The sequence below is a fragment of the Luteimonas abyssi genome, assembly GCF_001482195.1.
Taxonomy (GTDB): domain Bacteria; phylum Pseudomonadota; class Gammaproteobacteria; order Xanthomonadales; family Xanthomonadaceae; genus Luteimonas; species Luteimonas abyssi.
The window spans coordinates 3341042-3398712 of record NZ_KQ759763.1; the positions used below are offsets into that span (position 1 = coordinate 3341042).

The 57671-nt window shown below is 69.8% G+C and carries 41 protein-coding genes (2 of these 41 running past the window's edge); 17 read left to right on the plus strand and 24 right to left on the minus strand.

Going from position 1 to position 57671, the window contains the following annotated elements; genetic code table 11:
- The 9 genes from RG19_RS14460 to RG19_RS17330 form a co-directional block, all read right to left on the minus strand.
- Positions 1–1137, minus strand: partial view of a FliI/YscN family ATPase gene (locus RG19_RS14460; protein ID WP_058836642.1) — the 5' portion only. Its footprint begins 192 nt before the window's first position; the window shows 1137 of its 1329 coding nt (coding positions 1–1137); the start codon lies at positions 1135–1137; its stop codon lies beyond the left edge, outside the window.
- Positions 1138–1160: 23 nt separating this feature from the next.
- Positions 1161–1820: a FliH/SctL family protein gene (locus RG19_RS14465; RefSeq protein WP_162267084.1), complete on the minus strand. Its 660-nt coding sequence runs from the start codon at positions 1818–1820 to the stop codon at positions 1161–1163.
- Between the two features lie 16 nt (positions 1821–1836).
- On the minus strand, positions 1837–2469 hold the full coding sequence (locus RG19_RS17910) for a hypothetical protein (RefSeq protein ID WP_058835890.1): 633 nt from the start codon (positions 2467–2469) through the stop codon (positions 1837–1839).
- A 7-nt stretch (positions 2470–2476) separates the two neighbouring features.
- Positions 2477–3244 (minus strand): hypothetical protein, encoded by a 768-nt coding sequence (locus RG19_RS14475; RefSeq protein WP_058835891.1) that lies wholly within the window; start codon positions 3242–3244, stop codon positions 2477–2479.
- Between the two features lie 19 nt (positions 3245–3263).
- Positions 3264–3692, minus strand: coding sequence for a hypothetical protein (locus RG19_RS14480; protein WP_058835892.1), 429 nt, complete (start codon positions 3690–3692; stop codon positions 3264–3266).
- 93 nt (positions 3693–3785) lie between these two features.
- Positions 3786–4109, minus strand: coding sequence for a hypothetical protein (locus tag RG19_RS14485; protein ID WP_202905346.1), 324 nt, complete (start codon positions 4107–4109; stop codon positions 3786–3788).
- A gap of 119 nt (positions 4110–4228) precedes the next feature.
- A complete protein-coding gene (locus RG19_RS14490; protein WP_058835893.1) occupies positions 4229–5458 on the minus strand; it encodes an FHA domain-containing protein in 1230 nt (409 codons plus the stop codon).
- A gap of 37 nt (positions 5459–5495) precedes the next feature.
- On the minus strand, positions 5496–7547 hold the full coding sequence (gene sctV, locus RG19_RS14495) for a type III secretion system export apparatus subunit SctV (RefSeq protein WP_202905347.1): 2052 nt from the start codon (positions 7545–7547) through the stop codon (positions 5496–5498).
- 234 nt (positions 7548–7781) lie between these two features.
- On the minus strand, positions 7782–8588 hold the full coding sequence (locus tag RG19_RS17330) for a FliO/MopB family protein (RefSeq protein ID WP_162267085.1): 807 nt from the start codon (positions 8586–8588) through the stop codon (positions 7782–7784).
- Here RG19_RS17330 and RG19_RS14505 point away from each other — a divergent pair.
- From RG19_RS14505 to sctT, 6 genes are read left to right on the plus strand one after another with little or no spacing between them, the layout of a single operon-like run.
- Positions 8550–9557 carry a sensor histidine kinase gene (locus RG19_RS14505; RefSeq protein WP_162267086.1) on the plus strand — a complete coding sequence of 336 codons (1008 nt, stop codon included), beginning with the start codon at positions 8550–8552 and terminating at the stop codon, positions 9555–9557. The genes RG19_RS17330 and RG19_RS14505 overlap by 39 nt on opposite strands.
- 2 nt (positions 9558–9559) lie before the next feature.
- Complete coding sequence (locus RG19_RS18390) at positions 9560–10162, plus strand: response regulator transcription factor (RefSeq protein ID WP_058835896.1); 603 nt, start codon at positions 9560–9562, stop codon at positions 10160–10162.
- Positions 10155–11240, plus strand: a complete 1086-nt coding sequence (gene sctQ / locus RG19_RS14515; protein WP_058835897.1) for a type III secretion system cytoplasmic ring protein SctQ — start codon at positions 10155–10157, stop codon at positions 11238–11240. Before RG19_RS18390 ends, sctQ begins: the two co-directional genes overlap by 8 nt.
- 15 nt (positions 11241–11255) lie before the next feature.
- Positions 11256–12245, plus strand: a complete 990-nt coding sequence (locus RG19_RS18315; RefSeq protein ID WP_425599706.1) for an EscR/YscR/HrcR family type III secretion system export apparatus protein — start codon at positions 11256–11258, stop codon at positions 12243–12245.
- A 13-nt stretch (positions 12246–12258) separates the two neighbouring features.
- Positions 12259–12531, plus strand: a complete 273-nt coding sequence (gene sctS, locus RG19_RS14530; protein WP_058835898.1) for a type III secretion system export apparatus subunit SctS — start codon at positions 12259–12261, stop codon at positions 12529–12531.
- Positions 12531–13316 carry a type III secretion system export apparatus subunit SctT gene (gene sctT, locus RG19_RS14535; RefSeq protein WP_058835899.1) on the plus strand — a complete coding sequence of 262 codons (786 nt, stop codon included), beginning with the start codon at positions 12531–12533 and terminating at the stop codon, positions 13314–13316. The genes sctS and sctT overlap by 1 nt, the downstream gene beginning before the upstream one ends.
- 146 nt (positions 13317–13462) lie before the next feature.
- Here sctT and sctU read toward each other — a convergent pair whose 3' ends face one another.
- The gene (sctU, locus tag RG19_RS14540) at positions 13463–14536 is read right to left on the minus strand and encodes a type III secretion system export apparatus subunit SctU (protein WP_058835900.1); all 1074 of its coding nucleotides are present in this window, start codon (positions 14534–14536) and stop codon (positions 13463–13465) included.
- 210 nt (positions 14537–14746) lie between these two features.
- Here sctU and RG19_RS14545 point away from each other — a divergent pair, with 210 nt between their 5' ends.
- The 4 genes from RG19_RS14545 to plsB all read left to right on the plus strand — a co-directional run bounded on the left by RG19_RS14545 (position 14747) and on the right by plsB (position 19607).
- On the plus strand, positions 14747–15064 hold the full coding sequence (locus RG19_RS14545) for a hypothetical protein (RefSeq protein ID WP_058835901.1): 318 nt from the start codon (positions 14747–14749) through the stop codon (positions 15062–15064).
- A gap of 74 nt (positions 15065–15138) precedes the next feature.
- A complete protein-coding gene (locus tag RG19_RS14550; protein WP_058835902.1) occupies positions 15139–15825 on the plus strand; it encodes a hypothetical protein in 687 nt (228 codons plus the stop codon).
- 161 nt (positions 15826–15986) lie between these two features.
- A complete protein-coding gene (locus RG19_RS14555) occupies positions 15987–16862 on the plus strand; it encodes a hypothetical protein (protein WP_082672695.1) in 876 nt (291 codons plus the stop codon).
- 63 nt (positions 16863–16925) lie between these two features.
- On the plus strand, positions 16926–19607 hold the full coding sequence (gene plsB, locus RG19_RS14560; RefSeq protein ID WP_058835904.1) for a glycerol-3-phosphate 1-O-acyltransferase PlsB: 2682 nt from the start codon (positions 16926–16928) through the stop codon (positions 19605–19607).
- Positions 19608–19733: 126 nt separating this feature from the next.
- On the opposite strand, the gene RG19_RS14565 is transcribed toward plsB, so the two are convergent.
- The 6 genes from RG19_RS14565 to RG19_RS14590 all read right to left on the minus strand — a co-directional run bounded on the left by RG19_RS14565 (position 19734) and on the right by RG19_RS14590 (position 27544).
- The gene (locus RG19_RS14565; protein ID WP_058835905.1) at positions 19734–20597 is read right to left on the minus strand and encodes a hypothetical protein; all 864 of its coding nucleotides are present in this window, start codon (positions 20595–20597) and stop codon (positions 19734–19736) included.
- 243 nt (positions 20598–20840) lie between these two features.
- The gene (locus RG19_RS14570) at positions 20841–21050 is read right to left on the minus strand and encodes a YdcH family protein (RefSeq protein ID WP_058835906.1); all 210 of its coding nucleotides are present in this window, start codon (positions 21048–21050) and stop codon (positions 20841–20843) included.
- Between the two features lie 40 nt (positions 21051–21090).
- Positions 21091–21969 (minus strand): aldose epimerase family protein, encoded by an 879-nt coding sequence (locus RG19_RS14575; protein ID WP_238376656.1) that lies wholly within the window; start codon positions 21967–21969, stop codon positions 21091–21093.
- The gene (locus RG19_RS18055) at positions 21962–22981 is read right to left on the minus strand and encodes a glycoside hydrolase family 43 protein (RefSeq protein ID WP_058835907.1); all 1020 of its coding nucleotides are present in this window, start codon (positions 22979–22981) and stop codon (positions 21962–21964) included. Before RG19_RS18055 ends, RG19_RS14575 begins: the two co-directional genes overlap by 8 nt.
- 24 nt (positions 22982–23005) lie before the next feature.
- Positions 23006–24490 carry an MFS transporter gene (locus RG19_RS18060; RefSeq protein WP_058835908.1) on the minus strand — a complete coding sequence of 495 codons (1485 nt, stop codon included), beginning with the start codon at positions 24488–24490 and terminating at the stop codon, positions 23006–23008.
- A 123-nt stretch (positions 24491–24613) separates the two neighbouring features.
- Positions 24614–27544, minus strand: coding sequence for a TonB-dependent receptor (locus RG19_RS14590; protein WP_058835909.1), 2931 nt, complete (start codon positions 27542–27544; stop codon positions 24614–24616).
- 399 nt (positions 27545–27943) lie between these two features.
- Between RG19_RS14590 and RG19_RS14595 the strand changes: the two genes are divergently transcribed.
- The 6 genes from RG19_RS14595 to RG19_RS14620 all read left to right on the plus strand — a co-directional run bounded on the left by RG19_RS14595 (position 27944) and on the right by RG19_RS14620 (position 38197).
- Positions 27944–29242: an MFS transporter gene (locus tag RG19_RS14595; protein WP_058835910.1), complete on the plus strand. Its 1299-nt coding sequence runs from the start codon at positions 27944–27946 to the stop codon at positions 29240–29242.
- An 84-nt stretch (positions 29243–29326) separates the two neighbouring features.
- Positions 29327–30424: an endo-1,4-beta-xylanase gene (locus tag RG19_RS14600; protein ID WP_082672697.1), complete on the plus strand. Its 1098-nt coding sequence runs from the start codon at positions 29327–29329 to the stop codon at positions 30422–30424.
- Positions 30425–30515: 91 nt separating this feature from the next.
- On the plus strand, positions 30516–33386 hold the full coding sequence (locus RG19_RS14605; protein WP_238376657.1) for a glycosyl hydrolase 115 family protein: 2871 nt from the start codon (positions 30516–30518) through the stop codon (positions 33384–33386).
- Positions 33387–34224: 838 nt separating this feature from the next.
- Complete coding sequence (gene uxaC / locus RG19_RS14610; protein ID WP_058835912.1) at positions 34225–35649, plus strand: glucuronate isomerase; 1425 nt, start codon at positions 34225–34227, stop codon at positions 35647–35649.
- Between the two features lie 78 nt (positions 35650–35727).
- Complete coding sequence (locus RG19_RS14615; protein ID WP_058835913.1) at positions 35728–36882, plus strand: endo-1,4-beta-xylanase; 1155 nt, start codon at positions 35728–35730, stop codon at positions 36880–36882.
- Between the two features lie 208 nt (positions 36883–37090).
- Entirely contained in the window at positions 37091–38197 is a 1107-nt protein-coding gene (locus tag RG19_RS14620; RefSeq protein WP_338037922.1) for an SMP-30/gluconolactonase/LRE family protein, read from the plus strand.
- Between the two features lie 37 nt (positions 38198–38234).
- On the opposite strand, the gene RG19_RS14625 is transcribed toward RG19_RS14620, so the two are convergent.
- The 4 genes from RG19_RS14625 to RG19_RS14640 form a co-directional block, all read right to left on the minus strand.
- Positions 38235–41066 carry a TonB-dependent receptor gene (locus tag RG19_RS14625; RefSeq protein WP_058835914.1) on the minus strand — a complete coding sequence of 944 codons (2832 nt, stop codon included), beginning with the start codon at positions 41064–41066 and terminating at the stop codon, positions 38235–38237.
- A 75-nt stretch (positions 41067–41141) separates the two neighbouring features.
- A complete protein-coding gene (locus RG19_RS14630; RefSeq protein WP_058835915.1) occupies positions 41142–42137 on the minus strand; it encodes a FecR family protein in 996 nt (331 codons plus the stop codon).
- Between the two features lie 168 nt (positions 42138–42305).
- Positions 42306–46043 (minus strand): autotransporter domain-containing protein, encoded by a 3738-nt coding sequence (locus RG19_RS14635; protein ID WP_058835916.1) that lies wholly within the window; start codon positions 46041–46043, stop codon positions 42306–42308.
- 325 nt (positions 46044–46368) lie between these two features.
- Positions 46369–50160: an autotransporter domain-containing protein gene (locus RG19_RS14640; protein ID WP_058835917.1), complete on the minus strand. Its 3792-nt coding sequence runs from the start codon at positions 50158–50160 to the stop codon at positions 46369–46371.
- A 185-nt stretch (positions 50161–50345) separates the two neighbouring features.
- Here RG19_RS14640 and RG19_RS17345 point away from each other — a divergent pair, with 185 nt between their 5' ends.
- Positions 50346–50897, plus strand: a complete 552-nt coding sequence (locus RG19_RS17345; protein WP_058835918.1) for an RNA polymerase sigma factor — start codon at positions 50346–50348, stop codon at positions 50895–50897.
- Positions 50898–51009: 112 nt separating this feature from the next.
- Here the strand turns inward: RG19_RS17345 and RG19_RS14650 are convergent, their stop codons facing one another.
- From RG19_RS14650 to RG19_RS17915, 4 genes are all read right to left on the minus strand, one after another.
- Positions 51010–52488 (minus strand): mannitol dehydrogenase family protein, encoded by a 1479-nt coding sequence (locus RG19_RS14650; protein WP_058835919.1) that lies wholly within the window; start codon positions 52486–52488, stop codon positions 51010–51012.
- Entirely contained in the window at positions 52485–54170 is a 1686-nt protein-coding gene (locus RG19_RS14655; RefSeq protein WP_425599731.1) for a glycoside hydrolase family 43 protein, read from the minus strand. Before RG19_RS14655 ends, RG19_RS14650 begins: the two co-directional genes overlap by 4 nt.
- A gap of 176 nt (positions 54171–54346) precedes the next feature.
- Positions 54347–55624, minus strand: a complete 1278-nt coding sequence (manD, locus tag RG19_RS14660; protein ID WP_058835920.1) for a D-mannonate dehydratase ManD — start codon at positions 55622–55624, stop codon at positions 54347–54349.
- A gap of 91 nt (positions 55625–55715) precedes the next feature.
- A protein-coding gene (locus RG19_RS17915; protein WP_425599732.1) for a sialate O-acetylesterase crosses the window boundary here: on the minus strand, positions 55716–57671 show its 3' portion. The gene runs 54 nt beyond the window's last position; 1956 of the gene's 2010 nt are visible here — the last part of the coding sequence; its start codon lies beyond the right edge, outside the window — the gene reads right to left on this strand; its stop codon occupies positions 55716–55718.

A 57671-nucleotide genomic window follows, 5' to 3' on the forward strand; every position in this document is an offset into this window, starting at 1 on the left:
CAACTGGCCGGCGGCGCGCAGGTGCGACGCGTCGACCACCCGCGGCATGGTGCGGCTGAGGCTGGTGAGCACGTCGATGGCCGGGTAGTGGTAGGCCGCCGCCAGCTTTCGCGACAGCACGATGTGGCCGTCGAGGATCGAGCGCACTTCCTCCACGATCGGGTCGCCGCCGTCCTCGTCCTCGGCCAGCACCGTGTAGAAGGCGGTGATCGATCCCTTGTCGTTGTTGCCGGCGCGCTCGAACAGGCGCGGCATCGCGCTGAAGACCGACGGCGGAAAGCCGCGTCGCGCCGGCGGCTCGCCGATCGCCAGCCCCACGTCGCGCAGCGCGCGTGCGAAGCGGGTGACCGAATCCAGCAGCAACAGCACACGCTTGCCCTGGTCGCGGAAGTGCTCCGCGATGGCGGTGCCGGCCCAGGCGGCGCGGCTGCGCTCCAGCGCCGGGCGGTCGGACGTGGCGACCACGATCACCGATTTCGCCAGGCCGGCTTCGCCCAGGTTGTCGTGAATGAACTCGCTGACCTCGCGTCCGCGTTCGCCGACCAGCACGATCACGTTGATGTCGGCGTCGCCGCCGCGCGCGAGCATGCCAAGCAGCGTGCTCTTGCCCCCGCCGGCCACCGCGAAGATGCCGATGCGCTGGCCTTCGCCCGCGGTCATGACGGTATCGATCGCGCGAACGCCGGTGGAGAACGGACGCTCGATCAGGTTGCGCGTGAGCGGATTGGGCGAGGCCGCGTAGATCGGCGCATCGACGGTCGGACCGCGGACCGGGCCACGTCCGTCGATCGGCTCGCCATGCGCATCGAGCACCCGGCCCAGCAGGCCGGCCCCGGCCTTGAGGGCGGCCTGGCGCCCGGTGGCGTAGACCTCGGTGGTCGCGGAAATGCCGTCGAGCGCGCCCAGCGGTGTGAGCAATGTGTGCTGCCGCGAGACGCCGACCACTTCCGCGGCGAGCGAGAACGCCGGATCGCCCTCCCCGGCCGGATTGCGCAGATGGCACAACTCGCCGATGGCGGCCCGCAAGCCGGTCGCCCGGATCAGCGTGCCGTAGGCGTCGGCGACCTTGCCCACGCGCTGCACGGTCTTGACCGCCGACAGCGCGCCCAGCAGCGGGTCGCCGGCCTGGGCGAGCATCGTGTCGAGGGCGTCCGTGCGGCTCATCCGGGACCGTCCCGATGCGCGACACCGGCCAGGGCGGTGCGGATGGCCTCGATCTGCTGGGCCACGCCGGCGCGCACCTCCCCCGCCTCGGACACCACCACACAGCTCAGGGGATCCAGACTTTCGTCGTCGACCAGCTCGATCACGCCGACCGCCGGATGCGCCTGGCGCACCGCGCCCAGCCCCGCAGCCACGCCTTCGCGGGCCTGCGGATGGACGCGGATCAACAGGAACTGCTCGGCCTGCGCGGCTTCCACCGCCTGCAGCACGAGCGGCGGCACCACCCGGGCGGCATCGAAACCGGGCGCGATGCGCGCCACGATGGCGCAGGCCAGGTCGGACACGCGACCGGCGGCCTCGCCGAGCACGCGCGCGCGCTGCTCGTTGACGCCGGCCAGTTGTTCGGTCATCTGCTGCTGCGCGCGCGACAGGCCTTGCGCGAAGCCGGCCGCCTGGCCCTGCTCCCGCGCGCGCTCGACTTCGGCGGCGGTCTCGGCCTGCAGCGCGTTGACGTCGTCGATCAGCCGGTCGAGCTCTTCGAGTCGCGCCCAGGCGTGTGCGGGCACGATGCGGGCCCCCAACGCACGCGAGAACGCGCGCGCGTCGACCACGACGGCGGCGGACTCGGACGGCGGCGGGGGGCGTGATGCGGACATTCGGCTGGGCTCCGGCTCAGGCGTTGCGCGCCCGGGTCTCATGGTGGGTACACAACAACAGGACGGGTTTCTCCGGCAGGTACGTCGGCAGATCGGGCTCGCGCGGATGCAGCAGCGCCGTCCACTCGCCCAATGCGGGATCCCGTTGCGCCGCCCATGCCCGCAGCTCGGCCCGACCCTGGGCGGCGAACAGTGCATGCAGCGGCGCGTCGTCGTCGGGACCGCCGGCCTGCCAGGCCTGCTCCAGACCCTGGGTCATGCGCCGGGCGGTCTCGGCCGGCACCCGCGCGTCCCAGACGGTCGGATCGAGCGCGAGCAGGTAGCTGTTGCCCAGCGCGCGCTTGAACCTGCGCACGGGATCGCGCCGGATTTCCGCGCGGATCGCCGGGGCATACGCGAGCACACCGAGATCGCGCGCGAGGCGCCCGATCCGCGCCTTCGGCCAGCGGGTGACCAGGGTGGCCGGATCGTGGTCGAGGCGCGGTGCGAGCAGGGCGCCCGCGGTGCCTTGTTCCAGCAGGCCCCGCGCGAGCAGTCGACGCCCGAGCGGGCTGCGACGCGCGCGCGACAGCAGCGCGTCGGGGATCGGCTCGCCGTCGGCGGCGAACCAACCCGGATCGACCTCGGCCAGCAGCGCCTGCAGGGTCATCGCCGGCTCAGCCGTTCCAGACCCGGCCCGGCTCGGCCTTGCGGGCCTGCGCGCGCTGGCGGAGGCGACCGGCCACGGCGAACAGGCCGCCGAGCAACGCGACCACCGCCAGCGCCACCGCGATCGCCAGCGGGCTGATCGACGACATCGCCACCGCGCCCTGGCGCTGCGGCGCCGCCGAGCCCGGCCCGGCGAAGCTCTGGAACTTCACCGTGACCTTGTTGATGTCGACCATCCCGGGCACGCCGTCCTTGATGACCATCTTCATCTCGGTCTCGTAGTCGCGCACGTTGATGCCGGGTTGGCCGAAGATCACCACCGAGGCCGACGCATCGGTCGAATTGCCGCCCAGCGGATCGCGCTCGGGCAGGTTGATGTGCACATGCGCCTCGGCCACGCCGGGATAACGCGACAACGTGCGCGACAGTTCCTGCTGCAGGCCGTGCTGGAGCATCGAGCGTTCGGTCTGGGCGGAGGTGGAGAACCCGTCCTTGCGGAAGATGTCGCCCAGCGCCTGGTAACGCTGGCCGGGCAGGCCGCGCGCATGCAGTACCTGCATGGCCTGCGGGAAATCCGACTGGTCGACGCGGACTTCCCACGCGGTCTTGCTGGCCGAGACGCGCTTCTCGGCGCCGATGTTGCTGGCGAGCAGGGCCGCGAGCACTTCGTTGGCCTGGCGCTCGTCGAGGTCCGAGTACAGCGTGGTCCGGCTGCATGCCGCCAGCAGGACGCACAGCAGCGCCAACAACCAAAGACTCCATCGTTTGCCGGTCATGGCGCCCCCTCCTCCGAACTCAGGACTGCTGACGGAACAGCTGCTGGACGCCGTCGGACGTGCGGTTGGCGACGTTCGAGGTCAGCTGCGACTGGAACAGGAACTCATGGCACTTCATCGTCATCTCGAGCATCTGCCCGGGCGTGAGGTCCTGGGTGCCGCCGCTCATGGCCTGCGACAGTTCCTGGATGTTGCGCGCGCCGCTGTTGAGACCGTCGAAGGCGGAGATCATCATCCGCGTGCCTTCGGAGGGCTCGGCCTGTGCCGCGTTCTGCACGGCCTGAGGCCCGTTCGCGGCCTCGGGCGCGCCGGCGCCGCTGCTGCGTTGCATGGCCTGCGCGAAGTCGCGCACGTCGATGGCGCCCGCCTGCTGCGGCGCCATCGCGGCGCCGCCGCCGGCGGCGTTCTGCGTGGGGTCGAGCCCCGCGACCTGGATGGCTTCGATCATCTCAATGACTCCTGGGTCCGCTGGACCCGTGATCGTGCATGTGGACGACGGTGTCCGGCGGCCGCACCTGCGGCGCAAACCGGACCGTCAGGATCAGTTGCGCTTGCCCAGCGTTTCCAGCGCCTGGCCCACGCTGTTCTGCGAGGTCGACGCGTTGTTGGCCATGAACGACATCTGGTGGGCCATGGTGGTCAGCTTGATCATGCTCGACGGCTCGTCGCTGCCGCCGCCGATCTGGTCGCTCATCGCCGTGATCTTGGCCGCCTGGCCGTCGAGCGTGGCGCCCCAGGCGCGCGACATCGCTTCGTACCAGCTGGCCGAGCCGCCACCGCCGCCGCCACGCGGGGCGCTGCTCTGCTGCATCGAGGCGACGCCGACGATGGCGTTGTTCAAGTGCGAATTGTCGATCGTGGTCATGTGGATGCTCCTGGTGGGGTCTGCATGGAAACCGCGAAAACCGCTTGAACTGCAGGACTGTACTGGACCGGACACGTCTGAATACGCGACCTCGGGTACGCCCTAGGTGAAACTGTGGATCACATGCGCCGTCCCGCGGCGCGCGCCTGCTGGGCCTCGCGCGCGGCCTGACGCGAGGCATTGGCCTGTTGCTGGGCCGAATCGGGGGAATCGGCGCCATCGTCCGCGGCGGCCGCCGCATCCGTCGGCGGCGGCCGCGGCGTCAACCGCTGCAGCGAGCCGTCGCCGCGCAGCACCTGGGCATGCTCGCCGATGCTCACCAGCTGGCCCAGCCCGGGCAATTCGGCGCCAACCTCGTAGCGGGTACCGTCGATGGCGACCACGTGGGCGTTGTCGCCGCGCACCACGGCGACCACATGCAACGGGTCGAGCGCCGCGGCCGGCGTATCCGCGCCTGCCGCGGGACCGGCGAGATTGATCGGCACGATGCGCCGGACGCCGGTCTCGCGGACCGCACGCGACCGCGCGAAGGCCTCGAACTCGGCTTCGTCGGGGAAATGGCCGGTCACCTCGACATCGTCGTTGCCGAGGTAGCGCACCTGGTCGATGCGGAAATTGCCGCCGCGGAACATCTCCGAGACCGAGTAGGCCAGGTCGTCGCCGCTGCGCAGATCGACGCGCGCCTGCAATCCGTCCTGCTGCAATCGCTGCCGCAGCGCATCGCGCGCGTCGCGGTCAGCCACGGTGCCGGTGAGGACGTACTGCTGGGCGGTATCCTGCTGCACGCGCGGATTGGCGACGTTGTACTCCTGCGCGAGCTCGCGCAACCGGTCGCCGACGTCCGGCGCCTGCTCCTGCGCCGGCACCACGGCGACGAAGATCGCCAGCAGTGCCAGCGACAGCACCGAGACCGCGGCGATCATCGGCAGACGCCGGGTGAATGCCTGCCCGGGCCGCGAGGCGGGCGCGTCGAAATCGGTGCCCTCGGGCGCCAGCGCCAGCCAGGCCGGATCGTCGACCGCACCGAATGCGAGCGCGGCATCGCCCAGACCGATCCGCTCCACCTGCGGCAGTTCGATCGGATCGCCGGGATGCAGCACGCGCCCTTCCAGCTTGACCGGCGCGTCCAGCGCGCGCAGCTGCACCACGCCGTCGACGACGCTGATCAATGCGTGATGGCTGGCCACGCCCTTGTCGGCAAGCACGATGTCGCAATCGTCGCCGCTGCCGATCAGGATCATCTCGCGATCCGCCAGCGTGCGACTGGCGCCGGCATGCAACCCGGCGACGATCCGCAGCACCTTGCCCTCGCCGTCCGGCGCCGGGGTGTCTTGCGTTGTGGTCGTCATGGGCGAAACCCTCCGTAAGAACGGCCCGACGCGTACGTCAGGCGTTGATCTGCCCCGCCTGCACGATGCGCAGGTCGGGCGCGAGCTCCTGGTAGGACAGCACCGGGAGCTCGAAGAAGTCGATTTCCATCAGCTTGCGTAGATGACGGCGCACGTCGAGCGAACACAGCAGCACCGGCTTCACGCCCGGCGCCTGCCGGCCGAGATGCGCACGCACTTCCGCACCCAGGCGCGCGGCCAGTTCGGGCGAAATCGCCAGCTGGCTGGCGCCGCCGGCCACGCGCACCGACTGCCGCAGCTTGTCCTCCAGTTCGGGATGGATGATGAGCACGTGCAGCGTGCGCTCCACATCGGCATAGCGGTCGGCGATCTCGCGCTTGAGCGCCACCCGCACATATTCGGTCAGCAGCACCACGTCCTTTTCGCGACCGCCGACGTCGGTGATCGCCTCGAAGGCGTCGCGCAGGTTGCGGATCGGCACGCCTTCCTCGGCCAGCCGACGCAACACCTCGGCCACGCGCTGCGGCGCCACCACGCGCAGCATTTCCTTGACCAGGTCGGGATAGTCGCGCTGCATGCGGCCGAACAGGTTCGACGTCTCCTGGATGCCCAGGAAACCGCCCAGCCGGCGCTGCAGCGCCCCACGCGCGTGATCCGCCAGCACATCGAGCGGCTCGCGCGCCTGCTCGTCGGCCTCGCTGGTCCATTCGCCGGCCAGCGCCGGGAAGAAGCCGGGCAACCGGGCCGACGCGTCCGCACCCGGCGCGGCCGGCCGCAGACGGGCATCGGTGCGGACACGGCCCGACGCGAGGCGCGCACCGTAGGCGCTGAGGCGATACTCGCCTTCGTCCAGCGCATGGTTGACCCGCAGCTTCGGCGCCGGTACCGGCACACCGTATTCCTCGCGCTGGTGCTGGGTGATCTCGGCGATGCGGCTGCGCAGAGCTTCCTGCCCGAAGCGGTCCGCGAGCGATGTCGCGACCTCGAGCTGCAACGGCGGCGGTGGGGCGAGCTCTTCGCTTTCCTCGCGCACCTGGCTGGCCACGAGTTCCTCGTCCGACACCCGGAACAGCTTGCGCAGATGCTCGAAATCGTAGCGGTAGCGCCACGCGCTCATCGCCAGCAGGGACAGCCCCAGCACCAGGAACACCGGCCAGGGGAAGCCCGGGATCAGCGTCATCAGCATCGCCAGGCAGCCGGTGATCAGCAGCACGCGCGGCTGGCCGGAGACCTGACGGGTGATCGCGTCGCCGAGATGGCGGTCCTCGATCTCGCCGGTGGTGCGGGTGACCACCAGGCCGGCGGCGATCGTGCCGAGGATCGCCGGGATCTGAGAGACCAGGCCGTCGCCGATGGTCAGGATCGAGTACACGCGGGTGGCTTCGGCCAGCGGCATGCCGCGCTGCAGGACGCCGATGGCCAGGCCGCCCAGCAGGTTGATCAGGATGATGACGATGCCGGCGATGGCATCGCCCTTGACGAACTTCATCGCGCCGTCGAGCGAGCCGTGCAGCTGGCTCTCGGTCTCCAGCAGCCGGCGCTTGCGGCGCGCCTCGTCCTTGTCGATGAGACCGGCACGCAGGTCGGAATCGATCGACAGCTGCTTGCCCGGCATCGCGTCGAGGGTGAAGCGCGCGGCCACTTCCGCGACGCGTTCGGCGCCCTTGGCGATGACGATGAACTGCACGACCGTGATGATCAGGAACACCACCAGGCCGACCACGAGATTGCCGCCGGCCACCAGGGTGCCGAAGGTCTCGACGATGTGGCCGCCCTCGGCATTGAGCAGGATCGAGCGGGTGATCGCGATCGAGATCGCCAGCCGGAACAGCGTGGTCAGCAGCAGCACGCTGGGGAAGCTCGAGAACGCCACCGGCGTGGGGATATAGATGCCCAGCAGCAGCAAGCCGAAGCCGATCGAGATGTTGACCGCGACCAGGCTGTCGAGCAGCCACAGCGGCAGCGGCAGGATCATCACCGTGATGATCGTGACCGCCGCGAACGCCAGGATGACGTCGCTGTAGCCGAACGTGCCGCGTTGCGCGGCGCCGGCCGGGGGCGCGAACAGGTTGGCGATCAGCGCACGCACGCGTACGCCTCCGGATGGCGCGACGACGCGGCGTGGCGCCTCGCGCGCCTTGAGCCACTTGCCTGATCCATCACCCCTGTCCGCTTACCGACTTCCGTTTTCTGCATGACCCCTGCCCTCATGCGTCACTTTGTGCCAACTTACGATAGATCGTCTAAATGACTCACGGGTTAAATCAAGGTTGCGCGCCCGACGAGCGGCACATAACCGGCCAATTAAGTGATGAGCATCACACTACTGATCCCTGGGCGCTTGCGGTCGTCGCATCAGGTCAAGGAATGTCCGCCTGGTCGCGGGTGCGACGGTGGCGCTGTCCATCGCCTGGCCAGCCGGCGGCGCGACATCCTCGGCGTCCAGCTCGGCGATGAGATTGACGGTATGGCTGCTGACCCCCACCGCCAGCACGCGACCGGCGCGCGACCGCACCAGCACCACGCGTTCGCGGGGTCCGACCGGCAGGATCTGCAGCACCGACAGCGGCGCGTCCTGACCGGTCAGGCCATAACGCCGGCGGATATGACGTAACGCCAACAAGAGGGCAACGATGATAAAAGCGAGCGGCAGCAGGATCGCGAGCAACTCGCCCCAGAACGTCGGGGCTGCGGTCGGCGGCGCATTCACCGCGGCGTGCGCCGAGGCGCTCGTGCAGGCGAACGCGATGAACGTCGCGGCTTCGGGCAGTCTGTATCCGGAGAGTCTGGGGAAATCGCGCATCGGGAATGAGGTGGGTTCTGGGGTGGTTTCGGCGACGGAGCGAGAGGGGGCGGGAGTGAGCGTATCGACGTGGATGCAACGGAGTCGATCGGAATGTGAATCCGATACGGGTGAAGACAGGGGGAACGTCGTGAGCGCAGGCAGGGTACTCCAGGCCGGTGTCGCCGCCGTGCCGCGCAACGGAGCGCGCGCGGGGTGATGGCGCCGCGCGCCGCCACGCAGCATCCAGCGCACCGGAACGCAACCGGTCATCCGGATGCGCGCGCGCTTGCCGAGGTGCTCGACGCCGTGCCGTTCGCCTGCGCGGCCTATGCGCGCGACGATCACCGCCTGCTGGTCGCCAACACCGCCTTCGCCGACGAATTCGGTGCGCTGCCCGCACATGCGAACGCCCGCGAGCTGCTCGACGCGCTGCAGGGCAGCGATGTCGATGTCGACCCCGGCAACGAGGTGCGCGCGCCGCACAATGGCCGCTGGTACGCCCTGCACTGGCGTGACGCCGAGACCGACCCGCCCGCGCGGGTACTGACCGCGGTCGACATCTCCGAGCGCATCGAGATCCTCGATTCGCACAAGAGCCGGCAGGACAAACTGCTGTTCACCTCGCGGCTGATGTCGGTCGGCGAGATGACCGCCACCCTGGCGCACGAACTCAACCAGCCGCTGGCCGCGATCGTGAACTACCTCAACGGCAGCCTGCGATTGGTCGATCAGGCCGGCGGACCGGTGCAGGTGGAACGCGCGCTGCTGGCCGCGCGCACGCAGGCCGAGCACGCCAGCGCGGTGATCGGCCGGGTGCGCGAATTCGTCCGTGCCCGCGAGCCGCGGCGCGACGCGCAGGACATCGCCGCGATCACCGAGACCGTGGTCGAACTGCTGCGCCTGGAGGCCGAGCGGCAGCAGCTGCGCATCGACATCGCGCTCAATCCCGGGTTGCCCGCCGCCTACGCCGACCGGGTGATGGTCGAGCAGGTGCTGCTGAATCTGGTCAAGAACGCGATCGAGGCGATGCGCGAGGTTCCGGCCGCACAACGGGCGCTGCGCGTCGAGGGTCGGGTGAACCTGGACGGCGAGATCGAGATCCGCGTGCTCGATCGCGGCACCGGGCTGTCGGCGGCGGAAAGCGAGCAGCTGTTCTCGCCGTTCTTCACCACCAAGACCGACGGCCTGGGCATCGGCCTGGCGATCTGCCGGTCGATCATCGAGTACCACGAGGGCCGGCTGTTCTTCGAGCCGCGCGCCGATGGCGGCAGCGCGTTCTGTTTCACCCTGCCGCGTGCGGACGGGAGACCGTGATCATGGGCCAGACCCGCGTATTCCTCGTCGACGACAACGACCCCTTCCGCGATTCCACCGCCTGGTTGCTGGAGACGGCGGACTTCGACGTCCGCCCCTATCCATCCGCCGCCGCGTTTCTGGCCGACCTGCCCGGACTGCGCCGCGGTGACGGCGACGAATGCCTGGTTTCGGACATCCGCATGCCGCAGATGAGCGGGCTGCAGCTGCAGGAAGCACTGCGCAAGCAGGGCTGCACGCTGCCGCTGGTGTTCGTGACCGCGCATGGCGACGTTCCGCTGGCGGTGGAGGCGATGCGCAAGGGCGCGTCGAATTTCCTCGAGAAACCCTTCAGCGACGACGCCCTGATCGATGCGATCCGCACCGCCGTGGCCGGCGCGCGCAGCCGCGCGACCGGCGCCGTCGACAGCGACGCGCTGGCCCGGCTCAGCCCGCGCGAGCGCCAGGTGCTCGACCTGGTCGTCGCCAGCAAGCCGAACAAGATCATCGCCGACATCCTCGGCATCAGCATCAAGACCGTCGAACTGCACAGGGCCAACATGATGGGCAAGCTCGGGGTCCGCTCGCTTCCCGAACTGATGAAGGTGGCGCTCGGACATGGCTGACGCGCAACACATCCCCACGACGGCGAAGGCGGTCTCCGTCCGCAGCCGCCTGCCGGTCCTCGCATCGACGCACGTGCAGGCGCTGCGCGACTTCTTCCAGCGGCCACAGCACTGGCTGCTGCAGGACAACGGCCTGCTGCGGTTCGCACCCGGCGCGCCGGCGCGCGATACCGAGGTCTTCGAGCTCGACGCCGAGGGCCAGCGCATCGGCCTGCGGCTGCAGGCCCCGCCGGCCCGGGACGATCTGCCGCACTGGAGCGATTTCAGCGGACGTGCGCGCGTGCTGGCCTGGAGCCTCGCCCACGAGCGCTGGCTGGTGCGGCTGAGCGAGGCCTTCGGCGTCGCGCTGACACCGCTGGTCGGCGCCGAGCCCGATGCCACCGACGCGCATCCGGTCTGGCTGGATTTCCTGGTCGAGGACGACGATCCGGACGCGAAGACGCCCGGCGCGGCGCTGCTGCAGGGCAGCCTGCGGATTCCGGCCACCTGGCTGGGCCGCCTGCTCGCGCAGGCCGCGCCGCCCTACGCCGACGAACCGCCGCATCCGCTCGGACGCTGGCGCGACCTGCCGGTCGGCGTGCGCCTGCTGATGGAGGTCCCGCCCCTTCCTGCCGCGGATTGGGCGCGACTGCGTCCCGGCGACGTCATCATCCTCGGCGCCCGCAGCGCGCCGCCGGCGGCGCGGGCCTGCGCCGCCGGCAACGCATGGCCGCTGGTCGCGACCGCCGAGGGCTGGCGCATCGACGGCGATCCCACACCCCATTCCTACCGACGCACCCTCGAGGAGAGCGCACCGATGACCGAACAGGACACCCCGCCCGCCACCGAAGCGTCGAGCGGCACCGAGGATGCGGATGCCGGCGCACGCGCGTTGCCGGTTCGCCTGAGCTTCGAGCTGGGCGCACTCGAATTGCGCGTGGGCGACATCGCCGACCTGCAGCCCGGCTACGTGTTCGGCCTGCCGGCGCGCCTGGAAGGCGCGAACGTCACCCTGCGCGCCAACGGCGAGGCCGTCGGTCAAGGCGAGTTGGTGGCCGTCGGCGACACCCTCGGCGTACGCCTGCTCGGCTGGACCTGATCCGGACGCCGCCCGATGGATTTCAACAACTATTCGCCCGCGCTGGTCCTGCTGATCGTCGTCTCGCTGGCGCTGGCGCCGTTCGTGGCGGTGATGGTGACCTCGTTCACCAAGATCGTCGTGGTGCTGAGCCTTCTGCGCAACGCGTTGGGCCTGCAGCAGGTGCCGCCCAACGTGGTGATCAACGGACTCGCGATCGTACTGTCGATCTACGTGATGTATCCCGTGATCCTGGACACCAACGCCGCGATCAGCGCGCGCCTCGCCGGCGATCCGCTGCCGGCGTCGGTGCAGGCGCAGGTGGATGCGCGCGAGGCGGCCGAACGCGCCCGGCGCGAAGCGCGTGCCGGACAGGCAGCAGCGCCGCAGCCGGGCACCGCGCCCGCTGCGCCCGCCGATGCCGGCAGCCCTGCCAGCCCCGCCGCGGCCGATGCCCTGCAGGCCGAAGCGCAGGCCGTGCCGCCGGCGCGAGGGGCGCAGTTCCAGGGCGTGACCGGCGACGTGGTCGGTGCCGACAACCAGGATCTGCCGCCCGGCGTACCCGGCGGCGGTGCGTGGGTCGGCGCGTCGCCACCGGCCGCGCCCGCGCCGCTGGTTCCCGAGGGCAGCGATCTGTCGCGGATCCTGACCATGGTCGAGGCCGGCAAGGAGCCGTTGCGCACGTTCCTGATCCGTCACTCCAACGATGCCGAACGTGCGTTCTTCCTGCGCAGCGCGCAGCGTCTGCTGCCGCCTGAGCGACGCGACGACGTCAACGTGGACCACTTCCTGGTGGTGATCCCGGCCTTCACCGTCAGCGAGCTGACCGCCGCGTTCCAGATCGGCTTCCTGATCTTCCTGCCGTTCCTGATCATCGACCTGGTGGTCGCCAACATCCTGCTGGCGCTGGGCATGATGATGATGTCGCCGACGACGGTGTCGCTGCCGTTCAAACTGTTGCTGTTCGTGCTGGTGGACGGCTGGGCCAAGCTGGTGCACGGCCTGGTCCTGACCTACGCCGGATGAGGAGGCGCACGCGATGAACAGCGAGGTGCTCGAACTCACCCGGCAGGCCCTGGTGCTGGTGCTGATGCTGTCCGGCCCGCCGATCGCGGCGGCGGCGCTGGTCGGACTGGTGGTGGCGTTCCTGCAGGCCGCGACGCAGCTGCAGGAGCAGACCTTCGCCTATGCGCTGAAGTTCGTGGCGATCGTACTGGCGCTGTTCGTGACCGGGGCGGTCATCGGCGGCACGCTGTACAACTACACCGATTACATCTTCGCCAACTTCCCCGGCCTGGCGAGGCGCGGCTGATGCCGTTCGCGACGATGGGCGACGCGATGCTGGCGCTGGGGCTGACCCTGCCGCGGATCATCGGCGCATTCGTGATGCTGCCGCTGATCACCGCGTCGAACATGCCGGCGATGGTGCGCAACAGCTTCCTGGTCAGCCTGGCGATCGTGGCGCTGCCGGTGGCGATGACCGCGTCGTCGACCGGGGCGATGGCGACGCTGCAGTGGCCGATGATGGTGCTCAAGGAGCTGTTCGTCGGCATCGCCATCGGGTTCTGCTTCGGCATCGTGTTCTGGGCGATCTCGGCCGCCGGCAGCGTGATCGACAGCCAGGTCGGCATGTCGATGGCGCAGATCTTCGATCCGATCCAGGGCCACCAGACGACACTGCACGGCGAGTTCCTGTCGGAATTCGCCGCTTGGGTGTTCATGGCCAGCGGGGCGTTCATCATCTTCCTCGACCTGCTGATGTCGAGCTACGCGATCTGGCCGCCGACGTCGTTCTTTCCGGATCTGGCGATGTCCGGGGTGAACCTGTTCGTCGGACACTTCAGTTTCTTCATGACCACGGTGCTGGTGCTGGCCGCGCCGGCGATCGTGATCCTGCTGGTGATCGACATGTCGTTCGGCCTGGTCAACCGCTACGCGCCGCAGCTCAACGTGTTCGCGCTGACGCTGCCGATCAAGGCGTGGCTGGCGACGGGCATCATCCTGATGATGCTCGGGGTGTTCATCGAAGTGCTGGTCGGCCGGCTGGGCGACAGCCGCGCGCTGGTGGAAACGTTGAACCGGATCTTCGTGCGCTGACGTTTCCTGCGGCACTCGCCCTGCCGATTCGGGCTGGCCGGGAAGCCATGGGTGAGACCCCGTTGCCGGCGCCACGGACGCGTCTTCATCCAGCGCACTTTCAGGCAGTAGCACCGCGCCAACGAACCGGCGACGCGTCGCACGCGCTACCCGCCCCCGTGCTCCTGCCTGACCGTCTCGGCCCAGTGCAACACCTCGGCCACGGCGTTGAAGAATTCGCCGTCGATGTAGTCGTCCAGCGCCGTCTTCTCGTTGAGGCCGCGCGCCAGCGGGATGTTCTGCAGGATCGGCACGCCGGCCTCTTCGGCCGCGCGCTTGATCTCTTCGGCGAACGCGCCCTCGCCCTTGGCGACGACGACCGGGAGATCGGTCACCCCGTGCTCGTACTGCAGCGCGATCGCGATGTGGGTGGGGTTGGTCACGACGACATTCGAATTCCGGACGGCGCCCAGCATGTTCTGCTGCGCCCACTCCTGATGCAACTGCTTGCGCCGCTGCTTCACGTACGGATCGCCTTCGTTCTCCTTGACCTCCTGCTTGATGTCGCGCCGGCTCATCCTGAGCTTCTTCGTGTAGGAGAATTTCTGGTACCACACGTCCAGCGCCGACACGAAGAAGAACACCGCGATCGTCCAGATCACGATCCACTTGATCGCGTGCCAGATCGCCGCGCCGATCGCCTGCGGCGGACTGTAGGGCAGCCGCAGCAGCTCCGGCAGCATTCTGCTGAGCACCACGTACCCGATGCCGATCAACGCCGCGCTCTTGAGGATCGACTTGATCAGTTCGACCAGATTGTCCATCGAGAACATCTTCTTGATGCCCTCGACCGGATTCATCTTCTCCATCTTGGGGACCAGCTTCTTCATCGACGCCACCGGTCCCGCCTGCAGGAATTCGATCAGCACGCCCAGGCTCACCGCCATCGCCAGCAGCGGCAGCATGATCCACAGCAGCGTGTCGAGCGCCAGCATGCCCATCCGCGGCAGATTCTCGAAGAACGGCAGCCCCACCGCCTGCAGGCTCTGATCGAACAGCATGAACACCCGGCCGCCGATGTAGTTCAGCAGCATCCAGGCCGCACACAGCCAGCCCAGGACCAGCACCGTCGACGTGAGCTCCTTGCTCTTGGCGACGTTGCCTTCCTTGCGGGCATCGCGCAGCTTCTTCGGGGTCGGTTTTTCGGTCTTGTCGGCGCCTTCGTCCTTGCCTCCGGACATCGCCAGTCTCCCTGCGCGCGAACCGTCGGCAGGCTAGCACGCCGCCCGCTGTCGCCCGCGGCAACGCCCGCGGCCTGAACGCGCGCATGCCGATGGGCCCGACCTAGGGTCCACCCGGGGTGACAGCCCCGCGACCGCCTCGTTACATTTTCCTCCACGCGCCCGGCCCCGGTGCCGCGGCCACGTCCGTCCAGAGGTCCCCTTACGCACATGAGCACCATCGGCCCCGATTCGCACCTGAACCTGACCGGCCTCGATCGGCTGAGCGGGCAGGTCGCGCTCGACGAGCTGCGTCAGCAGCCGTCCGGCGATCGGGTCGATGCGCGCGACGCGATCGGGGCCGAAGCGCCCGGCGCGCCCGCCGTCGATGCCGGTGAACACGTGCTCGCCGCGACCGCCTGGGGCGACGTCGCCCCCGGCGAACGCCTGCTGTCCGGCGATCTGGCGTTCGAGCACGCATTGGCGGGGCAGGATCTCGCCACGGCCGCCGACAGCGCCACCGACGCGATCCTCGACGCCCTGGGCTGATCCCGGTAGCGCGCGACCGGCCCGGCATCGCATCCGGGTGTAGGCTTGGCCCGACCGCCCTGCGCTTCGCCCCCATGCCGGATCCCGCCGCACCGCCATCCCCGCTCGCCCTGCGCGCCGCCGCCGACCGCCTGGTCTCCGCGCTGGCCGCGCACGACGACGCCGAGTACCGCCTGGCCGTACTCAAGCGCCTGGCGCGCCGGCTGGGGGAAGAACACTATCCGGTGTTTCTGCGCCTGCTCGGCGTGGTGGCCGAGAGCGACGACGCCCGCGCCAAGGCCCTGCTCGCCGAAACCTTCGCCATCGCATTGCGGCGGATGGACCTGCCCGGCGGCGCGCTGAGCTCCTGGGGCGCCACCCGTCTGCCCGACAACGTCGCCCCGTTCGCCGCCAGCGCCCTGGGTGGCCAGTTCTTCGGTGCCACGCCGCGGCGCCTGCTCGGCCCCGTGGAGTACCTCACCGTCTGGCATATGCAGCGCACCCAGCGCACCGCGCTCGGCGCGCAGGCCTACCGCGACGCGCTGGCCGGACTGATCGACCTGCTCAATCACAGCGACGATGCCCGCGCGCTGTACCCGCAGAAGCTCGCCGCCGATGCGGAGAACGAACTCGAGGGCGCCTACACCCGGGCCACGCGCGAACGGCTCGCCGCGGTCGCCACCGCCTGGAAGGCCGGCGAGCCGCCCCTCACGGTGGCGCAGGCGGCGCTGGATGCCGTGCCCGAACAGCTGCCCGGCCACTGGGTGGTCCGCGACCTCTGAGCGCCTGCCCGCGCACGGACGCTTCGGGGGAATCGCGCACACCGATACGCGACCGCCGTCACGCGGTCGCCGCCGCCACTTGCCGTCGGATGGTGCCGGCCGCCACCATGCCCCCACCGGCGTTGCCGGATGCGACTGCGAAAGGGGGTTCGACGATGCGCATGCGTGCGCTGCTGCTGGCGATCGTGATCGGCGCCGCGGCACTGGCCGGCTGCGGCCGCGACACTGACGGTGAGGCGCCGGCATCCGCCGACGCCGGGGGCCGCCCGATCGATGCGGTGCTGGTGCCCACGCGCCACCTGCAGGCCGGCGACCTGGAGGCGCTGGCCCGCGACAGCGTACCGCCCGCCCTGCATACCCGCCTGGACACCGCGTGGCGGGAGGGCCGCAGTCGCTGGCCGTTGGAAGAACTGCCGCTGCAGGAGCAATTGCCGCGGTTGATCGCCGCGCTGTCCGCCCCGGACGCCGAGCGCACCCTGATGACCGGCTTCGAACGTCAGTTCTCGGGTGCCGAAGGCGAGCTGCGGCGCGCCATCGAGACCCTGGGCGCGTTCGGCGTGCAGTACATCCAGGGCGACCCCGATCTCGACGAGAGCGAACGCGAACGACAGATCCAGCTGCTGGTCGCGGTGTCGCGCTGGGCGGCCGACGCCCCGCTGGCCGACCCGGCACGTGCGCGCAGGGCGCTGGCGCAGCTGTGCGAGGCCGCACGGGAGACCGGCCTGGACTCGGACGCCGCGTTCCAGGCCGCTGGCATGGCGGAGAGCCTGCGCCGGATGTCGGCGTTCCTGGCCGTCGCCAAGTCCGTCCTGGCCGACTACGGGCTCGACCTCGACGCGAGCCTGGCCGGCATTGAGGTGCGGCTGGAACGGCAGACCGGCGACCGGGCCGAACTGCGCATGCGCTATCCCGTGGGGAACGGCGAGGTGGACGCCCGCCTGGGCGTGGAGCGTCGCGACCGTCGCTGGTACCGCAGCGACTGGCTGCGCCACGCCGAAGCCGCCGCATCGCGGCCAGCCGCCCCCGATGCGGACTGAGACCGCGCGGTCCGCATCGCCCGCACGACCGGCCCGGCGGCCGGCTGGGCGATAATCCCCGTCATGGCACGACACCCCCCCGACCAGACGCCCCTGCCGTTCCCTGATGGGAGCGCTCCCGATGGAGGCGCGCCCGACGGCGGCCCGCCCACCGAGCCGCCCGCGTCCATCGACGCCGACGCATCGGCCCCGACGCCAATGATGCCGCTCGTCCCGCGCCGCGCGCCCCGTCCGCACAAGCGGCCGCTGTGGGCGCGCCTGCTCGGCCAACTGCTGGCGCCGTGGATCGGCCTCAAGATCGAGCCCCAGGCGCCGACCCAGGCGATCGACGAGCGTCCGGTCTGCTACGTGCTCGAGGATTACGGGCTGTCCAACGCCCTGATCCTGGACCGGGCATGCCGCGAGGCCGGCATGCCGTCGCCGCTGCAGCCGCTGCCGGGCGATCCGGTCGGGCGCAAGCGGGCCTATGTCGCGCTTTCGCGCCGCAGCACCGCCGCCACCCTGAACGCCCTGGCCAAGGGCCGGCGGCCGCCCAAGCCCAGCACGCACTCCGAGACGCTCTCGCGCCTGCTCGAGGCGCACCGGGCCGACCCGGCCCTGGACGTGCAACTGATGCCGGTGTCGATCTTCGTCGGCCGCAGCCCGGACAAGGCCAGCGGCTGGTTCTCGGTGCTGTTCTCGGAGAACTGGGCGCTGGTGGGCCGGTTCCGTCGCCTGCTCGCCATCCTGCTCAACGGCCGCGACACCCTGGTGCGCTTCGCCGGGCCGGTGGAGGTGCGCGAGATCATCGCCGAGGACCTCACCCCCGAGCGCACCGTGCGCAAGGTCTCGCGGGTGCTGCGCACCCACTTCAACCGCATCCGCGAGGCGGTGGTCGGGCCGGACCTGTCCACGCGGCGCCTGCTGGTGGACAAGGTGCTGTCCTCGCCGCCGGTCAAGGACGCCATCGCCGACCAGGCCCGACGCGACAACTCCACTCCGGAAGAAGCCTGGAAGAAGGCGTACCTGTACGCCTACGAGATCGCCGCCGACTATTCGCACCCGGTGGTGCGTTCGGCCAGCTACCTGCTGACCTCGGTGTGGAACCGCATCTACCGCGGCGTGCTGGTGCATCACCTCGACGCCCTCAAGACCGCCGCGCCCGGGCACGAGATCGTCTACGTGCCTAGCCACCGCAGCCACATGGACTACCTGCTGCTGAGCTACCTGCTCTACACCAAGGGCATCGTGCCGCCGCACATCGTCGCCGGCATCAATCTCAACCTGCCCGTGGTCGGCACCCTGCTGCGCAAGGGTGGCGCGTTCTTCATCCGCCGCTCCATCCGCGGCAACGCGCTGTACTCGGCTGTGCTGTCGGAGTACGTCGCCCAGCTGATGGCGGGCGGGTACTCCATCGAGTACTTCATCGAAGGCGGCCGCTCGCGTACCGGACGCCTGCTCGCGCCCAAGGGCGGCATGGTGTCGATGACCGTGCGCGCCTACCTGCGCCAGCCGACCCGGCCGGTGCTGTTCCAGCCGGTCTACATCGGTTACGAAAAGCTGATGGAAGGCAGCAGCTATCTCGACGAGCTGACCGGCAAGCCGAAGCAGAAGGAATCGATCTGGCAACTGCTGTGGGGCATCCCCCAGGTGCTGCGCAAGAACTACGGCCAGGTGGTGGTGAACTTCGGCGAGGCGATCCCGCTCACCGACCTGCTGGCCGAGCACGCCAAGGACTGGGACGGCAAACCGCTGTCCGACGACGAGCGTCCGGAGTGGCTGTCGCGCACCGTCAACGCCACCGCGCAGCGCATCCAGGTCAACATCAACCGCGCCGCCGACGTCAATCCGATCAACTTCCTGGCACTCGCCCTGCTGTCCACGCCCAAGCACGCCATGGGCGAGGCCGACCTGCTCGCGCAGATCGCGCTGTCCAAGACCACGCTCACCGAAGTGCCCTACAGCGACCTGGTCACGGTCACGCCGCACACGCCCGAGGAGATCGTCGCCCACGGCGAGGAAATCGGCGTGCTGCGTCGCGTGTCGCATCCGCTGGGCGACGTGCTCGACGTGGACGAGGACAACGCGGTGCTGCTGTCCTACTTCCGCAACAACGTCGTGCACCTGTTCACCGCCTCGGCGTGGATCGCCTCGTGCTTCCAGAACAACCGCCGGATGAGCGGCACCACTCTGCTGCGACTGGGCCGCTCGCTGTATCCGTTCCTGCAGGCCGAGCTGTTCCTGCCCTGGCAGCCCGACGATTTCGCCGACCGGCTGCAGCGCACCCTGGACGTGTTCGTCCGCGAAGGGCTGCTGGAAATCGTCGGCGAGGAAGAGGGCGGCATCTACCAGCGCAACGCCGGGCAGACCGACGAGGTGTTCCGCCTGCGTGCGCTCGGGCACCCGCTGCAGCAGGCGTTCGAGCGCTACTACATCGCCATCTCGGTGCTGTCCAAGAACGGCCCCGGCACCCTGGGTGCCGGCGAACTGGAGAGCCTGTGCCAGCTCGCCGCGCAGCGGCTGTCGCTGCTGTACGCGCCGGCGGCGCCGGAGTTCTTCGACAAATCGCTGTTCCGCAGCTTCATCCAGAAGCTGCGCGAGCTCGAGCTGGTGAAGCTGGACCAGAACAGCAAGCTCACCTTCGACCAGCGCCTGGACGCCTGGGCCCGCGACGCCAAGGTGATCCTCGGCCGCGAGCTGCGCCACACCATCGAGAAGGTCAGCCCCGAGGCGGTCAAGCAGGAGCCGGCCGCGCCGGCGGAGTGAGCGTGCCGCGCCGGCCACGGCCGGCGCGATCACGACGCTCCGGCGCCGGAGCAGGCCCGGCGCGACCGGCCGGTGCCGAGGCGAGCCCCACGCACCCGACCGAAGCCGGGCGCGCGTCGCTCGGCCTCAGCGGCCGTCGCCCTCGGTGATGCTGAGCGTGTACTCGCCGACACTGCCGAGGTGGCCGACGTAGATCTCGTAGGCGCCCGGCCGGAACACGTCGGTGATCCGCGCGTCGAGCATCTGCCCGCCGTCGTCGTCGCACAGCACCTTGCCGGGGCCGACGATGACCAGCGACGAATCGGTGGTGCTGTCGACGCGGATGTCGAGGGTCACCGTGGAAGTGATGGTCAACCGGTGGTCGGGCGTGCTGTCGATGGCACCGACGCAGTGGCTGCCGAAACGCGACGCCTGGGTGCCGCCGCCGGTGGCGCCGGTGGCGGTCTGCGGATCGGGCATGAAACCCGCGCCCAGGCTGAAGTCGCGGTAGCGCGCGCCGTTGTCGCCGCCACCGCCGGCCGCGCCCGCGCCGCCGACCAGCTCGGTCAGCGACAGGCGGTAGTTGCCCTGGCGGCCGATGTGGCCCACGTAGACCTGGTAGTCGCCGGGGATCAGCTGCGCGTCGATGCGCGCATCGAGCTGGCCCGCGCCGTCGTCGTCGCAGAACACCCCGGACGGGCCCACCAGCACCAGGGTGGAATCGGTGTCGCTGCTCACGCTCAGGCGCAGGCCGAGCGCGCTGGTCACGCGGATGCGATGGTCGGGCGTGCCGCTGATGCTGCCGGTGCACTGCTGGCCGAAGCGCGAGGCCTGGCCGGTGCCGCCGGTCAAGCCGCCGGCGGTCTGCGGATCGGGCGTGAAACCCGCGCCGAGCGTGAAGTCCTGTGCCATCAATGGCGAGGCGGCGACGAGCGTCGTCGTCGCCAGCGCACATGCCCATGCCCTTGCCGACCACGGCGCGCGCGCCGCGATGCTGTCCGGATGTCGCATCTCGATGTCCCCTGTGAGTGGCGCGGCATACCGCGGCGGGGCTGACCGCCGCGGTGCGCGCAGCCGCGATCATAAGACGGCGCCGCGGCGCCGGAACGCCGTACGTCGGAAGATCGCGGGTCCGGACCGCCGTGAACCCCAGCACGGACCGGCGCCGAGGCCCCGGCACGGTGCCGATGCCCCGCAGTCGCCGATGTCGACCGACCGGCGGACCGGCCGCTCAGGCAGACGGAGCCTCCCGGCTCAGGCCGGCTGATCCGGGATCAGCGAAGACTCCAGCCGTGCGATCGCGTCCTTGAGCTGGAGCTTGCGCTTCTTCAGCCGCTTGAGCGCGAGGTCGTCGGCGACGACGACCGTGGTGTGGAGATCCGCGATGGCCGTATCGAGGTCGCGGTGCTCGGCCCGCAGTACCGCGAGGCGATCCGCCAGGTCGAGGTCGCGCGTGACGTCCATGCGTCGGAGCATACACGCCCCGGACGACCGTCCGGGGACGTCAGCGGCAGGCCAGTCGGCACCACGCGGAACGCGTCTGCCCTCGCGCCAGGACCTCCGGCGCCAACGTGGGGGCGTCCGGCGGGCCGGTCTGCGGCTCGACGCAGGTCGCGTCCGGCGGCATGTCGTAGAGCACCCAATGGCCGCAGTCGGAAGTCATCTGCAATGCGATGCCGTCGATCTCCAGGTCCACCGGCGCATCGTTGAGGAAACAGTCGTCGAAAGGCCCGCCACCCGGCGCGCCCGTTGGCCGTACGGCGATGCCGTCGGCATCGCGCGGGTACATCGCGTACGGGCGGAAGTCCAGCCGTGCGGGCTTGCGGAACCACGGGTGCCATCCCAGCGTGACCGGCATCGGCTGCGCGCCCGCGGTGACCGACAATGTCATCTCCAGGACGCCCTCGTCGTCGACCAGGATCGATTGGCGCGCGCTGCCGCCGAACGGCCAGCGCGCGTCCTCGGGCAGGCTCAGGCTGAGGTCGATGCGGCGCGCTCCGTGTGCGATCACCCGCCACGGCATGAGGAAACCGACACCGTGGATCGCATGCCGGCCGAAGGTGCGGCGCAGTCCGATCTCGCGCCCCTCCAGCGGGAAACGACCGTCGCGGATACGCCCGGCCCAAGGCACCATGGGGAAGCATCCCCAGCCGATCGCGGTGCCGTCGCTCTCCCCGTGGCCGAGCAACAGGGGGACGTCGTCGTACCGGATCGCGGCGATCCGCCCGCCGGCAACCGGCGCGATCTCCACCTGCAGCCGGTCGTCGCCGATGCGCAGCAACGGACCCGGTGCGAGCGGGTCGGTCGCGTCGACCGCGGCCCCGGCCGGCACCGACGCGCGGTCCGATGCGGCACCGGCCGGCACGCCACGGACCTCAGGCACCCGGGTACGGATCCAGCGTGGCGATGCGGCCGTCGGCATCGTGCGGCAACTCGGCGACCTTGGCCGAGCGCAGGTGGGTCACTCCGCCCGACGCCAGGGCATCGTGGTAGTACAGCCACCAGCGGCCGCCGAACGCGACGATGGAATGGTGTGTCGTCCAGCCGACCACAGGCGTCAGGATCGGCCCCTGGTACACGAACGGCCCGTACGGCGAATCGCCGATCGCGTAGCACAGCAGGTGGGTGTCGCCGGTGGAGTAGGACAGGTAGTAGCGACCGTCGTGCTTGTGCAGCCACGGCCCTTCGAAGAAACGGCGCGCATGATCGCCGGCACGCAGCGGTTCGCCGCTGTCGTCGACGATCGAGACTTCGCGCGACGGCTCGGCGAAGCGCTTCATGTCCGGATCTAGGCGTGCCACGCGCGGCCCCAGTGCGGGCGCGTCGTCGGCCGGCTCGCCCCGGTCGGCATCGTAGACGTTGTCGCGGTAGTGCTGCAGCTGGCCGCCCCAGATGCCGCCGAAGTACATGTAGTGGCTGCCGTCGTCGTCTTCGAACACCGCCGGATCGATCGAGTAGCTGCCCGCGATCGGCGTCGGCTCGGCGATGAACGGACCTTCGGGCCGATCGCCGACGGCGACACCGATGCGGAACAGGCCGTCGGGCGACTTGGCCGGAAAATACAGGTAGTAGCGTCCGTCGCGGCAGGCGGCATCCGGCGCCCACATCTGGCGTTCGGCCCAGGGTACGTCGCGCACGTGCAGCGCCACGCCGCAATCCTCCGCGTCGCCTTCGGGCGAATCCATGCGCAGGACGTGGTAGTCCTCCATGCCGAAATGCGAGCCGTCGTCGTCGAACGGGATCCCGGCGTCGATGTCGTGGGAGGGGTAGATGTAGATCCGTCCTTCGAACACGTGCGCGGAGGGATCGGCGGTGTGGATGTGGTCGACCAGCGGCCTGGACAGCGCTGCGGCTTCCAGCTTCGCCCGCGTGGCGGAGTCGATCTGCTCGGACATGCGATGGTTTCCTCGTGCGTTTCCTTACGGCCCGGCCGCCGGCGCGGCACGACGCTCGCCCAGCTCGCGCTCGATGCGCCGCTCGGTGGTCTTGTTGATCTCGTAGAAGAACAGCAATGCGATACCGGCCAGGAACGGCAACGCCGCATACAGGCTGACCGCGAGCCGGATCCCGGACACGGTGTCCGGCGCCTGCATCGGCGCGCCGGCCTGGTAGCCGTAGAACGCGAGGATGCCGGCCACCAGCGCGCCGCCCACGCTCAGCCCGATCTTCAGCCCGCACAACATCGCGGAGAAGATGATCGCGGTCGCGCGGCGATGGTTGCGCCACTCGGAGTAGTCGGCGACGTCGGCGATCATCGCCCACAGCAACGGGATGGTGATCCCGTAGAAGAAGCCGTGCAGCATCTGCGACACGAACCCCTGCCACACCGCCTCCGGCGGCCACAGCAGGAACGCCAGCAGAAACAGCGTGGACACGAACAGCGCGCCACCGAACACGTCGCGTTTGCCGAAGCGCTCGGCGAGCCGCCGGGAAAAACCGATACCCGCGATCATGAAGAGGATGCCGCCGGCGTTGAACAGGCTGAAGGCCGAGGTCGGCGCGTCCTCCGGCCAGTGGAACGCGGTCAGGCCGATGCCGGTCAGCAACGCGTTGAGCCCGCCCATGAACGCCTCGAATCCGGACCGCTCCAGAAGGCCGGCCAGATGCGGCTCGCTCAGGTAGTACTGGAAGTAGTAGATGGTCATCCCGCCCTTCAGGGCCAGGGAAACGAAGACCAGGATGGTCAACGCCAGCATCACCAGCCAGGGCCGGTTGCGGGCGAGATCGCCGAGATCCTCCAGTACGCTGGAGCGCTGCTCCGGCGGCGAGACGATCCGCTCGCGCGTGGTGAAGAACGTGATCAGGAAGAACACCGTGCCGACGATGGCGAACAGTGCCATCGCGTTGCGGAAGCCGGTCGCGCGATCGCCGTCGCCCAGGATCAGCACGAGCGGCAACAGCAGCACCTGGATGATGAACTGCGCGATCATCACCGCCACGAAACGGTACGCCGACAGGCTGTTGCGCTGGTCCATGTTGCCGGTCAGCACGCCGCTCAATGCCGCGTAGGGCAGGTTGTTGGCCGAGTAGACCAGCACCAGGAGCGTGTAGGTCGCCAGGGCGTAGACGACCTTGCCGGTCGGCCCGAAGTCGGGCGTGGAGAACGCCAGCAACGACAACACGCCGAACGGCACCGCCGTCCACAGGATCCAGGGTCGGAATCGGCCCCAGCGCGTGCGTGTGCGGTCGGCCACCAGGCCCATCAGCGGAGTGAACGCGAATGCGCCCAGCAGGCCGACGACGAAGATAATCGTCGCCGCGGTCGCCGCCGGAATCCGGTAGACATCGGTGTAGAAGAACGCCAGGAACGTGATCAGCGTCTGGAAGATCAGGTTGGCCGCGAGATCGCCGAGGCTGTAGCCGACCTTTTCGGTGACCGAGAGGGGTTGCGAATCACTGGACATGAGGGCGATGCGGGTCCTGTGGCGGCGGAGCGGCGGCAGCGGCCGCACGCCCCGATGGCGGCGGGTGGCGGGGTCGTCCCGGTGCCGGAGCACCGGGACGCGCGCGCATCGCTGTGCGGATGGTCAGAACGTCCCCCGGATGCCGACCAGGATCGTCCGTCCGGGATCGTAGAGGTCGTTGACCGCGTTGGGCCAGTGGAAGTTGGACCGCCGCTCCTCGCCGGTGATGTTGATCACGTTGAGGGTCAGCTGCGGCGAGGTCGGCAGTCCGGCCAGTGTGTAGCTCGCCGACAGGTCGTACTGTCCGCGGTCCTCGCTGATCAACTGCGCGTACGGGATGCCCTGCTGGTTCGGTCCGCTGACCTCGGTGCCCTCTGCCCAGCTGTAGGACAGGCGTACGGAGGCGCGGTCGTTCTCCCAGTAGAGCGTGCCGTTCCACATCTTCGGCGAGATGCCGAAGACGTTGCCGGCCAGCCGGTCGGCGTCCTGTCCCTCGGTGTCGAGCGAGATGCTGGTGTAGTTGGCCATGAAGCCCAGCCCCTCGAACACCGCACGCAGCGGCTGTACCCAGATCAGCTCGTAGCCGCGGATGTCGAGCGAACCGTCGGCGTTGACCTGCTGCTGCACATTGACCGTCGCCGCATCGGGACCGCCGCGGGCGTTGATCGCGCTCTGCTGGCCCTCGGTGAGATCCTCCCACGGCACGCCCAGTTGGGAGAACGGCATGGTGGTGATGCCCTGGTAGGTGTAGCCGGTGACCCGCTTGTTGAACAGGGTCGCGCCGACGAAGCCCTCGTCGCCGGTGTACCACTCGCCGCCGATGTCGAAGTTGGTGGACAGGTACGGCGTGAGGTTCGGATTGCCCTGGTTGGCGTTGAGCGCCGAGAGATCGGTGAAGGTCGTGTTGGGCAGCATCGAACTCGGGTTGGGGCGGGTCATGGTGCGCGACCCCGACATGCGCAGCACCACGCTGTCGGCCACGTCCCAGGCGGCGCTGAATGACGGCAACCACTCCTTGTAGTCCCCCTCCAGCGTCTGCCATTGGCGCACCCCACCGAAGGTGACCGGACCGCTGATCCGCTGATCGGTGGTGACGTAGCGCATGCCCGCGTTGAAACGCAGGTCGCGGTCGAGGATCTCGGTCTCGCCGTTGATCTCGACGTAGGCGCCGATGGTCTTCTCGTTGATCCCGCCGGTGGAACCGCCGGTGTTCGGACCCGCCGATTCCGGCGCCTCGTCGCGGAAGCGGTGGTAGTCGGTGGCGGCCATGAAACGGTCGAAATCGATGGTGACGAACCCGTACGGACCGGGCCGCAGGTACGAGGCCAGGTCGGAATCCGACAGCGTCTCCCGCACGTGGGCTTCCCATGCCGGGCTGTTGTCGAAGCCCTGGATCCGGCGGGTGAACTCGTCGTAGGCGACACCCACGCGCACGTTGCGGCGATCTTCGCCCAGCTGCAGATCCGCACGCGCGCCGGTGGTCTCGGTCACGCGCTTCTCGTTCTGCACGTTGACCCGGCCGCCAGCCCAGGTCCAGCCGATGGATGGGTCGTCCAGATCCAGATCGGTGTCCCAGGTCGGCACGCTGCCGTCGTTGCGGTAGTCGATGGTGGTGAACGGCGTGTTGACCAGGATGGTCGGCGACTCGCGGAACATCCAGCTGCGGCTGGTGTTGGCCTGCACGTCGAGCTTGATGCCCTCGTTGGCGCCGAACCAGAACGTGCCACCCGGATTGATGCTCCAGTACTGGACGTCCTCGCGGTAGGGCCGCCCTTCGAGGAAGAACTGTGCGTTGGTGAACGTGGCCTCGGTGACCACCCCGTTGGCGTCGACCTGCATGTCCATCGGCAGCAGGCCGTTGGGCCCGAAGTTGCGCCCGACCAGGTTGATGTCGATGCGGTCGTTGGAGCGGTCGGCGCTGGAATACAGCGCGTCCAGGTACAGGTGGGCCCGATCGCTCGGGCGCCACTCGAACGCGGCGAGCACCGCATCGCGGTCGCGATCCCCGGACATGTGGACCGGCCGGCCCAGACGGGGAATCAGCGCCTCGCTGATCTGATCGATGGTCAGCCCCGGATTTAGCGCGAGCAGCAGATCGCGATCGACCACCTGTCCCGGCGTGAGACCCGCGGCGCGGGTCGCGGCGTTGTCGGGCACGACATCCGGGATCAGCCAGCCGCCGCCACCGCCCCGGTTGCATTCGGCCGGACGTCCGGTGAAGGGGTCCACCCCGGCGGGCGCCTCGCGGCCGCACTGCACGTAGTTCAGTCCGGGGTTGGTCCAGCCGATGGTTTCGTAGCCTTCCACGCCCATGCGGCCTCGCACCGACGAGACGCCGACCAGCGCACCGAAGGTCCCTTCGTCGTTGGTCCAGCTGCCGGTGAACGCACCGCGTGGGCTGACCTTGTCGCTGATGTCGTTGTATTCGCCCTGCAGTTGATAGGTGAAATGCCGCCCCGGGTTGTCGAACGGCCGCGCACTGCGCATGTCCACCACGCCGGCCGCGCCGCCTTCGGGCAGGCGCGCCATCGGTGTCTTGTGCACCGTGACTTCAGTGAAGAACTCGGTGGGAAACAGATTGAGATCGACCTCGCGGTTCTGGTTCTGCGCGTCCAGGCCGATCGAGGCGGTGGCGACCTGCACACCGTTGATCACGGTCTTGGTGAAACTGCTGGGCAGGCCACGGATGGCGACGTTGAGGCCCTCGTTGTTGACGTCTCGCGAGAGCTGGATGCCTGGCACCCGGTTGAGCGATTCGGCGATGTTGAGGTCGGGAAACTTGCCCAGGTCCTCGGCGAAGATCGAGTCGGTGAAGCCGGTCGAATCCCGCTTGGCCTCGGTCGCGAACTGCAGGCTTTGCCGATAGCCGGTGACCACGACCGAATCCAGTTCGACGGGATCGGGTCCGGGCTGGGCGGATACCGGTGCCGCGGGCATGTCCTGCGCGACGGCCGGTACCGCGGCGTCCTGCGCCGAGACATGGGCGCTCGCCGTGGCGAAGATCGCCAGCCCGAGCGCACGCGACAACACGGTTCTTGCGTAATGGGTCTGCACCGTACTCCCCTCCCGTTTCTGGTGACCACTCTGATTTTTCGACCGGACGTCGCGTCCTTGGTTATCCCCCAGGTAGGCACCGGTCTCGATCTCCGGGCCGGAACGCGAACGTCCTGAGCCGGGAGTGGGCGGATGGTAGCGCTCCCAATCTCGAGGACGCAACACATTCGGTCGACGCACTCGCGAATGCGGCACGCGGATGCGCGAAATTGCTTAAATCCCTGATTTTGCTGCAGCGCAGCGCGATCCCCGATCGTGCACTGCACGATGCCGGGCGTGATTCGCTGTGTTAATGATAGCGATAACATTCGCGCCGGCTGGCGTGTTCTCCGGGGAGGGAGTCGAGCTGATGGGTGGCTTTGCAGGTCGTTGCACACGGTCGCGTCCGGGGGATCGCGCATGAGTGTCGTCGGCGAGGCCGCGGGCGCGCCGCGCGTGGGCTGGTACCGCTGGCGCATCTGCGCGCTGTTGCTGGCCGCGACCACGATCAACTACATCGACCGCCAGGTGCTCGGCGTGCTCGCGCCGTACCTGCAGGAGGAGATCGGCTGGAACGAGATCGAGTACGGCTACATCGTCACCGCCTTCCAGGGCGCCTACGCGATCGGCCTGCTGTGCGCGGGCTTCGTCATCGACCGCCTCGGCACCAAGGCCGGTTACGCCATCGCGATCACCATCTGGAGCATCGCGGCGATGAGCCACTCGCTGGCCGCGACCGTGGTCGGCTTCATGATCGCCCGCTTCGCGCTGGGCCTGGGCGAAGCCGGCAACTTCCCGGCCGCGATCAAGACCGTGGCCGAGTGGTTCCCGCGCCGCGAGCGCGCGTTCGCGACCGGCATCTTCAATTCGGGGTCGAACATCGGCGCGATCGTGGCCCCGCTGCTGGTGCCGATCATCGCGCTGACCTGGGGCTGGCGCGCGGCGTTCCTGTTCACCGGCGTGCTCAGCGCGACCTGGCTGGTGGTGTGGCTGGTGATGTACCGCGCGCCCGAGCGTCACCCGCGCGTGTCGGCGGCGGAGCTGGCCCACATCCGCAGCGATCCGCCGGAGCAGACCGCACGCGTGCCGTGGCTGCAGATCCTGCGTCACCGCCAGGCATGGGCGTTCGTGGCGGCGAAGTTCATGACCGACCCGATCTGGTGGTTCTTCCTGTTCTGGCTGCCGAAGTTCCTGCATGCCGAGTACGGACTCACCCTGCTGGCACTGGGCTTGCCGCTGGTGGCGATCTTCGTCGTCGCCGACGTGGGCAGCATCATGGGTGGCTGGCTGGCCGGGCGCTTCATCCGCATGGGCTGGAGCGTGAACCGTGCGCGCAAGGGCGCGATGCTCGTCTGCGCACTGTGCGTGGTGCCGATCGTGTTCGCCGCGCAGGCGGAGAATCTGTGGATCGCCGTCGCGCTGATCGGCCTGGCGACCGCGGGCCATCAGGGCTGGTCGGCCAACGTGTTCACGCTGACTTCGGACATGTTTCCCCGGCACGCGGTCGCATCGGTGGTGGGCATCGGCGGGTTCGCCGGTGCGGTGGGCGGCATGATGATCGCCACCTTCACCGGCATCCTGCTGCAGACCACCGGCAGCTACCTCCCGGTGTTCCTGATGGCGGGATCGGCCTATCTGCTCGCGTTGCTGGTCGTGCACCTGCTGGCGCCGCGACTGGAACCCGCCTCGCTGGTCGCCGCTGCGGCGGTGCGGCCCTGAGATCGGCCCGTCGCGCCCGCCGGCGCACGGGTCCGTCGATCACCCCGCGGACACGCTCCGCAGGCACTTCCTGGAGACATCGTCATGACGCCATCCACCATCGGCCTGCTGTCCGGCCTGCTCGCCCTGCCCATCGTCCTCATCGGCTGCGGCGGCGATCCGCCGACGCCGACCGGGCCGCACACACCGGCAGCGGCCGAAACCGCAGCGGCGACGGACGCCGCATCGACCGCGTTGGCCGCGGGACTGGACCGCTTCATCGGCAGCGCGCACAGCCCGCCGCAGCACGACGGATTCGCCCGCTACTGGAACAAGGTCACCCCGGAGAACGGCGGCAAGTGGGGCGAAGTGGAAGCCGAGCGCGGGGTCATGGTGTGGGACGAGCTGGATGCCGCCTGGGAGATGGCGCAGGCGCACGGCCTGCCGTTCCAGATGCACGTGATGGTCTGGGGCAACCAGCAGCCGGAATGGATCAAGACCCTGCCGCCGGACGCGCAGCGCGCCGAGATCGAGCGCTGGTTCGCCGCAGTGGCCGAGCGCTACCCCGGGATCGATTACGTCGAGGTCGTCAACGAACCGATCAACGACCCGCCGAGCCAGGACGACGAAGGCGGCGGCAACTACATCGAGGCGCTGGGTGGCACCGGCGACACCGGCTGGGACTGGGTGCTCGAAGCCTTCCGCCTGGGCCGTGCGCACTTTCCCGACTCGGTGCTGATGATCAACGAGTACAGCGTCACCAGCACGCCAGACACCACCGCCCGTTACCTGGAGATCATCCGCCTGCTGCAGGCCGAAGGTCTCATCGACGCGATCGGCGTGCAGGGCCACGCGTTCTCGACCACCCCCGAGACGCCGATGGACGTGCACCGCACCCATCTCGACGCGCTGGGCGCGACGGGACTGCCGGTCTACGTGACCGAATTCGACATCGACGGACCCGACGACGACGCCCAGCTGGCGAGTTACCAGCGCGTGTTCCCGGTGTTCTGGGAGCACCCGGCCGTGCGCGGCGTCACCCTGTGGGGCTTCCGGCCGGGCCTGTGGCGTACCGAACAGGGCGCTCACCTGGTCCGGGAGGACGGCAGCGAACGGCCCGCCCTGGCGTGGCTGCGCGCCTACGTCCGCGGCGAAGCGGACGCGACCGCCCCCGCGCCCGCATCGACCCCGCGAGCCGATTGACGTCCGGCGCGTCCGCCGCGCTGCGCGGACGACCGCCATCCGCCATCGCGCGCCGTCGCCGGCGTGCCCGGACTGGAGCCCGAACCGCACCATGCGCATGTCCCCGTTGTTCGTTCCGCTGTTCTTCCTGCTGTCGACCGCCCTCGCCGCGCCACCGGCACGGGCGCACGACTGCGGCGCCCCCGCCACCGTCTGCGAGCAGGCGACTTCCGGGTCCATGCCGCTGATCGAACGCGGCGTGCCGCTTCCGGTGCTGACCGACGACGACGATTTTCCCGCCGTGCGCCGCGCCGCCGACGATGTTCGCGCCGACCTGGCCACGGTCGCCGACGGCGGACCGCGCGCGGACCCGGCGCCTGGCGGCATGGCCGTGATCGCGGGCACCCTCGGGCGCAGTGCAAGGATCGACCGCATCGTTCGCACGCACGGATTGGCGACGGACGATCTCGAAGGGCGCTGGGAGGCCTATTCGATGCAGGTCGTCGATGCCCCCGAGCCGGGCATCGCGCGTGCGCTGGTCATCGTCGGCGCCGACCGCCGCGGCACCGTGTTCGGACTGTACGAACTCTCGCGGCGTATCGGCGTGTCGCCGTGGACCTGGTGGGCGGACGTCCCCCCCGACACCCGCACGAGCCTGCACATCGCACCCGGACGCATCGTCGACGCGCCTGCGGTGCGCTATCGCGGGATCTTCATCAACGACGAGGACCCCGCGCTGGGCGGCTGGATGAACGCCACCTACGGCGGCCCCGACCACCGCTTCTACGAGCGGGTCTTCCAGCTGATCCTGCGCCACAAGGGCAATTACCTGTGGCCGGCGATGTGGGGGCGCGCGTTCTACGACGACGACCCCGCCAACGGTGCGCTCGCCGAGGAGATGGGCGTGGTGATCGCCACCTCGCATCACGAACCGATGATGCGCGCGCATGTGGAATGGCGTCGGCACGGCGAAGGTGCCTGGGACTACACCGAGAACGCGGATGCGCTGCGGGCGTTCTGGCGCGAAGGTATCGCGCGCGTGCGCGACGGCGAGGCCATCGTCACCCTGGGCATGCGTGGCGACGGCGACGAGCCCATGAGCGAAGGCACCGCGATCGGCCTGCTGGAGGGCATCGTCGCCGACCAGCGGCGGATCATCGCCGAGGTCACCGGCCGGCCGGCGGAGGAAACGCCGCAGGTGTGGGCGCTGTACAAGGAAGTGCAGGATTATCTCGACGCCGGCATGGCGGTCCCGGACGACGTGACCCTGCTGTTCGCCGACGACAACTGGGGCAACATCCGCCGGCTGCCGCAGCCGGGCGAACGTCGCGAAGGCGGCTACGGCGTGTACTACCACTTCGATTACGTGGGCGGGCCACGCAACCACAAGTGGATCAACACCACCCAGATCGAACGCGCCTGGGAACAGATGCGGCTGGCGTGGACGCACGGGGCCGACCGCATGTGGATCGTCAACGTCGGCGACATCAAGCCGATGGAGCTGCCGATCAGTTTCTTCCTCGACCAAGCCTGGGACCCGGAGGCGATGACGCTCGACGCCATGGCCGCTTACCCGGCCACCTGGGCTGCCGAACAGTTCGGTCCTGCGCATGCGCAGGACATCGGCCGGATCGTCTCCCGCTACACGCAGTACAACGCGCGACGCAAACCCGAGCTCTTGTCGCCCGAGACCTACAGCCTGATCCACTACGGCGAGGCCGACCGCGTACTGGCCGAATGGGATGCGCTGGAAGCCGACACGCTGCGGGTGCGCGATGCCCTGCCGGACCATCAGCGCGATGCCTACTACCAACTGGTGGAGTACCCGGTGCTGGCCAGCGCCAACCTCAACCGTCTGTACGTGACCACGGCCCGCAACCGGCTGCACGCGTTGCAGGGCCGTGCGACGACCAATGCGCTGGCCGACGAGGTCGAACGCCTGTTCGCCCGCGACGCCGAACTCGCCCGCGTCTACGAGCAGGACGTCGCCGACGGCAAGTGGATCCACATGATGTCGCAGCCGCGCATCGGCTACACGCACTGGCAGCAGCCCGACCGCAACGTGATGCCGGCGCTGTCGCGCATCGACGTGCGCGAGCGCGGGACCATGGGCGTGGCCGTGGACGGCGACGCGCGCGGCTGGCCGGTGCCGGCGCACGTCGCCACGCTGCCGCCGCTCGATCCCCATGGGGCGCCCGTGCGCGGCATCGACGTGTTCAACCGCGGCGCGGCGCCCTTCCGCTACAGCAGCAGCGTGTCGCATCCGTGGTTGCGCCTGGTGCCCGATGCGGCCGAGGTCGTGGACGCACGCCAGGTGCAGGTCGAGATCGACTGGGATGCGGTGCCGGAGGGGGAGCACCTGGCCCGGATCGACCTGCTCGGCAGCGAGCTGACCGAGGTGCGCATCGAGGTGCCGGTCACGCGCCCGCCGCGCGACGTCACGGTGCGAGGTTTCGTGGAGAGCGACGGACACGTGGCCATCGAGGCCGCCCACCACGAGCGCGCGGTCGCCGCCGACGGCCTGCAGTGGCAGGTGATCCCCGGCCTCGGCCGCACGCTGTCCGCGGTGACCGCATGGCCGACCACCACCCCCGCGCAGACACCGGGCGGCGATGCGCCGCGGCTGGAGTATCCGGTGCACCTGCACCGGGACGGCGAGGTGGAGGTGCGGGTGCGGGTATCGCCCGCGTTGGACTTCCAGAACCGTGGCGGACTGCGGTATGCGGTGTCGTTCGACGACGCACCGCCCGAGATGGTCACGGTGCGCCTGGACCCGACGCCGGACGACCGCGACTTCCGCGCCTGGGAACGCGCGGTCAGCGATGCGGTGCATGTGGCGACGTCGCGGCATGCGGTGACGGCCGGTGCGCGCATGCTCAAGCTCTGGAGCGTGGATCCGGGCTTGGTGTTCCAGCGCGTGGAGATCGTGCGCGATGGGGTGCGCCCCAGCTACCTCGGCCCGCCCGAGAGCGTGCGGCGGTGAGTGCCTCTGTCGCCCGGCCCGCCTCTGCTCCTGCTTCCGCTCCTGCTTCCGCTTCTGCTCCTGCTCCTGCTCTCGCCTCTGCTTCCGTTTTTGCCATGGCTCTTGATCGTCGAGCCGTAAAGCGAGCCGAGCATCGCAGGACGGCGGGGCCGGAGAGCTGCCCATGTCTGAGCGCAGCGAGTTTGGGCAGCGTGCCCCGCCGTCCGAGAAGCGCAGGGGACCGGCGCGGCGCAGCCGCGCCGGCTCGCGTCCGGCGAGAGGACTTTTTGGTTCCTTTTTGGTCCTGCAAAAAGGAACTCGCGCGCGCAGCGGGCGAAACCGCCCTTGATCTTGCTCCTCGTCTTTTCTTTCTTCGAAAGGGAAGCGGACTCGAGAACCACAGCGAGATCAAGATCAACAGCTTTCGCGCTGAAGCGCGACTCACTTTTGTCGCGACAAAAGTAAGCAAAACCGCTTTCGCCGGACGCGAGCCGGCACGGCTGCGCCGCGCCGGTACCCTGCGCTCCTCGCCTGACGCGGCACGGCGCCCAAACTCGCTGCGCTCAGACATGGGCGCCTCTTCGGCCGCGCCAGGCTCCGGTGCTCGGCTCGCTTTACGGCTCGAAGAACCGAGATCAACGGCAACAGCGAAAGCAACGGCAACGGCCGAAGCAGAAGCAGAAGCCGCGACCTGTGAACCTATGGCGATCCCGATCCCACACCTAAAGGGCGCCGATGCCACGGCGCGCACGCCCACATCCGTCGCGGTCCCGCCACGCCCGCGCCCGACCCGTCGTCACCCCCACTCGCATCACCACATCCCCGGATCCCGCATCGGACACCCGCTCCGGAGCCCGTCATGACCGCATCCCACGTCCCCCTCAACCTCCACCCGGACCGGCTGTTCCCGTCCGAGCCCACCCAGCGCGCCATCGCACGGCGCCTGCACGCCGAAATCGCCGCACTGCCGATCGTCAGCCCGCACGGCCACACCGATCCGGCCTGGTTCGCCGACGACGCCCCGTTCCCCGACGCCACCGAACTGCTGCTGGTGCCGGACCACTACCTGTTCCGCATGCTGTACAGCCAGGGCGTCGATCTCGACACGCTGGGCATTCCGCGCATCGACGGCTCGCGTGCCGATGTCGATCCTCGGGCCGCATGGCGCACGTTCGCCGAGCACATCCACCTGTTCCGGGGCACGCCGTCGGCGCTCTGGCTCGATCACGTGTTCCACGACGTGTTCGGCCTGCGCGTGCGCCTGGCCGCGGACACCGCCGACCTCTACTTCGACGCCATCACCGAGGCCTTGCAGACTCCGTCCTTCAGGCCGCGCGCGCTGTTCGAGCGCTTCGGCATCGAGGTGATCGCCACCACCGAGTCCCCGCTGGACCCACTCGTCCACCACGCGGCGATCCGCGACAGCGGTTGGTCGGGTCGGGTGGTGACCGCGTACCGACCCGACCCGGTGATCGACCCCGAACACGAGCAGTTTCCCGACGCCCTGCAACGTTTCGCCGACATCACCGGCGAGGACGTCCACGACTGGAATGGCTACCTGCGCGCCCACCGCCAGCGCCGCACCTTCTTCGCCGGCCACGGTGCGACCTCGACCGATCACGGGCATCCCAGTTGCGCCACCGCCGACCTCGCCGATACACAGGCGCGCCGGTTGTTCGAGACCGTCGTGGCGGGCCGGGCGACACCGACCGAGGCGGAGCTGTTCCGCGCGCAGATGCTCACCGAGATGGCCAAGATGAGCCTGGACGACGGTCTCGTCATGCAGATCCATCCGGGCTGCTTCCGCAACCACAACCGGGCACTGTTCGACCGCTACGGGCGCGACAAGGGCGCGGACATGCCGTTGCAGACCGAATACGTCCAGGCGCTGAAGCCGCTGCTCGACCGGGTCGGCAATGCACCGGACTTCACCTTGATCCTGTTCACCCTGGACGAAAGCACCTATGCCCGCGAACTGGCCCCGCTGGCCGGGCACTGGCCGTGCCTGCGGCTCGGCCCGGCGTGGTGGTTCCACGACGCTCCCGAGGGGATGTGGCGCTTCCGCGAGCAGACGCTCGCCAGCGGCGGCTTCTACAACACGGTCGGATTCAACGACGACACGCGCGCGTTCCTGTCGATCCCCGCGCGCCACGACGTGGCCCGCCGCGTGGACTGCGCATTCCTCGCGAAGCTCGTCGCCGAACACCGGCTCGACGAAGACGACGCACGCGAGGTCGCCGTCGACCTCGCCTACCGGCTGCCGAAACGGGCCTACCGTCTCTAGGCCGACCGGCACCGCATCGCTTGCATCACCCGCAACCCATCCGCCGTACCGCCACGCCATTGCACTGAGGAACCCGCCATGACCCGACTCGGACACGCCTGCGTCGCCGCGCTGCTCCTGACCCTCGCCGCCGCACCGGTGCACGCCGACCCGGCCGCCACGACGCTCAAGCAGGCCTACGCCGATGCGTTCATGCTCGGCACCGCGGTCAACGACGACATCGTCTCCGGACGCGATACGCGCTCGCACGCGCTGGTGCCGCTGCATTTCAACGCGTTGACCGCCGAGAACGTGATGAAGGCCGAGGTGCTGCACCCCGATCCGGGCGTGTGGGATTTCGCGGCCGCCGATGCCTTCGTCGCATTCGGCGAACGCCACGATCAATACCTGATCGGCCACACCCTGGTCTGGCACAACCAGACCCCCGACTGGTTCTTCAACGACGACGCCGGCGCCCCGCTCCCGGTCGATGCGATGACCGAACGCCTGCACGGCTACATCGAAACCGTCGCCGGCCGCTACGCCGGGCGCCTGGATGCCTGGGACGTGGTCAACGAGATCATGGGCGAGGACGGCGAGTATCGCGACACGGTGTGGACGCGTGCACTCGGCGACGGCGACACCGTGGTGCGCGAGGCCTTCGCCGCCGCCGCGCGCCACGCGCCCGACACGGCGCTGTACTACAACGACTTCAACACCTGGCGACCGGCCAAGCGCGAGGGCATCGTGCGCATGGTACGGATGCTGCAGGCCGCCGGCATCCGCATCGACGGCATCGGCATGCAGGGACACTGGGGCCTGAACTACCCGGCAATCGAGGAGATCGAGGCGTCCATCGACGCCTATGCCGCGCTCGGGGTGAAGGTGATGATCACCGAACTCGACATCGACGTGCTGCCGTTGACGCGCGAGGGCCAGATCATCGGCACCGGGATGGCGCACCCGCAGTTCCAGCTGGAGGAATTCGAGCGCTACCTGGACCCGTACGCCGCCGGTCTGCCCGACGATGTGGAGCGCCAGCTCGCGGACCGCTATGCCGAATTGTTCGCGCTGTTCCACCGCAAGCGCGACGTCATCGACCGGGTCACGCTGTGGGGCGCGCACGACGGCATGTCGTGGAAGAACGACTACCCCGTCCCGAACCGCACCAACTATCCGCTGCTGTTCGACCGCGAGCGGCAGCCGCGCCCTGCACTCGATGCGGTGCTGGCGGTGCCGGGGACGGCGGAATAGCCGCCCGGGATCGCCGAGGGCCACGATCCGGCGAGCGGATGTCGGCCGCCCGAGGTGCGGGTCACGGCACGGCTCGGCGTTCGCAACGCGCGAAGGCGGTGCCCGGTCGGGCCGCCACGGGTCCGACGGCGGCCGCGACGGATCGGGTGTCTCCTCGTTTTCTCCGGAGTGCGATGATGCAGTGTCTCGACACCAGGATTCCCGACGGATGGCCTCTCGCTCCCTGTTCCTCGCCTCCCTGCCGCTCGCGTTGGCCCTCGCCGCCTGCGACACCTCGACCGGCCACGACGACGCAACGGACGCGCGCGCGGCAACCGCCGATGCCGCCGACGGCGAGGCGTCGTCGCCGGCTCGCGAGGCCGACATGTTCGGCACGGTGACCGTCTACGACCCGGCGCTGGCGCGCGCGGTCTCGCCCGAGGCACGCGTGGAGCGGCTGGCCGACGGCTTCACCTGGGCCGAGGGACCGGCCTGGCTGCCGCACGACGACAGCGGCACGCTGTTGTTCACCGACGTGCCCGAAAACATCCTGTACCAATGGACCGAGGCCGATGGCGTTTCGGTGTTCCTGCAACCGTCCGGCTATGCCGGCCCGGACACCGAGGCATTGCGCGAAGCCGGCGCCAACGGTCTGTTCGTCGAACCCGATGGCACCGTGTTGCTGGCCGACTCCGGCAGTCGCGAGCTCGCGCGACTCGATCCGGCCACGCGCCGCAAGACCACCCTGGTCTCGCATTACGAGGGCCGACGCCTCAACAGCCCGAACGATGTCGTGCGCCGCGACGACGGCCAGGTGTTTTTCACCGACCCGCCTTACGGCCTGAAGGATCTCGACGATTCGCCGGTCAAGGAACTCGCCTTCAACGGCGTCTATCGCCTCGACCCCGACGGCGGCCTGCACCTGCTCGACGACACCCTGAGCTTTCCCAACGGCGTCGCGCTGTCGCCGGACGGGCGCACGCTGTACGTCGCCAACTCCGATCCGCAACGCCCGATCTGGATGGCCTATACGCTCGATGCCGACGGCAATGCCGGCGAGCGGCGCGTATTCGCCGATGCGTCGGACCTGATGGGCGACGATGCGCCGGGCCTGCCCGACGGCCTGGCCGTCGCGGCCGACGGCACCCTGTTCGCGACCGGCCCGGGCGGCGTGATCGTCTTCGCCGCCGACGGAACCCGGCTGGGCCGCATCGAGACCGGCGGGCCGATCGCCAACTGCACCTTCGGCGACGACGGGCGCACGCTGTACCTGGCGGCGAACGACATGCTGGCCCGCATCCGCGTCGAAGTGCCGGGACTCGGTTTCGCTCGCTGAAACGCGGCCCGCCTGCAGGCGTCGGCGCGCTCGGGGATCAGAACCGGTAACGCACCCGCAGCAGGTACTGGCGTCCGATCAGATCGTCGATCGCGCCGTTGTAGCCGGCACGGTCGACGTCGTAGTTCGCCGGCCGCCGGTCGGCGAGATTGTTCACGTCCGCGGAGATCCGCCAGGCGTCGCCCAGGTCACGCGCCACGTGCGCAGCCAGCAGGTTGACCGACGGATTCATGCATCGCCCCGCGTCGACATGCATCGCCGGGCACGGCGCCTCCGCGCGGTGGACGCGGTAGCCGCCGAAGTGGCGCAGGTGCAGCGCGGCGCTCCAGTCGCCGGCACGCCACTGCAGCGATGTGTTGGCGGCGAAACGCGGCGACAGGTGCCCGGCCTGCTCGGAGGATGGGCCGTCCGCGGCCGCGACCCGGACGCTCTGCAGGTAATGCCCGGCGACGCGCACGCCCCATCGATGGCCCATTGCGGTCTCCGATGTCCAGTCGGCGTCCAGATGCGCCCCGTGCACGTCGGTACGCGCGGTGTTGAGGTACCGCGACGCCAGTCCGGTCGCGAGCCCGTGTTCGTCGCGCTTCAGGCTGGCGATGCGCGCGACGTTGTCGACCACGGCACCGGCCACCGCGATCTCGTTGCTGCGGATCACGTTGAAGTAGTCGAGGGTCAGATCCAGCCCGGCCAGAGGCGACCAGACCAGCCCCACCGTGTGGGTCCGCGCGTGCTCCGGCTTCAGCGACGGATTGCTGGCGACGCCGATCGGTAGATCGCATGCGCCATCGTGGACCTGTGCGCACGAAGCGACCACCGACGCATCGAAGGAAGACGCGACCGCACCGAAGTACTCGTCGGGAGGAGGACGAGCCAGCGTTTCGTAGAGCGTGGGCGCGCGAAACGATTCGGCCGTGCTCGCGCGCAGCAGCAGCGACGTCGCCGGTCGCCAGCCCAGACCCAGGCGCGGCGACAGTTCGGAACCATGCGCGTCGGCCCGGTCGAGGCGGCCAGCGACCTCCATCCAGAGGCGATCCGAGAAGGGAATCTGCACCTCGCCGAAGACCGCGTGACGACGGCTGGTGCCCCGACGCGGATCCACGTCCGTCGGCGCTCCGAAGTCGGGGGTGCCGAAGTAGGGATCGGGACGGTAATCCAGGGTTTCGCGTCGGGTTTCCGCACCCGCGGCGGCGAGCACCGTACCCCCGCGCCATTGCAGCAAGGGGCCACTGCCCCGCACCGACACGGTCTCCGACGTCCCGCGCCCCCGGGTCTGCAGGACCGGCGCCAGGCCGCGAACGACGTCGGGATCGTTCGGCGTGCCGTCGAAGTGATACGCGCGTGCGTCGATCGCCTCATTCAGGACAGCGGCATTGACGATGCCCCGCGTGAGGTTCTCCACGCGGTTGCTGGAACGCGACACGTCCGTTTCCAGCGACCAGGTGCCCACCGGAAGACGCATCCCCAAGGTCGCATCCAGGCTGGTCGCACGGCTGCGGCTGGACACCTGGCCCACATCGTAGAACGCCCGATAGACCGCATAGGCACGATCCCGCATGGGGTCGTGGAGGGGCACGCGCATCGTGTACGCCGAAGGCGCGCTCTCCATCCGCGTGCGCAGTTCGGAGGTGCGTACATCGGCATACAGTTCCGCATCGGTCTCGGCATGCAAGGGGTGCGTCCATCGCAGACCCAGCGAGGTGCCGTCCGAGGCGGGACGCAGGCTCCGGTAACGCTCGCGATCCAGCCGGCACGCCGGGTCCCGTTCGTCCCCCGACGCCGTGCAGCGCCCGAACCGCTGAAAGAAATCCGGTCCTTCCACCGTGTAGTAGCCCAGTGGATAGGTCGCGTCCTCCAGACCCTCGGCGCGCCGGTCGCGGGTATGCCAGCGCCGGGCCGTCCCCGGCAGGTGCGCCTGCGAGAACCGGTCGGCGAATACCGACACCTGACCACTGCCCAGGCCGAACCCGGCGCTCGCCGACACCCGTGTGGTTTCGGCATCGCCGCGTTCGGACAGCCCGTACAGCACGCTGGCCTCACCGCCCCGGTAGTCCTGCTTGAGCACGATGTTGACCACGCCCGCCACCGCATCGGCCCCGTAGATCGCCGATGCCCCGCCGCGCAGGATCTCCACCCGCTCCACCATGCTCAGCGGAATCGCACCGAGATCGGTCAGGCCACCGAGGTTCGTCGAGGGCAGGGCGTAGTTGGCGACACGGCGGCCGTCGATCAGGTACAACGTACCGCGCGGCCCGAGACCGTACAGGCTGGCCGACTGCGCCACCGCATTGGGTACCAGTGAGGTGAGCGACTGGCTGATGTCCTCGGTCGCCGCCTCCACCGCGTGGTGCCCGGACATGCCCGGCTGGTGCCGCAGCAGATCGAACAACGTGGTGAAACCACCGAGCTCGATCTGTTCGCGATCGACGACGGTGACCGGCAATGTCGTTTCCAGCCCGGCCCGCGGGATCCGGCTGCCGGTCACCAGCACGCGACGCAGCACCGGCGGCGACACCGGGGCTTCGCTGCGCGGGGGCGAAGGGGGTGGCGAGGTGGCGACGGGTTCGGCCGTTCGCGCCCGCAACACGAACGTGCCGCCCGGCACCGGCTCGGCCACCAGGCCGCTGCGCGCAAGCAGACGCGTCAACGCCTCGCGTGGCGGCATTCGCCCCGAAACCGCGACCGCACGCCGCCCGCGGACCAGGGCCGGCGCATACAGCAACTGGCTGTCGCTCTGTCGGGCGAACTCCGCCAGGGCGCGGTCCAGCGGCGCGGCCGCGACGTCGAAGGCGACCTCGCGGTCCCGCGACCAGACCGTACCGGCCGACACACAGAGCACGAGGATCGCGAACACCGCACGCAGACGGGTCAAAGATGGACGATGTCGCGCCCTCCGTGCGCTCGTGAAACCGCAGCCGCTGCGGGTCTGCATCATCGTCGCGCGAGATTACTCGCGGCTCAGGACGATCGTGCCGTCTTCGCCCCGGTCGGCGCGCAGACCCCAGCCGACCTCGAGCGCGGCGGCCAGGCTGTCCTGGTCGCCCGCTCGCACCTGTCCGCTGACCCGGAGATCGGCGAGCGCGGGATCGGCCAGCGTGATCTGCGCCGAGGCATAGCGGTTCGCCTCGGCCAGCAGCACCTCGAGCGGCCATTCGTTGAAGACCAGGCGGCCGTCCAGCCAGGCATCCGCCTCATCGGGCGCCAGCGGCGCGACCGGGTCGATGGCGCCGGTGTCGTGGTAGACGACCCGCTGGCCTGGCGCAAGATCGCGGGTCACCGCCGAGCCGTCGTCCGCGACGACATTCACCTCGACAGCCCCCTCGAACAGGGCCACATCCACCTCCCCGCCCAGGTGGCGCACCTGGAACGTGGTGCCGATCACCCGTACGTCGCCGTTGCCGGCACGGACCCGCATCGGGCGCGCGGGGTCGCGCGTGGCTTGCACGTGAACGCGGCCACGCGCCAATGTCAGCGTGCGCTCGCCCGCGGTGTACGCGACCTGCAACTGGGAATCGGTATCCAGCACGACCCGTGACCCGTCCTCGAGCACCGAGGTCTTGCGCTCGCCCAGCGCGGTTTCCAGGTGCACCGGCGCCGTGTCCAAGCCCGGCACCACCAGCATGCGATAGCCGAGTACGCCGGCCAGGGTGACGACAGCCGCCGTGGCGAGCGCCCACGCCGACCAGCGCGACCGGGCCGGGCGCGCGCGCAGCGCGTGCCGGGCACGATGGGCCTCGGCACGCAACTCAGGGTCGTCCGCCAGCGCCGAGGCGAGTCCATGGAGACGCTCCGCCCGCGCATAGGCCACCGGGTTGCCGGGGGCCGCCGCCAGCCAGTCTTCGAAGGCCTCGTGCTCGCTGGTCGAGCAGGTGGGCGACTGCAGGCGCACGACCCAGTCTTCGGCTGTGTTCGGCAGCGGTGGGGGGGAGTAGGGACTGTTCATCACATCATCGAAACGGTGCCGGATCCGACGGCCTTGCAGGGCGCCAGCATAGCGCCCCTTTTCACCACCGTGGATCGACAGGCCGGATGGCCTGCCCCGCCAGCGGGACCGCACCGCGACAGGCACATCCGGATCAGGAGCCCGCCGGTCGCGATGCGCTCCCCTCTCTCAGAACCGGACCGACCAGCGCAGGTTGGCGCCATGGTCGCGGGCCTCGTCGGCGTACTGGCCCTGGTAACCGACCTCCAGCAGGCTGTTGCCGCTGGTGCGTGCGGCCACGCCCAGTTCCACCAGTGTCGCGTCGCTGGCCACCCGTGCGCCGTGCACGGTGAAGCTGTCGCCGCCGGCAAACGCCACGTCGGTCCACGGCACCAGTTCGCCGCCGGTCTTGCGGTAGCCCACGCCGCCGCGCAGGCCCACCCAGGTCTCTTCCTGCTGCGAGCCCTTCAGGTTCACGTCGAAGCGCACGCCGCCGGTGGTCAGGTCCGCACGCACGTCGCGGGTCTGCCCGGAGAGCGCCGCCGCGCCGCCGGTCTCGGCGAACGCGTCCGCGCTCGCCCGTACCTGCGCGAACTGTGCGTACGGCTCCACGCCCCAGGTCGCGTTGCCGAAGCGGTAGCCCGCCTCCACGAACGCCTGGCGGGTGGCCGCTTCGTAGGCCGCGGTCGGACGGTCCTCGAAGCCCGCGTAGGCCACCGGACGCTCCACCTCCACGTCGTGCTGGCCGTAGGTCCAGCCGGCCTTCAGGCCCAGCCCCCGCCACGCGTAACCGGCGTACACGCCCGCATAGCGGGCATCGAGATCGGTGCGCGCGTGCTGGCGCTCGCGCGCCTTCAGGTCGCTCTCGCCGATGCCGCCCAGCACGCCCAGGCGCAGGCCGTTGTCGAAGGTGTAGTCCGCGCCGACCAGCGTGTTGCCGCCGTTGTACTCGGTGCCGGCCGCGTTGCCGTCGCCGTCGAGACGGCCGCCGTGACGCTGGATATCCACCCAGGCGCCGAAGCGGCGATCCGGATCGTGCTGCGAGGCCAGCGGATCGGTCCCGCCGCCGGCACGCGCCAGCGCGGTGCCGCGCAGGTGGCGGCTGGTGTCGATCAGCACCGACTGCGCGGTGGCGTGCACATCGCCCGACAGCAGGTCCACCGCCGGGATCGCATCTTCCGGGAACAGCTGCACCAGCGAGCCGACCAGCGCATTGCCGTCGGTCAACGCATCCAGGCCACCGGCAGCGACCCGCTGGTTGTGGGTACCGGCGAAGCTCGCGAACGACGCGCCGCGCGACACGTCCAGCACCACACCGTCGGCGCCGTAGGCCAGCGACAGGCCGAGGAACGGGGTGATCGCCGTGGTGTCGAGCGCATCGAAGCGACCGACGATCCCGCCCTCGGCCGTCAGGAAGTCGTACCGCTCGCCCAGCGCGTACACGCCCGGACCGCGCTGCGCCACCACCGTGCCGCCTTCCAGCGTCGCGGTGCCGGTCACGGCCAGGCGATCGACCTGGTCGGGCGGGGTCATTTCCACCTCGAAGAAGGACCCCGCCTGCTGCACGTAGTCGCCATCGACGGTGAGCATGCCGATCGAGCGGCCCGGGGCCACGGTGCCGCCGGCCGCCACCGTGGTGTCGCCCAGGGTGCCGGTGCCACCGAGGCGGCCGTTGTCGCCGACCCAGGTGCTGGCGCCGGTCTGGAGACCGTCGACCAGCGCGACCGCCGCGCCGTCGGCGCCACCGACGAACAGGTCCGCGCCGTCGAGACGGCCGTCGGCGGTGACTTCGGCGATGCCGCCGTGCACGCGCAAGGCATTGCCCTGCAGGCTGCCCGACAGCGACAGACCGCCGCCTTCGACCACACCGTCGTAGCCGTCGTCGTAGGCATTGGTGCCCGACAACGTCAGCAGACCCTCGTGCACGGTGAAGCCGTCGAAGCTGTTGTCGCCCGCAAGCGTCAGGCTACCCGCACCGCGCTTGATCAGGCCGCCGCGGTCGTCCTCGCGGCCTGTACGCACCAGCGCGTTGGTGATGTCGTTGGACCAGGTGTCGTCCACGCCGGCCGGCAGGGTGACGTCGAAGTCACGCAGGAATGCGCGCGGGCCTTCCATCGCCGCCTTCAGACTGATCAAGCCCCAGCCGGTCTCGTCGTTGAGCACTGCGTCCGCATTGCCCGCCGTGGTCAGCAGGGTGTCGCGCACTTGTCCGTTGGTCATGTAGCCGAAGCGCTCTGCCACCAGGCCCAGCGCGCCAGTCACGTGCGGGGCGGCCATCGAGGTGCCGTCATAGTCGGCATAAGCGGGCTCATGGCCCCACGCCGCCATGGCCTGGTTCATCGCAGCCTGGAAGGCCCCCGCCACACCCTCGTCCAGAACCAGCTCGGGATAGTCATCCAGTGCCACAGCCATGGTCTGGGCGATGTTCGTGTTGGCGCGATCGAGGAAGATGCCCGGGTTATCCCGATAGTTCGCCAGCACTTGTTGGTTGCCGGCGGACTCCCCCGACAGATCGTAGCGCTGCAGGAGACCGGCCAGGCGCGAGGCGCGGGAGAGCACATCGTCGACGAGCGCCTCCATGGCCTCCGCATCGGCAGTCTGCGTGAGCAGCTCGCGATAGAGATCGCCGCCCGCAGCGACGTAGCCTTCGAGCGCAATGACCTCGCGGATCAGTTCCGTGCGGGTGAACGGCTCGTCCGATTCCGCGGCGTCGGTCCGGATCTGCTGGTGGCGTTCGCTCAGGGTCTGTGCGATCACCGACGAGGTGATCGCCGTCCCCGGCGCCGTGACACACCAGTACTTCGAATGACCGCAGTAGTACGAACCGGGGTTGGTCGAGTCGGCCCCGGTCTCGTCGTCCCGCGCCATGTTGGTGACCACCAGCCAGTGCGCTTCCAGCTCCGGAATGATCATCGGTGCCGATCCCCAGGAGCTGGCGTGCGGGCCGGTGCCCGATGCCTCGGCGGTGCGGATGTTGCCCGCGGCGAACACCTGCACGACGCCCGCTTCGACGGCACGGACGAACGCTGAAGCACGCGGGTCGTCCCGACCGCCGATGCGTTCCCGGAAGAACGCCTCCACATCCTCACGGGGCGCATCGTGCAGGAGCGCATCGTTCGTCGAGCCCCAGCTGTGGTTGACGAAACGGACCCCCGCATCGACGAATGCATCGACGGCCGTCGGCGCCGCATCGATCTGCTCGCCGCGCAATGCCGTGAACAGGTCGAACCCCAGGAAATGGGTGGCCGAATGCAACGATGCGCCAAACGCGACGCCATGCATGCTCGTCCCATCACGATTGGCCACCATGGTGCCACCTACGTGCGTGCCGTGATCGCTGTAGCCGGCATGACCGATCATTGGACGTCCGTCGAAATCGCCGAATTCGCCCGGCCGCTCGTCCGCCGGGACCACCCCATCGCGTGTATCGAGCAGATGCAACTTGCCCTCGCCAGCGAACTCCGGGTGGGTGTCGAGCACTCCGCTGTCAAGAATCCCGAGCTTCACGCCGGTACCGGTGATGCCGCGCGCGTACGCATACTCGGCGCCGATCGCCTCCAGGCCCCAGTCGCCCTGGAATTCGGCATCTGCGCGCCAAGACTCGGCGGCAACCTCAAGATCGCCGGTGCGGCCGCCATCGGCGAGATGGAATTTCCCGGTTGCGGTGGCCGAATCGCTCGGTGCGGCCGCCGCCAGAGGGGCCGACCCTCCAGGTCGTCCCGATGCCAGCGCGGCGGTGCCGTGTGGCGTGCGCGCCAGCGGCGCTCCCGTTTCTCTCCACATCGCGGCACGATCCGACGCCCGGAACGCGGATGCGATCGCACGCTCGACGGGCTGGTCCTGGGGCGCTGAGGTGGATTCGACCGCAGCCACAGGGGCGGCACCGACGCACAGCGCAGTGGCGATGGCCAGCGACAGGGGCGACATCAAGCGGGGGGTGATGCGATGGCGTGACGCAGGGGTACGGCGGACAGCATGCATGTGCGAGAGCCTCTCGTTCGTCGTTGCGGATCAGGCGACACGGGCACAGCCGTGCCCACTCCTGGTTCCACAACGAAAAACGGCAGGCCCACCCTACCCCGTCCGTTTCGGTGACCCCTGACCGGCCTTTCAGGCCAGCCGCCGCCGGCTGGACCGAAGCGAGCCACGGGTTCTCGCGTCGCGCTGCGTGATCGAAAACGGTTTCACATGCCGTTGCCCGGCCACGGGATCCCGACAGTGCGGGATCCCGTGGCCGGACGTCACGGGTCGATCAGAACTGCAGCGACCAGCGCAGGTTGGCACCGTGATCGCGCGCCTCGCTGGCGTACTGGCCTTGGTAGCCCACCTCCAGCAGGCTGTTGGCGCTGGTGCGTGCAGCCACGCCCAGTTCCACCAGCGTCGCGTCGCTGGCCACCCGTGCGCCGTGCACGGTGAAGCTGTCGCCGCCGGCAAACGCCACGTCGGTCCACGGCACCAGCTCGCCACCCGTCTTGCGGTAGCCCACGCCACCGCGCAGCCCCACCCAGGTCTCTTCCTGCTGCGAGCCCTTCAGGTTCACGTCGAAGCGCACGCCACCGGTGGTCAGGTCCGCACGCACGTCGCGGGTCTGCCCGCTCAGCGCCGCCGCACCGCCCGACTCCGTGAATGCATCCGCGCTCACGCGTACCTGCGCGAACTGCGCATAAGGCTCCACGCCCCACTGGTCGTTGCCGAAGCGGTAGCCCGCCTCCACGAAGGCCTGCCGGGTGGTGGCGTCGTAGGCGGCGTAGGGCCGCGCCTCGAAGCCGGCATAGCGCACCGGGCGCTCGACTTCCACATCGTGCCGACCGTGGGTCCAGCCACCTCGCAGGCCCAGCCCCTGCCACGCATAGCCGGCGTACACACCGACGTAGCGTGCATCGAGGTCGGTGCGGGCATGCTGGCGCTCGCGCGCCTTCAAGTCGCTCTCGCCGATGCCGCCCAGCACGCCCAGGCGCAGGCCGTTGTCGAAGGTGTAGTCCGCGCCGACCAGCGTGTTGCCGCCGTTGTACTCGGTGCCGGCCGCGTTGCCGTCGCCGTCGAGACGGCCGCCGTGACGCTGGATATCTACCCAGGCGCCGAAGCGGCGATCCGGATCCTGCTGCGCCTGCAGCGGGTCGGTCCCACCGCCGGCACGCGCCAGCGCGGTGCCGCGCAGATGACGGCTGGTGTCGATCAGCACCGACTGCGCGGTGGCGTGCACGTCGCCGCTCAGGACATCCACCGCCGCGATCGCGTCCTCAGGGAACAGCTGCACCAGCGAGCCGACCAGCGCGTTGCCGTCGCTCAGCGCATCCAGGCCGCCCGCGGCGGCGCGCCGGTTGTGGGTGTCGGCGACGCTCGCGAACGACGCCCCACGGGTGACGTCCAGCACCACGCCGTCGGCGCCGTAGGCCAGCGACAGGCCGAGGAACGGGGTGATCGCCGTGGTGTCGAGCGCATCGAAGCGACCGACGATCCCGCCATCGGCCGTCAGGAAGTCGTACTGCTCGCCCAGCGCGTACACGCCCGGACCACGCTGCGCCACCACCGTGCCGCCTTCCAGCGTCGCGGTGCCGGTCACGGCCAGGCGATCGACCTGGTCGGGCGGGGTCATTTCCACCTCGAAGAAGGACCCCGCCTGCTGCACGTAGTCGCCATCGACGGTGAGCGTGCCGATCGAGCGGCCCGGGGCCACGGTGCCGCCGGCCGCCACCGTGGTGTCGCCCAGGGTGCCGGTGCCGCCGAGGCGGCCGTTGTCGCCGACCCAGGTGCTGGCGCCGGTCTGGAGACCGTCGACCAGCGCGACCGCCGCACCGTCGGCACCGCCGACGAACAGGTCCGCGCCGTCCAGGCGACCGTCTGCCGTCACTTCGGCGATGCCGCCGTGTACGCGCAAGGCATTGCCCTGCAGGCTGCCCGACAGCGAAAGACCGCCACCGTCGACCACGCCGTCGAAGCCGGCATCGAATGCGTTGTCGCCCGACAGGGTCAACAGACCCTCGTGCACGGTGAAGCCGTCGAAGCTGTTGTCGCCCGCAAGCGTCAGGCTGCCGGCACCGCGCTTGATCAGGCCGCCGCGGTCGTCCTCGCGGCCTGTACGCACCAGCGCGTTGGTGATGTCGTTGGACCAGGTGTCGTCCACGCCGGCCGGCAGGGTGACGTCGAAATCGACCAGGAACGCGCCCGGGCCCTGCATCGCACCCTCCAGGCTGATCAGGCCCCAGCCGTATTCGTCGCTCAGCGCCTCGCCCGGATCGCCGGCGGTGGTCAGCAGCGTGTCGCGGACCTGGGCACTGGTCATGTAGCCGAAGCGCTCGGCCACCAGACCCAGGGCGCCGGTGACGTGCGGGGCCGCCATCGAGGTGCCGTTCATGGCGCCGTAGCTGGCTTCGTAGCCGAGGTCGCCGAAGGCCGCATTGACCGCGCTCTGGAAGGCGATGGTCACGTCCTGCTCGAGCAGGAACTGGGGCGCCAGCGTCTGCAGTTGCAGCAGGGTGTCGGCGATGTTGTTGTTGAGCCGGTCCAGGAACACGGTGGGGTTGTCGCGATACAGCGCCAACGCCGACTGGTTGCCCGGCGGTTCGCCCGACATGTCGTAGCGCTGGAGCATGCCGGCCACCCGCGCGGCACGGGTGATGAGCTCGTCGACCAGGGCGGTGATGGCCTCCTGGTCGGCTTCCATCGACAGCAGTTCGACGTAGAACTCGCCCAGTGGCGCGACGTAGTCCTGCAGCGCGATGACCTCTGTGAAGAGTTCTGCGCGCGTGAACGGCTCGGTCGACTCGGCTGCGTCCACCCGGATCTGCTCGTGGCGCTCGGACAGGGTCTGGGTGATCGTGGACGAGGTGATGCCGGTGCCAGGCGCGGTCACGCACCAGTAGCGCGCGTGGCCGCAGTAGTAGGAGCCCGGGTTGGTGACCTCGTCGGGTTGCATGTTGGTGACCACCACCCAGTGCTGCTCGAGCTCCGGGAAGAACATCGGTGCCGATCCCCAGGAGCTGGCATGGGGGCCGGTGCCCGAGGCCGCGGCGGTGCGGATGTTGCCCGCGGCGAACACCTGCACCACGTCGGCCTCGGCGGCGCGACGGAAGGCGTCGACCTCGGCGGCGCCCAGGCGCGGCCGCAGCAGCGCCTCCACGTCCTCGCGCGGCGCGTCGTGCAACAGGGCGTCGTTGGCCGAGCCCCAGCTGTGATTGACGAAACGCGCGCCCGATTCGACGAACGCATCCACCGAGGCCACCGTCGGACTGATCTGTCCGCCGCGCAGGACCACGTAGGAATCGAAGCCGAGAAAGTGCGTCGCCGAATGCAGCGATGCACCGAAGGCGACGCCGTGCATGCCGTTGCCGTCCCGGTTGGCCACCATCGTGCCGCCGACGTGGGTGCCGTGGTCGCTGTAGCCGGTGTAGCCGATCAGCGGCCGGCCGTCGAAGTCGCCGTACTCGCCGGGACGCTCGTCGTCGGGCATCCAGATGCCGTCGCGGGTGTCGAGCAGCGTCAGCTTGCCGTCGCCGGCGAATTCCGGATGCGTGTCGAGCACGCCCGAATCCAGGATGCCCAGCGCCACGCCGGCGCCGGTGATGCCGCGCGCGTAGGCGTACTCGGCACCGATCGCCTGCAGGCCCCAGTCTCCCTGGAACTCGGCGTCGTCACGCCAGGACGCCGCGGCGATCTCCAGATCGTCGGTGCGGCCGCCGTCGGCCAAGTGGAAGGATCCGGTCGCGGCGGTGCCGGTATCGGCCGGTGCGATCGCAGCGACGCCCGACGACGCATGCACGGCGGCCTCGTGGCCGGCCGTGCGCACCTGCAGCGGCGTCCGCGCGGACACGCGGGCCGCGGCGGGGAGGCGGGCGATACGCTGCGCGCGCTCGGTCGTCTGGAACGCGGTGTCGATCGCGCGCTCGACCGCATGCGACGCGGTCGGGGCCGGGGCCGGGCCGTCGGCGGCCAGGGCCGGCGCTGCGGCCAGGCACAACGAGGTCGCGATGGCGAGCGAGAGGGGCGAGCGGACCCAGGCGGGCGACGGGCGCTGGGCGGAACGGCGGGAAAGCGGTGCGGGCATTCAGTAACCTCGACGTCGGATTGTGTGAATCAGCCATAAACAGATACAGATCGGTGTGCGGATTTGCAAATCCGTTCATCATTCACACGTCGCGATGGCGGCGGGTGACGCGTGTTACCAAAGTGTTACGTGGCCCCGATGTTGGGCTAGCATGCAGCCCACGAGCCAATGAGATTCCAGCAAGCGTGATCGAGAGCGAGCCTCCCGAACGCGATCCGGGGGTATCCGCCGACGATCCTGTGTTCGAGTCCTTCCTGCGCAACGAGTCCGCTGCGCTCGTCGGCTATCTGCGCAGCCGTCGACTCGATCCCGAGGATGCCCGCGACATCGCGCAGGAAGCGCAGATGCGCCTGCTGCGTTATCGCGGCCAGGATGCGGAGATCTTGCGCCCGCTGCTGTACCGGATCGCATCGAACCTGCTGCGCGACCGCTGGCGGCAGCAATCGACACAACGGGTGACCTGGATCGGCCAGAGCACCGACGCCGAGACCGTCGCCACCGAAGACCCCGGCCCGGATCAGCTGGCAGCGCAGCAACAGGAACTCGCCCGCGCCAAGAGCGCGATCGCGGCGCTGCCCGCCCACTGCCGCGGGGTCTACCTGCTCAACCGGATCGAGGGCATGAGCTACACCCAGATCGCCCGCCACATGGGTGTGTCGGTCAAGGCCGTGGAAAAGCAGATCAGCAAGGCGCTCGCCCTGTTGCGCCAGGCGATGGACAGCCCCGGCGGCAGCTGAGCCGACATCTGCGGTCGCCCATGGCGCGCCCGCAGCCACTGCGGCGACCACACCGCTCGCACGTTGTGCGGATCGAGTTGTCTTCTGTCCGCCGACATCGGCATCGCCGTGGTCAGGCGCACCCACCCTCGGTCCCGCATCGCAGCGCGTCCGCGATCCCGGCGTCCGCGTCGAGCCGCGCATATGCGTGACCCAGTTCGGCGACCACGGCCGGCGTCTGCGCGAGCGACCCGAACACCGCGTCCAACGCGAGAAACCGGTCGACATCCAATGCCGCATCGCCGGTGCACGCGCGTCCGATCTCGCGCAGCGCCACGTCCATCGGATCGACCAGCACGATGCCGGCCCGCGCCTGCCGACGCACGAACAGCAGCCAGGCCGCCACCGGCAGGCACAGCCCGTCGATCGGGCGACCCGCTGCGTGCGCATCGCGGAGGGTGCCGAAGATGCGCACCGGCAACTTCTGCGACCCGTCCCATGCGATCTGCGACAGCAGATGGCGGATGTCGGGATTGCGGAAGCGAGCGAGGATGGCGCTGATGTAGGCATCCGGCGCAAGACCCGCGACGGCGTCGAGCGTCGGCGCGATGGCCTCGCGCATGAGGCGCTCGACGAAACCGGCCAGCAGCGGCTGGCGCATCGCGTCGGCCACGGTCTCCTCCCCCATCAGGATGCCGAGGTAGGCGAGCGACGAATGCGCGGCGTTGAGCAGCTTGAGCTTGGCGCGATCGTGCCCGGCGATGTCGCCGCTGAGCAGCACACCGACGCGTTCGAACGGCGGCCGCCCGTTGCAGAAGCGGTCCTCCACCACCCACTGCGTATAGGGTTCGCGCTGCACCGGCCAGGCGTCGTGCAGGCCGAGCGCGGTATCGACCCGGGCGCGCAGCGCAGCGTCGGTGGCCGGGGTGATGCTGTCGACCATCGAACGCGGAAAGCTGGCATGGGTATCGATCCAGTCCGCCAGCGCGGGATCGACGCCGCGTGCGTACTGCACTGTCGCCCGCTGCAGGCGGCCACCGTTGTCGGCGAGGTTGTCGCAGCTGAGCACCGTGTAGGCCGGCAGGCCGAGCGCACGCCGCCGCGCCAGGCCGGCGACCACGTAGCCGATGGCGCTGACCGGCGCCTCCGGGGTGGCGAGATCGTGGGCGATGTCGGCATGGGCGAGATCCAGTCCGTCGTCGGCCAGGCAGTAGCCCTTCTCGGTCACGGTGAGCATCAGCAGCCGCACATCCGGATTCGCGAGGCGCGCCAGCACCGCCTCGCGTTCGTCGGTCGCGCACAGGACCTCGCGCAGGGCGCCGATCACGCGCAGCGACGGTCCGCCGTCCATCAGCGACAGCGTGTACAGGCCGTCCTGCGGCCGCAGTGCGTCGCGCACGTCCGGGTTGCGCAGCGAGACGCCGCAGATCGCCCATTCCGGCGCGTCTTCCAGCAACGCGTCGAGATACGCGGCCTGATGCGCGCGATGGAACGCGCCCACACCCAGATGAACGATGCCGATGCGCGTGCACGCGCGGTCGTAGGTCGGCCGTGCGACCGTCGGCGGCAGGTTCACGAGCGTGGCCTCGGACAGACGTTCGTCCGGGATCATCGCTCGTCCCGCGCGTAGGGCCCGAGCGTCGCGCCGACGAAGCCACCCGTCCGCTCGGTGCTCAACACCGTTGCATCGGCGTCGCGCAACAGCCATTGCCAGTCGCCGTCGCCGGTCGCGTAGGCGAACGCGATGCGTCCTTCGTCGCCCGCGATCTTGAGCCGCATGTCCGTGGCCGTGGCGACGACCTGGGTGGCCAATGTCTCCACCGGCCGGTCGACGCCGGTCGCACGCTCGACGAAGAGCTCGAGGGCCCCCGTTCCAGCGCGGCGCATCCCGAGGAAGTACCAGTGGTTGCCGCTCTGGAACGCCGCCATGCCGGCGGCGATGCCGGTCGCGGGTGCGGCCAACGCCGTGCTCGCCTCGAACACCAGGTGCTGCTGCCGGCGCGCCAGGAACGAGGGGTTGCCCAAGGTGTCCAGCCCCTCGGGCAGGGGATGGATCGCGAGGCGACCGGGATGCGAGGCAAGGTCCGCCCAATCGTGCCGGGGCACGCGGACGAACATCCACGCGCGCTCGAGCGTCGGCGCATCGAACGCGTCGCGCCAGGTGAAATTGCCGGTCATCGGCGCCTGCTCCGCGGGGCGCGCCATCCACGACGGCGCCGGCAGCACGTACGGAACGGGCGCATCGGGCGGCAGGATCGAAGGCCACCCGTCCTCCCAGGTCACCGGCAGCAGGAAGGTCTCGCGCCCGGTGTTGTAGTGCGACACGTCGTAGTTCCGACTGGCGAGGAATACCGCCCACCAACGGCCGTCCGGGCCTTCCACCAGATCGGCGTGGCCTGCGTTGGTGACCGGCAGGTCGCGCGTTTCGGGCAGGTCGCGCTGGGTGAGGATCGGATTGCGCGCGTACGGGATGTACGGACCCCAGACGTCCCGGCTGCGCAGCACCACCTGCGAGTGCTGCGGCCCGGTACCGCCCTCGGCGTTGGACAACACGTACCAGCCGTCGACCTTGTAGATGTGCGGCCCTTCGATCCAGATCGGGTTCTCTTCCGGCTTCACGCCCCCGTCGACCAGCACCTCGCGCGGCCCGAACGGCTGTAGGGTGTCGAGGTCGAAGGCCTGCAGCCAGATCGCGCGATGGCCGTCGTAACGCGGCGGACCTTCCGGCTCGTCGTTGTTGAGCAGGTAGGCGCGGCCGTCGTCGTCGAAGAACAGCGAGGGGTCGATGCCACCGATCTCCGGCAGCCAGACCGGGTCCGACCAGGGACCGGCGGGATCGCGGGCGGTGACGATGAAGTTGCCGCCGTTGTCGACCGCCGTATTGACCACGTAGAAGACGCCCTCGTGGTATTCGATCGCCGGCGCGAACACGCCACGCGACAGGCCGAGGCCGTCGAAGTCGAGCTGGTCCGGCCGGTGGATGGCGTTGCCGACCTGGGTCCAGTGCACCAGGTCCTCGCTCTCGAACACCGGAATGCCGGGGAAGTAGGTGAACGTGGAATGCACCAGGTAGAACTTGCCGCGCGCGGCCACGATGCTCGGGTCGGAATGGAAGCCGGCCAGGATCGGGTTGCGGAAATGCCCGTCCGGCAACGGCGCGTCGAAAGCGCGGTCGCGTCCGGTGTACTCGAACCAGTCGTACAGCACCGGCGGTGCGGCGGGCGTGGTCACGGCGGCGGGCGGGCCGGCACCGGCCGCGGGCGCCTGGGTGGCGAACGCCAGCGCGCCGATCATCGCGCCATGGCCGAGGACCCGTCGCAGCATGCGGGACTGCCGTGCGAGCGCCGCACGGATGTCCTCGCGGATCGTCGGGCGGGTTCCCAGGTCGCGTGCGCGCGCGCGCGCACGGTCAGCCACGCGCTCGTCCGCCTTCTGGTGGATGGTGTTCATGCGTGCGGTCTCCATGGCGGTCACCAGTCCCACATCGCGCCGTCTTCCAGGCGGGCGATCGGCAGTTGCTTCGGCGCGTAGGGATATCTCGCCGCCAGCGCCTCGTCGATGTCGACGCCGTGTCCGGGCGTGTCGCCCACGTGCAGACGGCCGTCGCGGAAGACGTAATCGTGCGGAAACACCGCGTCGGTCTCGTCGCTGTGGAACATGTATTCCTGGATGCCGAAGTTCGGCACCCAGGTATCGAAGTGCAGCGCCGCGCCCATCGTCACGGGCGACAGGTCGGTCGCGCCGTGGAAGCCGGTGCGCACCTGGTGCAGGGCGGCGAAATCCGCCAGCCGGCGGATGTGGGTGATGCCGCCGCCGTGCACGATCGTGGTGCGGATGTAGTCGATCAGCTGGCGCTCGATCAGGTGCTTGCAGTCCCAGATCGAGTTGAACACCTCGCCCACCGCCAGCGCGGTGACCGAATGCTGGCGGATCAGCTCGAACCCGGCCTGGTGCTCGGCGGGCGTGGCGTCCTCCAGCCAGAACAGCCGGTACGGCTCGACCGATTTCGCCAGCCGCGCGGCTTCGATCGGCGTGAGCCGATGGTGGACGTCGTGCAGCAGTTCGATGTCGGCGCCGTGATCGGCGCGCAGACGCTCGAACAGCTTCGGCACCACGTCCAGATAGCGTGGCGTGTTCCACACCGTTTCCAGCGGCAGTGCGCTCTCTGCCGGCTCGTAACCCTTCGCGTTCGAGATGCCGTAGGCCTTCTTGATCCCGGGAACGCCGCACTGCGCACGCACCGCCAGGAACCCCTGCTCGATGAAGCCGGCGACCGCGTCGCTGGCTTCCTCGATGTCGCGGCCGTTGGCGTGTCCGTAGACCAGCGCACCCTCGCGCGACCGCCCGCCCAGCAGCCGGTACAACGGCATGCCGGCCATCTTGCCCAGGATGTCCCACAGCGCCACGTCGACCGCGGCGATCGCGCTCATCGTCACCGGGCCGCGCCGCCAGTAGGCACCGCGATACAGGAACTGCCACAGGTCCTCGATGCGCCCGGCATCTCGCCCGATCAGGTTGGGCGCGACGTGGTCGCGCAGGTACGACGCGACCGCCAGCTCGCGGCCGTTGAGCGTCGCGTCGCCGATGCCGTGGACACCCGAGCGGGTGACGATCTTCAGGGTGACGAAGTTGCGCCCCGGACAGGTCACGATGACCTTCGCCTCGACGATCTCGCGATCGCGGCCGGAGCCGGCGCGGGGGGCGCCGGTGGACGGCACGGCGGGGGACGTATCGGGGGACGTGGTCATGGCATCGTGACTCGCTGTCGAATGACGGAGGTTGGCGCCGCCGCCCCGCTCGGCGCGTGGGCGATCTTCGGTGCGGCCCGTGCGGCGCCGCTCATCGGGCCGCGCGCCCGATCGCGATCTCGAACGGGCCGACCGGCACGCCGGCGCGATCGAACAGATTGACCATCGGACTGTCTGCCCAGGCGTGGCGGACACGGACCGGGGCGGACACGTCGGCCGCGCGCAGTACCACGGTGTCGCCCTGCACACGGGCGTCGGCATAACGACAGCTGCCGGCCGCGGCGCCGCACAACTCGAATCCGACCGGGGCGGCGGCGCCGTGCACGACCAGGCCGCCGTCGATCCCGGCGAACCCGACCACCACCGCATCCCCCTCGCGCCGGGCCGAGCGGGGCGTCGGTCCGCTCGCCGGCACCGGATCGGCGTACACGACATGGCGCGCGGCACGCGCGAGCCGACGACCGAGCTCCTGCTTGTTCGGCGGATGGATGTCGTAGCGGTCGCCGATGTCGATCGCCACCGCCAACGCGCTGGCGGCATCCTCGTCGGCCACTCGACGTTGCGCCTCGCGCAAGGTCGCCCAGTCGCTGTCGCCGGGCGCGAAGGACGGCTGGCCGTAGTTCGCCAGCTGCACCACCAGGAACGGCAGCTGCGAACCGAATCGCGAGCGCCAGTCGTCGCGCAGCACGCGCAACCGATCCGCATAGGCGTCGGCCTCGCCGGTGTCGGATTCGCCCTGGTACCAGAGCGCGCCGCGCAGCGCGATCCCGGCGAGCGGCGCGATCATCCCGTTGTAGAGCGTGGACAGCCCTGCCGCGTCCTGCCAGGGCGCACGCGGCGGCCAGTCGCGGCCGGGCGCGACGCGGTAGCGCCAGCCGCCGTCGAGCGGCACCGATGTCCCATCGTCGAACTGCAGTCGATGCGCGGTGGCGGGTCCGGACAGGCCCCCGTCGCGATAGGTATCGAGCACCGCCACGACCACGGTGTTGTCACCTGCGCGCAGCAGCCCCGGCGGCAGTGCGTACGCGCGCGCAAGACCGGCCCCGTACGTACTGCCGACGGCGGTGCCGTTGACCCAGGTCGTATCCATTTCGTCGGCCGGGCCCAATGCCAGCACGGCCTGCCGGGCCGCCTGCCCGGCCTCCAACTGCACCGTGGTGCGGTACCAGACCAGACCATCGTAGTCGGCCAGGTCCGGCAGCCCCCACTGCTCCCACGCGCCGAGGTCGCGTGGCGCGTCCAGCCAACCGTCGCCGATGCCGGCATCCGACGCCGCGCGCCATGGCGCATCGTCGGCGGCGACGCCCTCGCGGTCGTGCCACCACCCTGCCCAGATCGCCCCCCAGCGCGCGGCCGCGGCCGCGGGATCGCGGCGATACAGATCCAGCACGCCCAGCGCGTCATCGTCGGCACCGGCCTCGCGCAGGGCGTCGCCGCTGGTCCAGGCCTGGATGCGCGAGCCGCCCCAGGCCGCGCTGATCAGCCCCATCGGCACGTCCACGGTCTCGCGCAGCGCGCGCGCGAAGTAGAAGCACGCCGCGGAGAAGTCGCGCACGCTGTCGGGCGACACCGTGCGCCACGCGACCGGCGCCCCGAACCCCGCCTGCGGGGACGGATGGCCGACCTGCGGAACGGTCAACAGGCGGATCGCGTCCGACCCCGCACCGGCGATTTCGGCACGCGCGTCGAGCGAGCGCCACACCTGCAGCTCCATGTTCGACTGTCCGGCGCACAGCCAGACATCGCCGACGAGCACGTCCTCGACGCGTTGCTCGGCGGTGTCGGTGCGCACCTGCAGGACATGCGGGCCGCCTGCGGGCAGGGCCGGCAGCGTCGCCTCCCAGTGCCCGCCCGCATCGGCATGTACGTCGCCGAGCCGATCCGCCAGCGCCACCCGGACCCGCGTCCCGGGCGGCGCCTGTCCGTGGATCCGCAGGGGCCGATCGCGCTGGAGCACCGCATGGTCCTGGAACACCGGATGCAGCAACGACGACGTGCCGGCGGTCGCCTGCCCGTCCGCGGCCTGGAGCGTCGGCGCGGCGGCCGG

Excerpts from the sequence above, each read along its gene's own strand:
- RG19_RS14465 (WP_162267084.1), bottom strand. The coding sequence starts at position 1,820 with ATGTCCGCATCACGCCCCCCGCCGCCGTCCGAGTCCGCCGCCGTCGTG.
- RG19_RS17910 (WP_058835890.1), bottom strand. The coding sequence starts at position 2,469 with ATGACCCTGCAGGCGCTGCTGGCCGAGGTCGATCCGGGTTGGTTCGCC.
- RG19_RS14475 (WP_058835891.1), bottom strand. The coding sequence starts at position 3,244 with ATGACCGGCAAACGATGGAGTCTTTGGTTGTTGGCGCTGCTGTGCGTC.
- RG19_RS14480 (WP_058835892.1), bottom strand. The coding sequence starts at position 3,692 with ATGATCGAAGCCATCCAGGTCGCGGGGCTCGACCCCACGCAGAACGCC.
- RG19_RS14485 (WP_202905346.1), bottom strand. The coding sequence starts at position 4,109 with ATGACCACGATCGACAATTCGCACTTGAACAACGCCATCGTCGGCGTC.
- RG19_RS14490 (WP_058835893.1), bottom strand. The coding sequence starts at position 5,458 with ATGACGACCACAACGCAAGACACCCCGGCGCCGGACGGCGAGGGCAAG.
- RG19_RS18390 (WP_058835896.1), top strand. The coding sequence starts at position 9,560 with ATGGGCCAGACCCGCGTATTCCTCGTCGACGACAACGACCCCTTCCGC.
- sctQ (WP_058835897.1), top strand. The coding sequence starts at position 10,155 with ATGGCTGACGCGCAACACATCCCCACGACGGCGAAGGCGGTCTCCGTC.
- RG19_RS18315 (WP_425599706.1), top strand. The coding sequence starts at position 11,256 with ATGGATTTCAACAACTATTCGCCCGCGCTGGTCCTGCTGATCGTCGTC.
- sctS (WP_058835898.1), top strand. The coding sequence starts at position 12,259 with ATGAACAGCGAGGTGCTCGAACTCACCCGGCAGGCCCTGGTGCTGGTG.
- sctT (WP_058835899.1), top strand. The coding sequence starts at position 12,531 with ATGCCGTTCGCGACGATGGGCGACGCGATGCTGGCGCTGGGGCTGACC.
- sctU (WP_058835900.1), bottom strand. The coding sequence starts at position 14,536 with ATGTCCGGAGGCAAGGACGAAGGCGCCGACAAGACCGAAAAACCGACC.
- RG19_RS14545 (WP_058835901.1), top strand. The coding sequence starts at position 14,747 with ATGAGCACCATCGGCCCCGATTCGCACCTGAACCTGACCGGCCTCGAT.
- RG19_RS14550 (WP_058835902.1), top strand. The coding sequence starts at position 15,139 with ATGCCGGATCCCGCCGCACCGCCATCCCCGCTCGCCCTGCGCGCCGCC.
- RG19_RS14555 (WP_082672695.1), top strand. The coding sequence starts at position 15,987 with ATGCGTGCGCTGCTGCTGGCGATCGTGATCGGCGCCGCGGCACTGGCC.
- plsB (WP_058835904.1), top strand. The coding sequence starts at position 16,926 with ATGGCACGACACCCCCCCGACCAGACGCCCCTGCCGTTCCCTGATGGG.
- RG19_RS14565 (WP_058835905.1), bottom strand. The coding sequence starts at position 20,597 with ATGCGACATCCGGACAGCATCGCGGCGCGCGCGCCGTGGTCGGCAAGG.
- RG19_RS14570 (WP_058835906.1), bottom strand. The coding sequence starts at position 21,050 with ATGGACGTCACGCGCGACCTCGACCTGGCGGATCGCCTCGCGGTACTG.
- RG19_RS18055 (WP_058835907.1), bottom strand. The coding sequence starts at position 22,981 with ATGTCCGAGCAGATCGACTCCGCCACGCGGGCGAAGCTGGAAGCCGCA.
- RG19_RS18060 (WP_058835908.1), bottom strand. The coding sequence starts at position 24,490 with ATGTCCAGTGATTCGCAACCCCTCTCGGTCACCGAAAAGGTCGGCTAC.
- RG19_RS14595 (WP_058835910.1), top strand. The coding sequence starts at position 27,944 with ATGAGTGTCGTCGGCGAGGCCGCGGGCGCGCCGCGCGTGGGCTGGTAC.
- RG19_RS14600 (WP_082672697.1), top strand. The coding sequence starts at position 29,327 with ATGACGCCATCCACCATCGGCCTGCTGTCCGGCCTGCTCGCCCTGCCC.
- RG19_RS14605 (WP_238376657.1), top strand. The coding sequence starts at position 30,516 with ATGCGCATGTCCCCGTTGTTCGTTCCGCTGTTCTTCCTGCTGTCGACC.
- uxaC (WP_058835912.1), top strand. The coding sequence starts at position 34,225 with ATGACCGCATCCCACGTCCCCCTCAACCTCCACCCGGACCGGCTGTTC.
- RG19_RS14615 (WP_058835913.1), top strand. The coding sequence starts at position 35,728 with ATGACCCGACTCGGACACGCCTGCGTCGCCGCGCTGCTCCTGACCCTC.
- RG19_RS14620 (WP_338037922.1), top strand. The coding sequence starts at position 37,091 with ATGGCCTCTCGCTCCCTGTTCCTCGCCTCCCTGCCGCTCGCGTTGGCC.
- RG19_RS14630 (WP_058835915.1), bottom strand. The coding sequence starts at position 42,137 with ATGAACAGTCCCTACTCCCCCCCACCGCTGCCGAACACAGCCGAAGAC.
- RG19_RS14635 (WP_058835916.1), bottom strand. The coding sequence starts at position 46,043 with ATGTCGCCCCTGTCGCTGGCCATCGCCACTGCGCTGTGCGTCGGTGCC.
- RG19_RS14640 (WP_058835917.1), bottom strand. The coding sequence starts at position 50,160 with ATGCCCGCACCGCTTTCCCGCCGTTCCGCCCAGCGCCCGTCGCCCGCC.
- RG19_RS14650 (WP_058835919.1), bottom strand. The coding sequence starts at position 52,488 with ATGATCCCGGACGAACGTCTGTCCGAGGCCACGCTCGTGAACCTGCCG.
- RG19_RS14655 (WP_425599731.1), bottom strand. The coding sequence starts at position 54,170 with ATGATCGGCGCGCTGGCGTTCGCCACCCAGGCGCCCGCGGCCGGTGCC.
- manD (WP_058835920.1), bottom strand. The coding sequence starts at position 55,624 with ATGACCACGTCCCCCGATACGTCCCCCGCCGTGCCGTCCACCGGCGCC.